Source organism: Shewanella aestuarii (genome assembly GCF_011765625.1).
Classification (GTDB): Bacteria; Pseudomonadota; Gammaproteobacteria; order Enterobacterales; family Shewanellaceae; genus Shewanella; species Shewanella aestuarii_A.
The window spans coordinates 115,343-173,013 of the sequence record NZ_CP050315.1; the positions used below are offsets into that span (position 1 = coordinate 115,343).

Genomic DNA, 57,671 nt, shown 5'->3' on the forward strand with positions numbered 1-57,671 from the left:
ATTTTGCTCGTCAAGGTATCGATGAACGACATAATGGCGCGAGTATTAGCAGCAAGCTTTTGCTCCAAGTTCAATTTTAACTGAGTGAGCGAATTAACATCATGCATGGACTAACCTCACTTGCGAAAAATATTTTTAATAATGCTAGAAAAATCATAATGTCAGACTATAATTTATAAAAAATACCCTTAGCTCAGGTACTTTTTAATGACTCCCTCGTGGGGTCATTTTTTATTCCGTCAGTCCTAAATTAATAAAAACCAGGTGACGGGTTAAAGTCTGCTTCTGTCTCATCCTCGATATCTGGTGTCGGCTGCTTATCGACATGTCTCTGCTTGAATTTATCGCCAATACGCTGCATTTCCTTTGCAATCCCTTCGTTAGTGGGCGTCGGGTCTACTTGAAACTCATCTTCAAATCGTGCGTCCGGTCCATTCAATATGCTCAATGTGTTTTCTGAGATGTTTAATTTGTCGAGCAAGGGGTAAAGTAACTTTAAGAGAGAGCGATTTGTGAAGTTCCCGTTCACTACCCGTGTTTCTGATGCTGAGATATGGAGTGTCTTTTCAGCTCGCGTCAGTGCGACGAAAAAATTTCTACCCTCTTCTTCTATGTCTTCCACATCTGATTCAAGTGAGTTATACGACTCTTCTTCAGTCCCAATGAGAAAAACATGCTGAAACTCAAGACCTTTGGAAGCATGATTTGTGAGCAATTGAATGGAGTCGAGCTGTTCATCACCGTCTTGATCGATACGCTGAACTAAATCGTCCACCAGCTCCGACAGCACTGCATCAGGTTTAAGCAGGTCAGCACTGATCCGTTCCAAAATAACGTTAAAGTTAGTCGCTCTTTTTTCAACGAGCTCATTGGCAATATCATCAACTGAACCGTCGGTATTAGCGGATTTCTTTTCTGCCACCTTTTTACTGTCTTTGACGAAGGAAGGCAGTAGATACGACTCCCAGAACTGCTTAAATTCGGTCACCAGTTTGTTAACTGAATGGGCATTGTACTCTTGATAATGCACTGAAGCCTTTTCGCGAATGGCTGGGTTTGTATCATAATGAAGCTTCAGTTCTGGCGTATTGAGTACCATCGATAAGAATTTATCCTTACTAATGATCTGACTGGATGTTTTGATGAGATTTTGAAGATCAGTAACAAAGCCTTCAGCCTTGTTTTTGGCTCTTTTGTCTTTTTCCATGATCATGGCAATCGCAGCAAGCGGTGTGCAGCCGTTTTCATGTGTTGTGGTTTTCAGCCGAACCGGTGAAATCCCAACGGTTGCGTAATCCAATACCTTGGCGTAGGCAAACACATCGTTGTTACGAGTCAAGATCCGCAATGTTGCAACAGCGGATTTAATCTCAGCAGTTTGATAGAAACCAACATCACCGATTATCTCATAATCCATACGAGCTTTATTCAACGCTTCGATAATTTCTTTGTTAACAGAACGATTACGATAAAGCACTGCAATATCAGATGGATTCTCCCCTTTTGCAATGAGCGCTTGAATATCTGCAACGACACCGTTGGCCTCATCTAATGCGGTTTTATAAATTTCTAATGATGGCTTTTCACCTTGAACTTTCGATGCGGCAATAAGCTGACCGTCACCAATTTGGTTGGGCATATCACGACTTAATGCATTTGACAGATCAATAATAGCGCCGGTAGAGCGGTAGTTGTAAATCAATGAGTTTGTTATACAACCGGGAAATTCATGCTCAAGGTTTTTCATGATATCAACATCGGCGTGACGAAAACGATAAATAGATTGGCGATCATCACCCACAATAAATACGGCTGGGTTAGCTTGCTGCTCAATGATGCTTTTCACTAACTCCCATTGGCAAAGGTTCGCATCCTGAAACTCGTCCAAAAAAATATATTGAAAGCGTTTAGCTAATCGAGCTGCAACATTGGGGTCTTCTTTGAGCAACTTCATCGTAAACAGCAATTGATCATCAAAATCCAAGCCATCTGCCTCTGCACAGGCCTTAGCATACTGTTTCCATGCGATTGCCACTACGCAATCGGTGAAATCGCCTTTAATCGACTGAAGTTTCAGGCCGACTTCTTTCACCATTTGCTCACGGTTATCTTTTGAGACATCCTTGAGGGACTTGGGGTAAGCGTCGATGATTGATTTAACCTCTTTAGCCGCTGCCATTTTTATCACATCATGTTTAATCGACTGTGAAAACTCGTTGTAATCGATGCCATTAGCTCTGTAATTAGAAATATGTTGCAGCATTTGTTTTTCATTAATGGCCAATGCATCTAACACAAGGCTAAAACCGCCCACACTGTTGGCATACACATCCTTCATTACAGACTCGCTATCCGTATCATCGAGAATGATAAACCCGTTTAGGTAGCCCATTTCATAAAATATTTCATGATTTTGGAAAGGTTTTAATACGAATTTACGGCAAAACGAATGGTACGTTGATGCCGCAACTTGCCAGCCAACGTTGCCCAAGTCCTGTGTGTTTTTTACAATACGATGTCTTGTTTCACTCGCTGCTTTGTTAGTAAAGGTAATAGCAAGGATAGCTTCGGGAGGAACACCTTGATTAATGAGATTGGCTATGTGAGCTGTCTGGGTACCAGTTTTTCCAGTACCAGGACCAGCAATAGTGCGAATAATACCGCTAGTGGTGGTAGCAACTTCGAGTTGCTGCTTATTCAAACGACCAAGAACCTCGTTAATCATAATTAATCAACCTTTCATATACACATTAAGTATATTATACTACAGAAACTAAAGACTACACAGTCTAAATAGTATAAACAAACTACCTGCGCAGGAGGGATTTGCAAATGGTTAATTCAGCAGAGTATTTTAGAACGTTATTCGATAAGGCAATCTATGCTGGTGGCCGTGATCTCATGTTTAACATCAGACTCGACCGACCCGAATTCGGGTTGCATGTTAAGAATGCCCGAAATCAAGTTAACTTTTTAGACATGGAAAACCCATTTGAATTTAAAAAGCACCTCAAAAAGATCATTGAAACGCATAGTCGTCCGAATGAACGAGCCTTGTATGTAAATGAAAAAGGTGAATATCATTTTGAAAAGCTGATTTTCAACATGCGCTTTTCCACACCAGAAGTGGTGAAACTGTTTGGGCATGGATTTAATTTAACGTTAACCATAAATGACCGAGGCCGTGTGTTGACAGGGGCAATGACCATCAAGCATACCGATGCAGAATGGGCCTACTACGAGAAACAATGCCAAACGCATTTGGCCAACATGCGAGAAAAGTTTAACAAAGAGGGGTTAGACGCGGCGAGCTAAATCACAAGCTGTTATCGAAATGACTCTCCAACGTATTATCGTCCAATACCGCATCACCAACGCTACCTATGTTCTGAATCGCTTCTTCGAGTGATTCAGACAATTTCAGGCAATCTTTATAATCTTTCACTTTCTCATAATTCTCTACCATCAACGGTATACGATCTTCTGTAAAATAACCCCGATCAGGAAACGAATCGAGTGTGACTAGATGTTTTAGTAAGACCTGCTCGTTATCAAATATGCCAGATCTATCCAGCCAATGTTGGATCATGTCTGCCTCAAAAAAATCGAGAATTGGCATAAACGTGTTACGTGTTGATAGAGAATAAAGCGCTGACAAAAAGGCTTCAAAATCATCTGGATGTGTCCAGCCGATAATATTATATTTGGCTTGTTTAACGGTGTCTCTTCTAAACTCAGCAAAGCGCTCTGATTGAAATAACGCAGATAGATGACTGAAATCGAAATCGGGATTCATCATCGCTATCGCAATGCCATTAACCAGTAAATCACAATAATCATCAAATGAACCCAATTGAGCAACAACAAAACTTGGATCTGCCGAATCTTTATGTGCCATAAGCTCATCAAATCTTACGATATTTTCAAACAAATAGTCACCATGAGATAAAGAATCAATAAGTTTTTTATCTAAGCATCCATCAGCAATAGGCAAATAGAGGTTCTTAGAATCCCTTTCATTATGGAACTTGAGGGCTCGGTCAGTTACATTGTAATCAATGCCACCAATGCGCCCATCACCCTCTCCAATTTCCACATTAAATATAAGTTTGTTTCGGTAATTGCTGAAGATACTTACACTGTGAATTTGGTTTAGTTCAGTGCGATTTGAACAAAGAACGTCATACAGAATAAATGCTGACCTAAAATCAAACTCGCTTACATCTATACTAAAATCGCTGTCATTAATCCCAAGCCACATCTCTTCAAAAAATAATGGGTCTTTAGCTAAGTTAGTTGAGCGTAAAGATGAAAATTCCTCTGCTAAACCGATATATTCTGCAAACAAGCCATCTAAATACTCACTGACAGCCTTGTTGAACAAACTTGTTAAATCATGGGTGAATGACTTAAGTGGTGCAACTTGAGCCTGACATGCTAAAGAGAAGTCATTGGCCAGTGCTAAATACGATTGATTAGGATCATGCTGCATGGTCGTGACCTCGTTTTTCATCATGAAATAGCAAAGATAATGATTCTGGGCCTTTGTAGTAGCAAACTCTAATGAGTTGCTTGTATTGACCAGACGAAAGGGTTGCCAGTTTATCTTTGAGTGCCGTAAGTTGCTGCAAATGCGAATCAGGATAAACTGCACTGCAATAACAAAGAATTTCAAATAAGAACTGTTTTGCTTTTACCTCAGACAATTGAGAGAAGAGTTCATCAACAAGGTAGATCAAAAAACTGTGGAGGTGAAGATGATGCTGAAAGATGTCGCTATGGAGCATCAAGATAACATCCTGTGGTTCGGCAGATGCTAAGTTACACCACTCAACAGTAAATTTCGCGGTAACGTGCATATCCGAAGACGAGCGAATGAGCTTTGGAAATAGGTTATGCTGCAATAAAAACGGAAGTAAGGTTTCTTTTAGGTTGTTCACGCAAAGCGTGTAGAGAAATAGTGTCTCGCAGTTGATATCAACCACTTCATCTGGGGTAAGTCGATACAGTATGCTTGAAATACATTTTGAAAGATCTGGTGCTGCAATAAGTTGCGGTGCAGACAGAATCAATTTAGCAAGATATGGTTGGGAAACAAGAGAAAGGCTTAAAAGTGAGTTGGCACAACGATCATCTAATTGATGGTCGATGGTCGAATAAAACAACAGGGTATTGGATAGCGTATCTTCATATCCCTCATGATGCAGATGATATAGCAGCCGTCCGAACATACCAAATTCACTGTTAAAGAACAGTTTTACAAAACCCGCATGAGCAATAAACTGATTGAATTCATTTGAAAAGCGCTTTAATAGCAATGATCTTTCCCGCGTTGAAAGCAGGTCCAAGCAACAATTGAATGTAAAATGCTCGGTGTTATTTGCGTAATTAAAAAGGCTTTTATTGGTTCCGACGAAATTCAATTGAATAGCCGCAAGCGATTCAAACAAACTGTCCAAATCAGATGAAGCTAAATCGAAATCTAATTTTAATTTCTCCATCACTGCCGCCTATACTTTTCGTGTGCATGAAAAGTATTATAGCAGGCGAGGAAAAATTAAACAATTATGCCCTCCAAAGACGCTCGTTCTTGCACCAAGTCATCACCTGCGCATCCTGTAATGCCAAATACTCATCGACGACTTCTCTGGCCTCATCAAACGAGTAACACAACGCACAAAAGTAACCACGAGAACGTTTACGCTTTAATTGAGCGATTTGATCTGGTGAGGGTTTATTGTTGCCATGTTTTAACTCAATGCGAAGGCCTATATAAACAGACTTAGGCAAATCACCGACAATATCTGGAAAGCCATTTCTCACACCCTCATCAAGCAGCTCTTTAGCGCCAGTAAGGGTTCGCAAGCCGCCATTAGGTACCGCTGCGAAGTCGAGATAATATTCATGATGATTTTCATAAAGGTAATCAAACAAACGCACCTGCGCCCAATGCTCATAGTTAGCCCGAGAGACTTTGTTACCATTGATATCGGTACCCGTTTCGAGCTCTGGATTGAGTTTGAGTTTTGAAAGTGCCATGGCATGACGATTCAGGTCCGGTGCTATCGTGACTACCGCATTTTTTTTCTTGCGCGATATCCTTTTACCCTGACTAGCAGATTTTTTGGAGGAATTTTTGCAAGACTTGGCAAGGCTTATGGATGAATGCACAGCATAGCCAGATTTATTTAAAATCTGTTTTAGCTGACTCTCATTAAGCTGCAACATGTCAACGACCTAAGAAAGAAGGACTGCAATCAACAACATGAGCATTCTGCTCAATGTCGATAATCGCATGCAATACAGAGCTAGAATGCGCTTCACTATTTAGACCTTTAGCTTCCATCAGACGGCTCTCAGCCCTTTCCCAAGCTTTTACAAACGATTCACCAGGTTCAAGAGCTGTTCTGTCAAAGGCTTCACGATAAAGCACAATCGCTTCGGCAACATCCTTAATATTATTAGCTTTGAATCTATCAGAAAGAAAATTGCCAACGCGATTAAAACTCGCTGTGAGGGGGTCGGTTACTTGATTATGCAGGTAATCTTTGATGTGATTGATGCAACCAGCAATCAATGGGCTGTTCAATGAAATACAAGCCCCTGCTGCAGTGACATATTCACCGACGAATTGCCTTTCATTCGACAAAACCTGATGAATATAATCATGAGTCAAAATATCACTAAACGGATTTGCCGCCACGACATCTTTTGACCATTCCAAATAAGTAGCTGCCACACCAGCCTCCATACAGACAACTCCCGCAGCAAATACGACCCAAGGGGAAACTTTACTCCCAAGCTTTGAGATCTCGAAGGAAGTTTGGTAGAAGAGATTACTCGCCTGCCCATAAATAGCATCCAACTCATCAATGGATCTATTTTCATCTCGATATGACATACTTACCTCTAGCAATTGCAAGATTTACATATCTAGACGCTTCACCAATGCTGACCATTTTTCAGCATTACCAACGATCTTAATAACAGCATTTTTCTGTTCGCTATTAAACTCTTTCAGAATACTGTTGTTAAGTTCTAGCAACGTCATTGACAGTGCAGTTCCCTGCTCTGCTAAAGATTGTAATTTTAACTTACGATCCGGTTGTGTTTCGTTATCGATTAACCCGCTCAATAAGTTAATACACGTAGTCATTTCATTAATGACAAACTCCATTCTAGATATGGATTCATTTCGTTGAACAGTCATGTTGTCTTCCTTCAATATAATAGAAAAAATAAGGTTACTAAAATACTCTAAGAACTTGAATATGTGTAACATTAGCTGAACTCATCCGCGTCAACGGTATAGTTGATAATATTGTCCTCAATAAAGTGATAAACAGTAGATAAATGTTGAAGAAATAGAAAAATGTTCGCATCGGCATTGTCTGATTCATCTTTAGAATCTTTGTCTTTCTTTAACGCTTTAAACTTAAACCCACTGACTTTTAACGTGTCTGCAATGTTGAAGCTGACTACACCAAACTCATTCGACTCATCGCCAACTGATAAAGATAGCGACACCACTTCTTTATTTTTTTCTATATTTTTCAGGATCTCTTCATCAGTGGCCACAGATTGATGCTTGTATGTCGCAGAGCTGCCTAAAGTGTTGCTCATCAGTGTGCAACTGTCATTTAAACGAGAATCATCTGGCGTAACGCCTGATTTCACCCAATCAGTAAATATGGTCGAGGCCGCAGACGATTTCGCTAAAGTAACAGGAAACGAGTCTATCAATGTACGTATAGTGGACATTATCTCGTCGCACTTTTTGTCTGATCCAGCACCCACAACAAGCCAATTTTCACTGCGGTTCAATACAATCAGGGTTTCAGATCGGTCTTCAACAGCACGCTTTAACTCCATAATTCTCGCAAGCGCTTTGATTTCTTTCTTTTGTTCCTTTGATACGAATGGCTGACCAGACTCGGCAAGCGCTTTTTTCTCAAGTTTTGCAATGGTACGCTTTAGAATGGCAGGTTTAACCTTTTTAGTTTCAATACAGTAATTCAAAATTGTAAAATCACTCGAATGAAAGTTAATTGATTTATCACCCAATTGAGGTGTTGCTGTACAAAAACCATGAACTCTATCAACCCCTTTGGCAACACTTTCTGGTAAATCAGAAAATGGCACGATAGTATGTTTCGTTGCTACACCATCCCAAAATGCTTCTTCTAGCAATTTTCCATCGCAGTCAGGGTCGAGCTTATATATACAAAATGAACTAAACATAATCAGTACCTTAAAAGTTTATCCACAGAATTATTGAACAACCTGTGTGTAAGACTAAATTTTATACAACGGGCTCGTAGCTAAATTGGCCTTGCCAAGAAATGAAAATACAAATTCATCGCAGTTCAAGATAAAATTCATATGTAAATGAAACAGCATATCGAATTGATAACCAAAAACCTGTTGATGAAGTAGATCTATAAACTGATTAAAGCTGGCTATTGATTTAGGCATTGGGACCGAATGGGAAAGAGCCATTTCGCCTAATGAAGCATAACTAGAAAAATCCACCCGTTCTGTAAATTCCGCTAATGCGCTGATGAATGCCGCTAAAGAAGATGCTGTGATCATACCGCTATTAATCAAGCTGTTGATTAAGGCATTCATAGAGGGATAAATCTTTCGGTGGAAATAAACAGGCTTAAAGGTTGAAAGCAGTAAAGGGCTGGCATAAAGGTCAAAGATAGGGCTGACCGCAGCTTGAATAGAGCCATACTGAACAAATCGATTTTTAACGACATCAGGGTCAAGCCCAAACGATTTGCTCACCTCTTTTATTGAACGGTATTTTTTATTATTAACAATGAGAGAACGAGAATCTAATTTTGGCTTACGAGGTATCAACTCCAACGCCTCTTCGAGTGGCCAGTTATTCTTAATACGAGATCTTAAAGCATCTGGTGTCACACCGTATTCATGAGCTAGTTCAGCGATATTGTTGAATACTTTCCCGTTAAAAAAGCAACCTAAACCCTTTTGCGGTGGTCGATTTGATTTTAAAGACTCTACAATAGGTACCCCATGACGCAAACGCTGCAAGAAAGTGCGGGGGTTGACACCATACGAGCGAGCCAATAGGCTTTTATTGGCAAAATAACTGCCATTAAAGCGAATTGGCTGGATATGATTGTGAACACTCGTCTGCTTCATAATTAACCTAATTGGTACATCATAAGTATATTCATTTTTACATTGATTGTAAGAAATTGCAAGTTAATATGAAAGACACATCGCCGCTTTATCAGGATCAAACGAATATTCGGTATAGGTGCCATCAGCATTAGTTTGGTAGCACATGCGACTATTACATTCGACCTTACAAAGTTGATAATTATTCTTCAATGCCCATGAACGTGGCTTTTGCTGCACACTGACATCATTAACATGCATCACGCCCAACAAATTTTGGCGCGGAGAAAAGACTTCAACCCAATCCCCTTCAAAATAAAGTGCGTAGAGATCAGAACCAGCCTTTAACTGACCTATGACGGTATCTGAGTCGAATGAGCTATAAACGGCAGGCATGCTTTTGACCGTTTTAAGTTTCGATAGGTATGGCAAAATTGGGGCTATTCTTTGCTTATCGCCTTGCACTGCAAGCCAATGAGTTGCATGAGCAAGGTTTTGATTGGCGCTACCTAAGTAATAGTGATCAATCAGGGCAACACTGGCGTCTGCTTGGCCATCTATAACAGCCGATTTTAACCAAAATTCCGCTGATTCGGCGTCTTTGTTCACACCATTGCCAACCAAATAACGCCGATAAAGTTCAAACTTGCCATCAGGACTGCCTTGTCTTGCTGCTTTATAAAACCAATCAAATGCCGTTTTTTCATCCTGATTAAATACACGCCCCTCACTATAAAGCTGACCCAGCAAGAAGGAAGAATGATGATCACCCTGCTCCGATGCGTTGGATAGCCATTTCAGTGTTAGTTCGGGATCATGAACCGTCGATACGGGGGAGTTATCAAGTGAATAGTTGTAGCCTACTTCACGTTGCGAAGCTATATCGCCTTGTTTGGCTTTAATAAGGGTGTTTACCCATTGCTCATAAGTATCCCAAAACTGAATCGCTTCCTGATCACCTGCCTGCATGGACTTTAAAATATATGCTTTGCCTTGTGCAAAATTCTCTGCTGCGATTAATTGAAGGCCATATTTATATTGTGCATTGGGAATATTTGCTTCTGCCTCTGCTTGTAATGGACTTGCAGCACAACCCGCACCCAAGAGTAAAATTGCACATACAGTAGCTAAAGTTGTTTTTTTCATTTCTGGGACTCCGATTTAGATGAAACAAATGCTGACATTTGATCACCGAACTTAAACGCACTCAAAAACGTGTCAGTTGGATGATTAGCAATGATCGTGATGCCATTATTAGTAAAGGAAACGGGTGTTGTTTTATTTAAATGTCGAATGCCGAAATCAACAAAGAGATTAAACTTCTGCTGATAGAGCTCGTCATCACAAGAATGAGCAGGTAATGATGCACCTTTAAATGATTTAATGATGAGCTCTGTATTTGATTGGTTATTGATGTAATTAGCACACCAATACGACAGCATTTTTCTACCCACAGAGGAATCACTACCCGAGCGAGGGAATGGTGCTAGATAAACATCAATGCCGTTAGCGTTTAAGTCTGCAATATTGTCTGTATAGCGACGACAGGCAGGACACGATGTATCAACGAAAGTAAGTAATGCACCTCGGCTGTTTTGGGCTTTATAAACTGGCAATATAGAAAAATCTAAATTTTTGAGGTCAGCGTTCACCGCTTTATTTGTTATACCGACATGAGAGCTAGGGGATTTGGGTAAACCAGGTACCTGCTCAGTAACATCTTTAGATGAAGGCGTTGAAGGGGTCTTAACTGATGTTGGATTGCTCGCTATAACACTATCATCATAACCAATTTCATATTTGCCATGATTAGCATCCAATCGGTAAGTCGATTCACTATACGACGTAAGCACATCGCTTGCTGGCGAGTTTTTAGAAGCGCCGAATATTGTCACTGGCTTTTTACCCGATTCTTGCAAGACGGCCATATCACCTTGGATGCTGACTTTAAGGTCGTTATCAAAAAATGCGTATGAATCACCATGCTTTACCGCAAATACATTGCAGACCGGAGTTTCAAATGCGTATGCCTCACCAATCAGCGAGGGAAACCTTTCAAATAACTTCTTTGAAAATGTTTCTTGCGAGTCGCACGAGACAACAGTGCCAGAGCCTACCAACAAATATGACAGAGCAAGACCGCCCATAAGCCCAATGAATGCAGAGTTTTTTGAGAATGTCTTGGGTAATACGGTTGTTTCCTTCCACATTACAATACACCTTTCAGATACATGATAAATAAATCAAGGTTAGCACTTATAAAGCAAACATCCAAGTATTAATAGACAGTGTGAGCTGACTTTTTTAAGGCTGAAAGCCTTTAAAGTTACTTTAAAATCAGGTTGGCCGAGCCACAATAATTCGTGTGACACTCAGTTGCATTAAAAACGCAATCTAGTTGATACCGCCCATTGGGAGAAAGGACACTTTTTGTTAAAAAACGCTACTGACTGTCACACCGAGCGAGAAATTTGTGACACTCAGTTGCAAAAATATCGAAAAATAAGCCAAAAATGCCAAAATCGGCCAATTTTTATGTGACCTTCAGTAGCACAGCCGTTTTGTGTATTTGGCATATCACGCCCATAAGAAAGCCCCAAAAAGATAACCTCGAAAAGATGACAATGACATAAAATGATGTAAAATGTACTTATCATGTATATATTGGGTTGATTATGATTTCAAAGTCATTCATAGAATCATTAAAGCATTCGGTATCCATTGTTGACCTTATCGATTCCTATGTCCCACTGAAGAAGCAAGGCAAAGAATATGTTGCTTGCTGTCCATTCCATACAGAAAGTAGTCCTTCGTTCAAAGTGAATGAGAATAAAGACCTCTATCATTGTTTTGGTTGCGGTGAACATGGCGGGATCATTGATTTTGTCATGACGTTTGAATCAATTGGTTTTGCAGATGCAGTTGAAACTATTGCTGGCAAATTTGGCCTTACCGTGGAGTACGAAAAGAAGAGTGCGCCTAAAAACACGACAAACGATGCCGAAATATCATTAGTCAGATTCATACAGAAAGTGTTCAATAAGAATCAATCTCCACTTAACGAAACCCTTGGCATTTCACAAAAGACAATAGAACAACTCGAACTGGGGGGCGCGACGAATAGTTTGGCCGTCCAGAATAGTATTCGAAATGATGATGCGCTGAAAAAGTTGGCTGGCAAAATAAACTTTCATTCGGGGTATCTAAAAGTCCCTTCCGATACAAACGCATTAGTTGTACCTCTTTACAGGGCAAACAAAAAATTTGCAGGATTGTATGTTAACTCAAAAAACGAGCCTTACTTAATCGGACCTAAAGGTGCGGATAGAGGCTTACTATATAACCCAAGCAAGACGTTTGTTAAAAATAAACCCCTCATCATCAGTACGGATATGCTAGATGCTATTAAGTGTTACGATCTCGGCATACCAAATTATATGTGCGCTGCAGATACGAAAGCAAAAAGTCTAACGACTGAAATGCTACGTGCTTATAGAGCTGATACTACCTATTTTATAGTGAAGAACGATCCTGAACGCACTAAAGCGCTTGCGATGGATCTGCTATCTGCCATCAAAACATCAAACAACCTATATGGTTTAAATATCCTTGTCATAAGCGAAAAAATATCGCTGAACGCAATGGTGGCGGCTAATGGTAATGATGTACTGCCAACAATACTATCGAAAGCGAACAGCTGGCATGACTATATAGCAAGAGAGCTGATCCGAGATAAAGATACTTTCGCGCCTTCTTTCAAAGATGAAATGGCACAATTGCTACTTGAAACTTATGAGCAAAGTACAAAACATAACGGGATGCCGTTAATGCTCTATTTAATCGCTGATTCAATCGGCAAATGTACAAGATTAAACCCTCAACAAATTTTACATTTAGCTTCTGAAAATATAGATGAACATATCGCAAGGAAAATAAAGCAATCCGAGCATGAACTAATGGATAAACATCTAGCCTATGCAAAACAAGTGCTAGGTGGTGTATCAGTCAAAGATATCGACACACTAACGGCGTTACTAATACTTGAATCAAAAGGTGTTGCGGAGCCATCAATCACAAATGAGATCAGTGAAAGTCTGATTAAAATCTTAGGCGAAGATAACTCATTCGCTAAGGTCCATAAAATCTTGAATGATCATGGATATATCAGTCAGCAGGATTTAAATGAAGCGCTCGACGAAATTGAAAAGTTTCAGGTGAATAGTAATTTAAGTGACTTCATGCTGGATGACGGTTTTTTAATTGATGCCAAAATGCTGGTGGATTACATTTGCACAAGTCATAACCTACTAACAGCCCTGCCCCAAAAACCGAATCACACACAACCAATATCAAGTCCCAGTATGTGAAAAAAAAGCCAAAAAAAACTCCATAATCGATTATGGAGTTTTTTAATGACTTATTGCCACTAGAAGAATCTGTCTTGGGATGAGGTCAAAGGTAGTGGTTCTAACTCTTTGCCGCCAGTAGAGGCTTCACTGTTAGTGTCTTCCGATGGTTGTTCATTAGCATCACCAGACTTGACCTCGGCCTTAACATCACTCTCTGAATCATTATCTTCATTTGAAGGCTCTGCTTTTTCGCTCGCAGACTTAGCCTCATCAGTTTTAGGCTTCGATGGCTCTGGTGATGGTTTGGCATCTTTAACTACTTGCTCATCCTTTGCAGCGGCCTCGCTCTTGTCAGCTTTTGGGCTTGGTTGATCGGCATTATTTTCGCTTTGAGCTTTACTAGCTTCATTCGTATTCGCATTTTCATCGGCAGAAGATTGTTTATTAAACATACCAGGCATTTTTTCAGCAGCCGCTTCTTTAGCGGCTTGTCTAAGCGCAGCGATATTGCTGTAATTCCGGTCAAATTTAACCCCGATACCTGCACTCTTACAGGCATTAACCATGGCTTCAACATAGTCAGCATCGCCATGTACCTTGATACTTTTCCATCCTTTCATCTTAGCAGCGCTTACAGCTGCAGCAGCGGTAGCTTCAGGTGAGTCAGAATCAACAGAAAATTTTCCATAGTAATCTTTAATCGTCACATTATTACGCAAGTTGATTTCTAAGCAGCCTAAATCAGCATTCACTTCACATAAGTTAGAACCCAATTTCTTATGCAAGAAAAAATTATTCACAATGCTTCTCATGTAACTGTTAGAAAGTAACCGGCGGTCAATCGTAGGGTTATCATCCTTTTCGACATTCAAAGGTTCAGTTGGCTTATTCTCAGATCTGCCAGTCGCTGTATTATCAGCAGGTGAATTCTGGCCGTTGTTATTAGGTTCAACATGCAATGTTTTGGATGAATCAGTTGGAGTCTGTTGGGAGTTAGATTTCGTCTTTTTAGTATCCGAACTTTCAACGTTTTCATTTTCATCCACTTTAGATTCAGAAGCAGTTGATTCAGGCGCATCCTCAGCATTATTAGGGTTTTTAAAAGGGATAACATTGTAAGCTGACTGAACATTACCGACAAAAGTGCTCTTACTATCATCCTCATCTTTATCAGCCTGATTCTTGTCGTCAGTATCCTCAGTAGTTTTTTCATTCGATGAAGCTACAGTTTCATCTAGTGGCTCATCATCATGAATAATGCTTTCTACCGCATTGATAAAATCTATGTCATCTGAATTGTCATCACAAAGAGGTGACTCATTTTGAGCCGCATAAACTGAAGCGTAATCGGAAGCGTAATCCGTTTCAGGATCTGGTTCTGACTCAAGATCTGGCTCAACAAAAGAACCATTTTCATCATCAATTATATCCTCGTTTTTTTCTTCATAATAATGATCTTCTTCGTCACAATCCTTTATAAATTGTTCCGTTAATTTAGCAAATGCTGATAATTTGCTTTCAACGCTCTCAGGCAGATCATCTAACTTAGCCTTTGAGTCATCGCCCATGTTATTTGCATGACCATCCTCTAGAATTGCCTCATCCAAAACCATGTTTGAAACTGAGGTTTCATCAGATGAAGCATGTTCAGAATGCTCCGCTATATCCGCGACATCTTCTTCTGGTGTTATCTCATCTAAAGCAACACACACATCAGTAACGTCATCAGATGAAACAGGGTCAGAATGCTCCGCTATATCCGCGACATCTTCTTCTGGTGTTATCTCATCTAAAGCAACACGCACATCAGTAACGTCATCAGATGAAACAGGGTCAGAATGCACCGCTATATCCGCGTCATCTTCCGCTAATGCAACAAGCTCATCCAAGTCACCCCAATCAGCATTGTTGTCATCAAGTTCCGGTGCATCTAGCTTGTCATAATCCGGCTCGAAGTTATCCTCCACACTCGGAAATTTGTTTAATGAATCCAATTCGTCTTCAAAACTTTTCAATGCCGACATAACACACCCCATATACTTATAAGTTACATGATTAGTATATCACGCAACAGGGCTATGTAAAACGTGGTTAGCAGGATAATGCCCCTGAATATGAGGTTGGCATTATAATATTTAGCTGTGCCAAACCAGTCGAGTCTATATCTCTGTTAAATATAAAGAAAACCACCTTAGCTATATGTATGTGCCAAACCTAACTTAAAACGCGATGAGTCAATAATTTTTCGGGGGCTAATATTCAAAATTGAGAGAGGTTAAATTGCGCTGTGCCAAACTGTAGTCGCGCAACCCTCTGACTTAGTTGCAAAAATTAACAAGCCTGATTTCTTGTGCCAAACCAGCCCTGTAAGTAAGCTAAATACATCCAAATGAATGGCAATTTCGCCACAAAATTGAGTCGATTTTAGGTGTGTGCCAAACCAAGTGCCTTCTAGATGTTGATTTATAATAAAAAGCTCACTAAGCACACAAGACTGTGCCAAACCAGTAGTGGTTTAAAGGGCATAAATATCAGTTATAAGCGAAAATATTATCGATTTATACCTATATGCCAAACTCAGGATTGTATAAAGCACTGAAATCACAAGTAAATCCGCATCCAGATTTTTCCTTTCTGCCACGCAGGGGGTGCAAAACTATCTAATTTACTGGTTTTAAACGGCACGATTAAGGCTATAAATCCACATAATCGCAAAAGTTTCTTTGATAACAGACACTTGCGTCATCTTTATTTTAAAAATTAATGTAACTGTTTCAACAGTTATGAATACCAGTCGGTGTTTTTCAGTCAACAGTTACCCTTTTAACCCTGTAAATATCCATTTCAAGCCTGCTGTAAAACCCAATCAGATTTTTGGATCGAAAAATGATCGGTAAATCACAGTGATTTCTGGTGTCCAATTGGCGGGAGATTTCTGACTGGGAGGTTAAATTCACCGGGCAAGTTGCAGTGATTTTTGGTGTTCAATTGGCGGGTGATTTCTGACTGGGAGGTTAAATTAACACGGCAAAACACAGTGATTTCTGGTGTTCAAATGGCGGGTGATTTCTATCTGAGAAGTTAAATTGATCGGGCAAGTTACAGTGATTTCTGGTGTTCAAATGGCGGGTGATTTCTGGCTGGGAGGTTAAATTCACCGGGCAAGTTACAGTGATTTTCGGTGTCCAAATGGCGGGTGATTTCTGGCTGGGAGATTAAATTCACCGGGCAAGTTACAGTGATTTTCGGTGTCCAAATGGCGGGTGATTTCTATCTGAGAAGTTAAATTGATCGGGCAAGTTACAGTGATTTCTGGTGTTCAAATGGCGGGTGATTTCTGGCTGGGAGGTTAAATTCACCGGGCAAGTTACAGTGATTTCTGGTGTTCAATTGGCGGGTGATTTCTGAGTGGGAGGTTAAATCCACCGGGCAAGCTACAGTGATTTTTGGTGTTCAATTGGCTGGTGATTTCTGGGTAGACGGTTTTGGATAATCGGGTAAGTACGTTGATTGCAATATTCTCACAATGTTGACTAGCCCAATGAAGCTATATAGAAATGCCACCAACTAAAATTTATTTATTGGCATTAATAAAATAAAATAAAATAAAATATATCAACTGAGAGTTGCGTTTTATTTTATATAGACTAAACTAAAACAGTCAATTCAATTAGCGATTGCGACCCGCTAATCAACCACGAGGCAATGTCATGAATTTAATACTTGATGTGTATACCAACTCTAATCAGTTAGTGCCATCCCAAATCGCAATAGAAAGCGAAGATCTAGATGAACTATTCCAGCAGGCACGTTTGATGTTTGATGCTTTAAAAAGCGAAAGCAAACCAGTCAAGCATCTACCCGTAGGATTAATATTTAACTATGACATTCGATTCGATTTTGTGGACGAGAACGAACAGCCATTGGAAGATGAAGAATTAAATCACTGGGAGTATATGGATTGTAAGGTGTACCAGAATGTAATCGTGATCGAATTTGAACATCGCGACGATGGCACAACCATGTTTGCAGAATATTACCTCTCATCTGGTAAGGGAGAATAATCATGCGAAATGCAATTACACAGGACAACACCCTTAAAGTAACTTTAAATTTTCTTCGCACGTTAGATATAGAAGATCTAGATGATATGGTTGTTGATATGGCTTATAGAAAAGCTATGCCGTTGCTAAACGCAACTGAAGATTTAGATGAGCAAGAGCGCGTTATTTCCAATATAGAATATGATGCAAGTGAAATTAATAACAGCGGTAAGACAGCTCAGGTTGACTACTTGGTCAGCAATGGTTTCCGAGCTAAGTGTTATGCAAGCTGAATAAAGCTTATCAATCCGATACCGTATGATGCGAGCAATCTTTTAGGTTGCTCGTTTTTATTTGTTTTTTAAAATAAGCTGCGTTGCTATCGTTTTGTGGTGATATATGTATTTGTACGTATTGGAGTTGGAAAATCAAAAATATTATGTTGGCATCGCTGAAGATGTTGGCTTGAGGCTTTGGACACACTTCAAGATGAATAGCAAAACGGGATCGGCATGGACAAAGAAGTATAAGCCGTTGCGAGTTCTGCATATTAGTGAGATCAAACAATCAAAATGGAAATACAAAGCCGTAGAAAGAGAATGCGTGCTGCGTATTGCAAAAGCGGTTGGTTTTGCAAACGTGAGAGGGGCTGGATTTTCTTTATCTCAAGAGGCTTACCCAGCGAACTGGGATGATAAGTTAGTTGAAATACCTGCCGCAGATTTTAGCAAGATGACACCGCCGACAAAGGAAGAGTTGAAAAATTTGATGAAAGGCAAATATCAACTTTGGCTGGCTAGAAAGAAAAACATACAAGGAAGGCAAAAGGCGATGTCGTGATGAACTTGGATACAGTTTCAATTAAGGACTAGACGCCCAACAAATATACATGAAGTAGAATCAGACTTAACGCATTTAACATGGAAGGCGCCTCCCTGCAGATAACAGAGCAATCCTGCCAAAGAAAAATAGAAGAGCTTCTGTTGCCCGGTGTCCAAGAGTTACAGATTACTCACCCAGGCAAACTCGGTAAGCCCCTGTGCAGGTTAGATTGCAGATTTCTAGGATGATTTCTAAACAGTAATCGCTATTGAAATCAGATGCAGTTAATAAGCAGTGGTTATTTGAGTCCACCAGCACAAAAAAAATGATATGGTTGTATTGGTACTAAGATTTAAGATCTAGTTTAGTGACGACTAGATTGGGTCGCATAAAACTACAAAAAATAAGGAAATGATATGCAGGAAAATAAAATGGATGAAGAACAATTAAAGTATATGGTTGACGCTGTAAGCAATGCTCATCCTATCACCATACTGAGTAATTTCATATTCATCTGGTTCGTGATTTCGGGTCTGTACTTCCTGTTTGTCGATAACAAAGCGCTCTACGGTGTGGTAATTTACGTCGCGGTTGGTATTGTTGTTAAGTTAATAATGACAGGTCTGTTAAAAATGACATTGCGAGCAAAATTCAAAGCTCAGATACCAAACGATATTGATAAGCAGTAGCATTCTTTAATCTGTATATTTTCAAGCCCACGACAAGCTGGTGTTGAATAAGTCCACCAGCTGCGTTTGCTATTTGGAAATAATGCTGATGATTTCGATTAATCGCATCTATTTTTGTTTCATGTGTCTACAGCAATCACTAAGCCAATTCATTTTTCGTGCTCTGTTATGGATCTGAAAGCTGTTGTTTTGCCAATCAGTTCGAGTTTCATATTTTCGGGCATCTGCAATGCAATCTTCACGAGTGATGGAGTGCTTGATAAAACTAATAGGTAAGATTTGCACAGATTCGTCTTTAGGTTTTTTCTTATTTAAGATAACTTTGCATCGACTAATCCAGCTTTGTCTTACAGCCTTGTTATATTCTTTCGGGTATTTAAGGCGTAACTCATCAAGATCGCGACACTCTTCAAGCGCGAGAGTGACATCTTCACTCAGCGGCATTGTGAGTTCGTAATCATGATCTTCAAGAAACTTGTGAAAGCTTGCTCTTGGCTTATATCCAAGATCTTTTTGCTTACCCTTTTGAGCTAAACTACTTTCCATGATCCAAGTTAACTTATCAGCTTTCGCCTTTTCCTTTGATTTGACCAACGCAAAATGGCGCTTTAAATCCTTTTTGTTTAGCAAGCTAGTAAAATCGATTTCTTGCTTGCATGACTTTAACAAACCTTCATTAAGCGCGTATGTGTAGTGATGCGGAAAAAACTCTCTAAATATGAACATATGGCCACTTCTGGCTGCGGCATTTAAACATTCAATTTCTGTGATTTTGGTGACGTTAGATAAACTGAATTGTAATGAACAAAGTTCTAGCCAATCATTTTCAAAGGCACGATTGTAGTGAAAAGGGTATCGTTGAGTGAATTGATCAAAATCAAGACTCTTTTGGGCAAAATAAATACACTCATCAAAACTCAAGGTTAATTTTTTTTCCTTGAGTAAAAAATCAATTTCGGGATCTTGCACTTAAACGCCTTAGAAAGCAGGTAATTAAAAGATAATAAATAAGTATATTTGTATCATATCAACAAAAGACGCTATTGATAATGTTAATAGTCAAGATATGACAATTGCCCCAGGGCAACTTAACGGGGCAAATCCACCGATACCTTTCTACGCTGGATTAACAATGTAACCAAGTGAACAAAAAATCTCTTTAAGGTAATCACCATTGATATTGTTGATGATACGTTGAAGTGTTTTATCGTCAGAGTCAGTAATAATGCTGTAAGCATACGATGGATTGCTGTGCCTTCGTATTTTTGAACGATGAATAGCATCCACGCAAATTTCTTTCGATAACCACTGAGAAAGCATTGTAAGAGTGACGTCACACATTGCAGTCTCTTTGGGTAACTTGCATTCCACAGAATAAAGTTTGAGATGATGTTCTACAAGCGTTGTGTCACCAGTTTGATGACAAACTTCGCAGCGTTTCACATTAAATGCGATGGCCACCAGCGGCGAATTATTAGCACAAATGCCGACAACATAATCGGCTTTGAGAGCGTTGTTAGAGAGTAATCGCCTTTTCTCAATAAGAGTACGGTCTTGAGTCAGAGTAAACGTATTCATAAAAGCCTCATTAATATTGGTGGCAGACATAAAAATCTTAGCGGTTATTGCAGTGTTAACAAACAACAAAATAATGTGCTGAAAAGACATCGAACTCAGCGTTTTTCACCGAGCATCGCCAGCTACCGTTGTCATTAACTCGCACGAGTGTTGCTGTGTCACCCTGAGTCAGTAGTGGTCTGCTAATGCAGCAAGTGGCAACGATGGTTGCACCCACACGAGGTTTGATGCGCTTTGTAATAGAGGTCAAGGTGTAATCGTCGCAGCCGTGGTCATTTTCATCATCGATATTGAGATCAAAAGTAAACGCGGCGATGTTATTGCTTACCTTCAGTCTGCCCGGGCTGGGCATGGTAACTAGACTGCCCATTTCTAGCGCTAGATCTAAGATTTGAGATTCGTTATAAACCCCTGAACGACTGTATTGTGTTAAATGCATGTATTTGGGTTTTAGAGTTGTAGTCGTCATAGTAGCCTCGTGATTACATTGGTCGCAATAATGTATTTGATAGAGTAAGTATAGATTAAACGACAAGAAACGCAACCTTTAATTGATAGCCTTTGAAGGTGTATTATCTCTTGTTAAAACCTGCTAGTCTTTGTGATATGTGCAAGAAAATACGAACTTAAAAGTGAAAATCAACGAATGAACAAACTAGAATTTAATATGAATCTGAGATCATGTGGACTGTCTAATAGTGAGTTTGCCGAGGTGATAGGCGTAGAATCAGAACAGGTCGAAGCGTGGTCGATGGGAGTGCCTATACCTGATTATGTTGAAGGCGAACTAATAGAATTAAACGCGACGATAGACGAGGTAAAAGAAATTTGGTTTTACAGCATTATGTCAATCTGTGCGACGACGTTACTACAGAAAGAAGATATTGCTGCAATCCCCAGTATCATATTGACTGCTTATGATACCAATGATGACTATGAAGAGTTGACCGATGACAAGTTTCGAGAGGACATTCCCCATGTGCATATGCATACCGCTTGCCTTGCTCGGTTAAACTCAGAAATCATGTCTTTAAATGAGCCTGACTATACTGAAATGATTTTATCTGAACTGGAAACATACGCGCAAAGTGCTGATAAGCATGAGAGAAATAAATTAAAAATGTTACACAGCCAGATAAAGGAAGATTATGAAAATGAGCAATTTTTAACATTACCAATGATTAGCTTCGCTGCGGTCAATAAAGCTGCCTATTACAATTGGTTAAGCGACACTGGCAATCAAAATACAACGCAGAATCGTGCTAAATTTGCGATGCTTTGTGGAACGTTAATGACAGGCTCTGAAAGCTTAACCATAGTGCCAAATACCGAGGATGGTAAGCCATATATCAGCGTAGAGGTCTGTAGCGAAACGCAAGGAATGTTTACCATATTCTCTATTCCTGAAGAATATGTAATGCAAGATGCGTTAACGGCACTGAGGAAATATTTAAATATCACTATTCCTATCAAATCGACGATAGACGGATCAAGATCTTGGGGAATAGAAGATGATTTAAAAAATCACTTAGAAAACCGCCAGCTTGAGGATTATGCTGACATCCTATTGAAATTTATATATCTACACTCCCTCGATGGCCGCACAAATCTTTTTGGTGACGTTGCTGACGAGACAAGTAGCAATAAAGTGCATTAAGAACTGCACACCAGGTCAAAATGGGTGAAAAGTCGTTGGATTATTGGGAAATTGAACAATAAACACGACTTTTCATCAAAACTTATCGTTTTTCTGCATTTTTGATTAAATTTAGAAATTTTTTGTTATTTCTATCTGTTTTTGTTGAACGTGTTCAACACATACAGATATAGAGTTGAACGTGTTCAACACATACAGATATGTAGATTTAAAGCGGCTATTTCTAGTATCCACTTTATACAGTCACATCCACTAGCATCCACTAGCATTCACTAGCATTCACTAGCATTCACTAAAAAAGTTGAACGTGTTCAACTCAAATCTGCGATGGTATGTTGCGGGTATAAAATATGCTTTATGTTTTGTAATGCTTCTAGTGTCCTTTTCGCATTGTGGGCAAATCTTGAGCGCATTAACTTGTCATAATCATTAGTCGCATTTTTTTCATCTTCTAACTCTAGCTGCAAACAGTTTTCATGGAATGCTGTCAGTTGTATTAGTTTATTTAAGGTAGGTGTACATTGGCTAATTAAACGAAGCACTTCATTCTTGCTTACTTGATTATCTTCATGTTTTACGTGCGTAAAGTCGAAGCCAACCACATAATTAAAATCTTCAAATTTGATGCCAGCAAAGCCTATCCACCAGCTAATTTTCGATTGATTATGCTTACACTTTGTTTGCACTATTTGTAAGTGAGGTGATCTAGCCTTTAAGTAAGATTGGATCTCAGTAAAAGTCATGGAGCAGAGTTGATTTGAGTGTTTCATAGCTAACCTCCAAAGAATTGTGATGGTATAACTCTACCTTTTTAAGTTCACTAGCTCAACCCTTAATTGATATAAAAATAATAAGCACGTAGCTTATTAAAGTTACTTTAATCGTTTTTGAATGATGTTCCTCACCGTCCACCAGCTTATTAGATTGATTAGAATCATACATTTACATTTCACTTACTAATATACTGTTTTTGAATTATTTTGAAAAAATATAGCAACCTTTAATTGATATATTTTAAATAACAAGCTATACTGATTATAAGTTAAGTTAAACAACAATCGGTGGCAAAGATGAAAGCAGCATTTAATTTTGAGTGGTTCATTAGTGAAGAAATTGCAAACGTCGTTGGTGAAGAAAACCTTGCTCGCATTGCGCTCTCACAAATCACGGAAGCCCGTGAGACTGGTGATACTCAAGGCGAACTATGGATAGCGATTAATGGTAGCGAACACAAAGGCTACTGGTCATTGAATATTGATGAGCAAGAGATTGATGAAGATGAAGATGCGTGCTCTCATGAAAGTGTAGCCTCGATTGAAGTCAATGAGCCAAGTCCATTCATGGCGTTAAGTCAGCGTCAAATCCATTTAAAAAGATGGCCATTAATGCGCGGTGTGACGGGCGAAGATAATGTGTTAGGCCACTCGGCCAGTGTTGCTCATATTGGCTTAATGATGGCGTTAATTGCCAATAAAAATGGTGCTGATTTTGATTTAACTGAAGTGCTTGTCTATGGATTGCTACATGATTTACAAGAGGTGGTTTGCCAAGATGTTGCGCAGCCATCTAAAAACTCATCACCAGAGCTAGCGGCAGCATTTGATGCGTTTGAGAAAAAGGCATTAAAGGCAATGATAGGTACCTTACCGACTGCCCTACAGGATTTTTATACCACTCACCTTTCACCAAGCCCAGAAGTGAAAACGCTTATTAAGAATGCGGATATCTATGATGCACTGCGTAAATCACAAGATGAATGTGAAGCGGGAAATCATAAAGAATTTGGTTTGGCTTATAGCCGTTTGCAGCAAGAAGTGAAAACTCGATCAGAAACCAATACGTATTTAAAAGAGTTTCACCAAACGTTTGGCCAAGCGTATTCATGGTCATTCGATAAATTGGTTGCTCATTCACACATATAAGCGCCACCAGCCACTTAGCAATCATCGCTGAGTGGCAAAACACCCAGCACATCGCAGAAAATTTGATAGGAGTAACATCATGCCTTATCACTTAGCCGAAACCAATGACGCTTATAACGAATTAAAGTTTGGTGACATTGGCAGACCTTATCAAATTAATGGCCTTGCGATGAATGATTTAAGAGCGTTATGTCAGCAAGCGTATAGCTTTGATGAGCTTAAATCCTTTTTTGAAGAATACGTTCCGTTTTTATTGTGCGAAGAATACTGGAACAGAAGTGAATTACGTGGTGTCACGGTAAGGTGGAATATCGCCATGAGCAGATATTTACCTGCGCCGATTGGATTTAAGATTGCGACTATCGATGTGGATCGTTTTGCGGGTGGAGAAGATTATATCGCGCAGATCATAAGTGACGTCACTCCGACACTCAAAGAACTCAAACATCTTGAGCGATATTGGAATGCGCTCGCAACTGAAGTGAAACGATTCCCCAACCCTGAACGAAACGAGATCCGCAGCATAGTGTACTACCTGCGCCAAATACATCGTATCCGCTGTCAAATTTTAGGGATTTAAACACCCAGAATTTCAACCTAAATCAACCCGATGTTAATTGCGACCTAACATCAAAAAACCATCAAAAAACACGAGGCTTAATAATGAGCATATATTCTACGACACAAATTCACTTAAATGATCTTTTATCATTACCTGCGGAATTGCAGCGTAAGTTGCAAGAGTTTGCGACAAGCGAACAATCAACAGATGACGCCCTTAACTTGCTGAAAGAAGCGGTTGCTGTGGCTGTTGGCGCTATGACGGAATCGCAAATAGACGAGATTATTGCGGATGTTGAGGATTATGGGCTAATTGATGCGACAACCATTGATGATCAAGTCAATTACTATGCCAACAAGGATATGACATTTGAAGAGCGAGACTTTGACGAAAATGATGATGAATTTTCGTACCTTGGCATGACTATCTTGTTAGCCTTGGGCGTTCAAAACGGCTTTGTAGAAAAGCTCACTGATTTATTTGAACACAATTTCTTACTGCATGAAAATATTGATTATCACACGATTGAGGATGTCTGCACCCATTGCTATGCCAGCGTAATGAGCACTATGCAAGACCCCGCCCTTGCAGCTAAATATTATGTGTTTGTGAGCACATGGCGAATTGGTGATGTTACGGGTGAAGATCGCCAGCTTTATAAAGCCACCAGCACTGATAGAAATGCGGCGTTAACGCATCAAGAAGAACTTGAGCAAGCATCGTGGGCAGTGGCCAGAGATCTCAACAACGGTAAATTTGATGAGCATTGCTATGGACAGCCTTGCTTTGATGTGGATGGATTTATTGTGTATCCGTCAGACATCATCGAAGTGACCGCCAAGAAATTCGAGGTACTGGCAAGTGTGGGGATGTCAGTAAACCATTCAGGTAATATTGATTTATTCGACATTAATGCCGCTATGGTTGATGAGAACGATGATGTCTCAAGTCATGACGCTCAAATAGAAACCTTTTCTGTGTTAGTAGATAACATTGTGTACGACGAAGGCCACGATTTACTGCCGACAGAAATGGAGCTGACTTTTGAATGTCGTCGGGAAGATTTAGAAATGCAGCTGGTGGACGGAATTAGTGACAAAATCAGTGAAATCACCGGATTCTGTGTCAAATCCTACACCTCATTAGTGAAATAATCCCACGCCTACCCCGGCAACGCCGTTTCAGTCAAATGAAGCGGCTTTTTCTATCTGTATAGCTGGTATCCATACTGATTTTATTTTCTTTTTTGTTTGTATTGACAAATCAAAACGAGGCAGGTATGATTTTAGTTATGGGAGACACCCATAGCCGAACTCAGCGGTGACTACTGAGATAACATAGGTTGATATTATGAACGTATTAGCTATTTCTGAAGATGAATTTAACGATTTAACTTTTACCTATTCAGTTGAAACAATTAATGAAGAATTTCAAGAGCATGAAAGGCAAACCGGCTACAATCAAGATGGTGATGATGAGTTTGAAACGTGCTTTGAATCATGGGTAGGCGGATCTTGTACCGCTAAATCCGGCGAACTAACAGTTGAGTTCGGATGGATGGCGAATGGGGGCGATGAAACCTATCAAGCAGCACATGATTTTGAAATTACGATTGAACGTGATGATTGCTCTAGCTGTGACTTTACGTTAATTGGCTTTAAGTTAGTTGATGAAGACGGTGATGAGTTGGCCGATTGGGTAATCAATGAATTACTTCGAGAGAAATTCAATGGTTGCGAATGGGAATGTTTGGTAGAAGCTGAATTGCCAAAAGCTGAAATTACGTGCATTGACATAGACGAGGACAGTGATATGAAAACATATGAAATTCACATCGACGACGAGCCTAATATCCGTTTTACAGGCGAGCATATAGCGAGTGCATCAAGTTCAGATAATCAAGCGGTAAGCGGCAGTTATAGCGGTGATGTTGGTCGATGGACAGAACTCAAGCTCTATAAAACAAAAGGCGGTAAATATATTTGTCAGCAAATTGGCCGCACAAGATGGCAAGGTGAACATGATCGCTTTTCTGGAAAAGTCTGTGAAACTGTAGATGAAGTGATTAAGTTCTTTGGTCATCGCTGGTTGGCTAAAGAGTTGTACGAATATGCAGGTATTAGCGATGCGGTTGAAGTTGATTAACGCATTAAGATAGTCATAAAGGGGCTTGATAGTCCCTTTTTTACTTCTGTTTAATGACTGATGAGAGGTATAGCAATGGAATTTAAGAAATTTAAGGCCTATATGCTGACTGCAGAAAAAATGTCATGCGATTATAGTCGTGGCTATAAGCATGGTTTAAGACGCTGTTATCATGGCGAAAGCTTTGGTACAGAGCAAGAGCATGATCAATATATGCAAATGGGGATCACTGATGAGTATCGCAAAGAAATTGGTGATGGTTATCGCGATGGATTTGCAGGAAAAGCACCTAAAAACCGACACGGCAATATTGGCAACACGAATGCTCAAAAAGAGTTGCCTGCAGATACACAATTGCAGTGCAGAATAAACAGCCAGTTTAAAGCGCAAATCATTAGACAGGCGAATAAAGATGGTATGAAATTAACGCCGTGGATATTGCAGACGCTTGCAAAAGCGTGCGATGAAGACACAAAATAGCATTAAGATAGGTACCCAGGCGAAGTTAAATCGTATTTCTCTGGAATAATTACCTACATTTCTGGTGAGCAAGCAAAAATTCATTATGCGCAAGCAAAGTGGCTATATGATTGGCCACTGGTCGCATGACTTCGCTCCGACCAGAGCTATACGACTTGTGTGTGTCGTAGCTTATACCAAGCGTGTCGAGCCATTGCCCCTCACCCGTGACCTTAAGCCCTAATTTAACCCTAGCTTGCTGGTATTCTTCTCTTTTCATACGCAACCCCTGAATCTGGATTTAAATTGGGGCAAAGCCCCAATCATTTAATTAACTCTCTGCACCAAATACGGTTTGCAACTGCTTTAGATTTTTGTTCACTTTCGCGCTTAATGCGCTATAAGCTTTCACCTGCTCTTGCCATATTTTGTATAAATCGATGTAAGCTTTGGCTGACTGCGGATCGGCCTTTTGACGCTTGCCGTGATCATAATATTTCGTCTCAAAGAAAAATTGCTCGCTTTCATCTTGATATAGCGTTAATTCTTTATGTTTGAGTACAACTGATAGTTCACCAGTTGGTGCGTTTAATTGCTCTCTGTGCGCATTGTATTTTTGAATCCATTCCAGTGGCCACGAGTGATAGCTATTAAGCTCGCTGGCAATCCATTCTTCTTTAGTTTCACCATCATCAATTAAGCCTTCTTTAAGCCATTGTTGATATCTCGATTCAGCCCAGTCAGTGCTCAGTCCCACTTTCCAAGAATTAGCTACATCAGCGCTATGCTCGAATGTATCAATAGCACCAATGCCGACACTTGGAGAACGAGGTTTGTTTTTTAGCAGTCTAATCAACGCAACGGTATCATCAGCCAATGCACCAATAGCCTTTTCATATTCAACGACGGTGCAGTGTCCATCATCAAAGTGATAACCAAAGCTTCTTGCATCACCGGTAAACTTATTAAGGTTCACATATTCTACTGAAACAGGGAAGAAAATTGCGTTACCTTCAACCACAGCCTTTATTTCCGCTTTGTTTAAATAACCTTCAAATTGCTTTTCCATAAAATGTCCTTAGTTTGATGTAGTAAGAAGCTACCTGCGTGGTAGTGGACATTGAGTAATTTTAAACTCTTAAATCAATTATAGTGTATATGGTACACCATTGCAAGCAAATTAAATAAGCACCTAGAACTAGGCCGTTTTTCGTCAATGATGTTGCATTTTTGCAACATTAAAAATCAGAAAATTATTTTTACCTCAATAAAAATAACCAGTTAAATCGTTTTTCAAGGCATTTTTACCGTAAATTTCCTCACCCTTCGCTTATGCTCGTAAGACGACAAAAGTCACCCCGGCATGCCTGAAAGCACTCACGGTATATCTAAAAGTAACCCCGGAGTCACTACAGCGTTTGGTTTGCAATAATCACCTACATTTCTAGCGAGCAGTAAAGCAAACCGGTTTGGGTTTGACTGCTTCTTTGATGAAAATGATCTATTTATCTGGTATATTAAAAGTGTATTAACAGGTTATAGACTTAAAGTAACTTTAAAGATGGCTTGCGAAGTGAGTGAGGGAAGCAGAAATGTCACTATTAACCGCCAAAGAATTGATAGCCCGCACCAATTTAAAAGCCGCCCAGGTACTCAGTGAGTTTGATGCTGCCAATAAAACCATAAGTAACGCGCTAAATTTGGCCTCCCAGACCTACATCGCACAAATTCCCGCGTCAGAACATGCCTATTTTACAGGGATATCTGAAAAATATTTAGGGACGGACTATGTTTACAAATTATTTAATCAAAAAACTTCGGATTTCTGTGACATCCCTGAAGGCATTCCCTGTGAAGGCATTACTGAACGCTTTAACGCATGGGTTAAATATGCTGTGCTGCTCAATAATGTTGATGTCAGTATTTTTGTTGATGTCATTGACGCTCTTGATAGAAAGGCGTTGATTTGCAAGATACAAAATGATGGGTTAAAGGGTACGGAAGCCGCGCTGTTTTACAACGAGAATGATGAAGATGGCACCTTACATATTGATATTAATAAGTGTTATGTAAGCAATCACAACCAAGCGGATTTTTTTAAAGGATGTTCGAGGCCGTGTAATAAAATCAACCTGCCTGCATTTAATGTGCGACTTAATTCTGAAACCGACCTAAGCATAGGATTGATACAAAAATCGCATAAAGCTTGGGTCAGAGGGAAAAATCGCCCTTTTTGCTTAGATACTGCGCTTGATCCATTCACCTATAAACACGATGATTTTAGGTTCAAATTGTTGCTATTGACGCCGACATTATTTGAGCATTGTGCAACTGGTGGTCGTATCGCGAAAAATCAAACAGGCACAATAACGGCTTTACTAGAAAACGCCTACAAAATAGATGACTGCACAATGACACCTGGGAACGCAAATCACAGATTGCGTGATACAAAGTACATCTCAAACTTACAGCCGGGGTACCACCAGCAGTTTCTAGAAGGCCTATTTGCCTTGAATAGCCAGATAACATCTAAAGTTCTATCGTTTACGAACAAAATAGCCGTAATTTGCATGGATCGTTTCAGAAAAATTGACTACGAATCCAATCCAATGGAAGCCATGATGTTTTTAAATGCCGCAGAAGATGTATTTTTAGACAAGTTTGACGGCACGTTATTTGGTCTACAGCTTAAAAAGTATAAAAATGAGCGTACAGAATTAAGGGAAAGCCAGAAGTTAGCGGAAACGTTGGATGAGTGTGTCAGACAATTAAATGTGACACCGATGAATGACAATGTTAATAATGATGATCGGGCGCTCTTACAGGATAATTCCCTCTGAAAAAATTATTGTATTAAATAATAGAGATTTCTGGATTGATGCACAGAAAATAATCAAAGAGAATAATATGCAAAACCCATTTACGAAATTATTTAAACAAAGGGATTTAGACCGGATAAATGCATGCTGGTGTAAAGCAGAGTATTTAGCAAAACAAAGTGTCGGTTTAGAAGCCTTTTATCAAGCCTTTGAAAAATCTATACCCGATGTTGTAGATAAACATACCGGTCAACCTAATATTGAAAAATATTACGCCGAATTTACTACGTTGAATGACGATCCATTTTTGTGTCCATTAACCGGCACTCTCAATTTAATAACCAATACAATTGCTACCTGCATAATATCCACTACCGTAATTGAACCAATTATCGAGAATTATTTAGACAAACTCATAGAACTCGAAGCAGAAAGCCTATCCTTAGACAAATTTGGTGACGTCGTTCACGACAACTGGTTAGCTGAACTTCGGGAATTTACTGAGTCTAAAGTGGGTGATGAGATATTTTCGGATTGGCTTGCTAATCAAGGTAAATTTGCTGGTTGGTATAGACAAAACAATACATATCCATTGGAAAAACTACTTTTAAACAAAAAAATGATTTTTAGAGAAGTAGTGAACATTTACAACAAGCTAAAGACTAAAAAAGGCTTAAAGGCTTGTTTGGATGAGCCAGATTCGGAAGTTGTTGCCTCAAAATCTTTTGAAACACATCCCCCGCAACAATCCCTTAAGGGAAAAGCTGTCAATAAAGAGAGCAAAAAGCATACTCACAAGACAGAGGTAAGCAAAGTGGATAATGTGCATTTTGTTATTGTGTCAGTGATCATCGTAGGGCTGTTATTTTTGTTTGCTAAAAATAATGATGATAATAAAAAATGGTCGAGTATAGAAAGAGCTGATATTTGTAGGAGTTATATTGGAAGTATCTTTGGTAGATCGGTCAATATCATCAAAGTAGAGAGAGTTGAAGGCAGTATGGTTTACGTATCGTACAAAAGACCTGATGATAACTCGACTTGGCAATATGTCTGTGAGGTTGATAGTAAAATTAAATGGGCTGGTTGGATGGATACAGATTGGGGGCGATGGCGATATGAAGATGAAGTATCGGTAAAATACGATGAAAATACAAATTCCGCAGTATTTGTATCACCTTCAACATCAAATAAAATTGTAGTTAAATTGTGATTTAAAGCTGGTGGCATATTCACAACGGAAAGAACCGGCTATAGCATACGCTCAAGGCCGGTTCTCTAATCAGTTGTTGAAAATATTGTTATTCGATGTTGTTGATGTAGGTGCCATCAGGAAGGTCAAGGACGTCCAATTTAAACATTGGTGTGCGAACCTCAAATGCCTCTTCTGAGTATTTTTCTATGCAGGTAAAACGGAACTTATCTTTATATACATGAAGACGATCATAAGTGGTGGGCTGTTCGTTTTCACTAACAAATTCCTTCGCAACACTTAAATCGTGCAATATCGAATCGGTTTCGTCAGGGTGATCACTCATTAAATCGTATGACCAAGAATAATCCCCAGACAACGCTAAAACGATGCGTTCTGCGTCGGTTTCTATCAGTAACTGACTTAACGCCTTAATTTTATCAATGGTTGCGTTGCTTAATGAGACAAATAAGCTATCAGGTGAATCACAAACACTGTCGTTGATGTTGGTAGCAGTTGAAAGGATCGTAAGCATGTTAGTACCTCGTGGTTGGTTAGCGGGTCGCAATCGCTAATAAATAAGTCACAGTCATTATAGCGCCAACGCGCAACCATGCAACTCTTATTTGATATAAATCTATACTAATATACAGCTAGATGCTGGCACTTCAATTGCGATATCTTATTAAAAAGACGGTGAAATTAGGAAACTGAAAATTATTACCGCTTATTTATTGATTTTGTATGAAAAGCATATATATTTAAATTTAACAAATTGATAGCGTTGTCAATGGTCAATTTGATTTATTGAAAATTACACAAATAACTAAGGAATGGTTATATGCAAATAATATGGGACTTTTTGGCAACGATTGGCGGCGATCTTATAGTGGTTGTGGCGATATTTGTTGCTTGCTCTATATTCTGTCTTTGTGACGCTTTCTTTAAGCACCTCTATCTTGAACACCCGTTAACATACTCCACTGATAACCCTGAATCACTCCAACATATCCGAAATACCAACGATGAAACGAACCGACAAGTTCTCGTCGGAAACATCGTGTCTGCATCATTGGCGATAGCGGGTGGGATACTGTTCTACATTGCTAATTAAGCGGATTAATTGGTTGGTGGTTTTCAAAGCTACCTCGATAAAAAAAAGCCGCAAACAATAGATTTGCGGCAAAGGGAGAGAGATTGTTAAAGCAGTTGGACGGATATGTGAGCTTTAGATACTGGCTTTACGTGACTGCATTGGCCAAAATAGCAGCCCAAAAACAGGAATAGCCCAATAACGCAGCCAATGGCCAATACATTAAGTATCGGAACAATGATGAATGGATTAATAATCAGTACCACTACTGCCATGAGCACCAGCACTTTACGCATCCAAATTGTAGAACGCAGATTTAATCGGCTGACAGTGAGCAGTGAGTAGTAAATTGGAACGAGGTAGAGTAGATGCAGAGCAAAATCTGCTGACGGGTTATCATAAAAACTGATGATATCGTTAAAACCAAATGCAGAGATTGAAACGACAATAACGGTATTAAACAATTGAGTGAATGACATAATGTGTAGCCTCGTGATTGATTAGCGGGTCGCAATCGCTAATTGATTAAGTAAGTTAATAATAGGATAAATTACGAACAAACGCAACCCTTAATTGATATATTTTAAATTATTTTATCAGTGCTGCTAGAAATGCTGCTAGAAATGAATGTCAAATTTGTTGGGCAGAAAACACGCCTGGTAGCATGCATGCCCTGGTGCAAGAAACTCACGCAGAAAACCACCAGCAGATCACCTTTCAAATACTTCTTAAGTACATTTCTATCAACATGTGTTAAAGTAACTTTAAAAGACTTTGGCAGTGTTATTTGATAGCACTCTTGATCTTCGGGCCAATACCCAGAGGTGACAACATGATTGATAACGCGATACTTGAAAAAAGCCCTATCGAGATAGACGAATTAGATTCATTAACAAAGTACGGTCAACGCAACATATTGCCTGCTTATAACAGTGTTGAAGTATTGGGCAAAACCGTTATTGAATTTTTAGACGCTTTTGCCATGAAATCGCTTTATCTGAGAAAGTTACTCGTGAAGGAACCGCTAGTGAAAGAACTTGAGCAGCGTATTGGTGCCATACAAGCTGCATCTGACGCAGCCACATTAACTTTTAGGGATATTGCGAAACCACTACTGACGTTTTTGAACCCAAATCATCCCAGCGCGAAACCGCATGAAATAACGCAAATCATGAATGCGGTCGGGATAGCGCTGACAGGCAATTATGAAAAGATTTCGTCGTTAGTATGTAACGCAAATAGCAAGCTCAGAAAGGTTTCTGATGCTCATGCAAGGATTCCGATCCTCTTAATGTTTCTGACTGACATAAAATATTCAACCATCATGACTGATTATTCGAGTATATATGAATTCATTGGTAGGGAATTAAACTACGCCATACCAGGGAAGCGAAAAGTTTATCCGGTAATATCGCTTTTTGAAGAATTTTACGATGCAAGAAATGCCCGAATTTTATACAACAGGAAGTACACGCCCGAAAGATTTGACATTGTTGCATCCAATATTGCCATGTTTGATGATTATAATTTGTTAAATACGCTTGTGCATAAAAGTTATGAGATGCGATTGATTTATTCAATGGAGAGCAGTTTTTACCACCACCAAAACACCACTCGTGAAAGCCAATATAAAAGTGATTTCAGAAAATATGTTATTAACGAAATAAAAGGTGAATACAGTCTGTTCCATGGCCGATTTCATGTGTTTGATGACATCTGGGGTGAGTCAGAAAAAGCTGTTGTTAATACTTTTCTTGATGATAAAGCGGCAATTGACATTGAACTTGCCGGAGGCGGTTGCTTTAAGCTTGTGTTCACGCAATTAGGTGAGATATATGCTACCGCAGAAACAACTACGCAATGCTATAAAGTTATTTTACGCCCCGCGAACAGGAAAAAATGTCGAGAGCTTTTCGCTTCTAGTCAAAGAAAATCGGTATTGCAAGAAGACCCTATTCACTACTCACCTATTTTTGATGATGACATTTTTATGGTTATAGCAAAAAGCGGTACGGATATCTGTGTAGACTTGATAACCCCTGAATATATTGAACTTTATGATGAAACCCGTTTTACCTATAAGCAGATAGAAACAAAATTGAAAGAGTATGACTGACTTCCTGAAAGAAAAACTTCGCGGTATCGTTTGTATCTCGGAGTTAAGATGAGGCTTTACGCGCTATTAGGTAAATAGTGTTAATTACATAATTTGTAGTTTAATATCGGATCTCGTTAATCAATAAATAATAAAGGGACTTCTGATGAAAAAGGTATTTGTTTTGAGCTTATTATTAATAGGCGGCTGCTCGTCTATGATCGGTTATAATTTCACAGCAGGAAGCAAAGAGAGTGTCGCAAAAAAGATTGTCTATAATTATGATGAATTTGAGCGTGAAGGTTGGCTAGAAACAGAAATGTACAGAGGCAGTAGCGCCCAGCCGGGTACTAATTACAAATACAGGGCATACTACACAAAAAATTCAGAACTCTCGTTTATACAAATTTACGCCAAAACTTTTAATTCTGACTGGTGCTTCATAAACAGAATAAGTGAGTTCAATGGTAATGTGTATAATTTCCATGAAATTTCAAGGGATGTTTCATCAAGTGGCTCTGTATCCGTTGTCGAGTCTTTTGCCTTAGATGTTACCAAATCCCAACTTGAACAACTTGCCCAAAATAACACCAAATTTAAAGCAATAGGTCAAAAATGCGATTCTACATTTGAAATTGATAAAAACGTTTCCAGCGCCTTTTTAGACGCTGTAAATGCAGACAACAAAAATCGTAGATAAATATTGCGTCAATAAAAAGCAATCCAAAACGTTGGCATAAACTCACAATTCGGGTTGTGTTTCTTATGCCAGTGACATCCAAAATGCCGGTTGCATCCCGTCACACTCCGCAGAGTTAAGGCCAATTACCCCGCACGACAAAATAACGCCATTTCTAGGTTTGAGGGAGCACTTTGAAACAATGCGCAACTTTTAATTGATATATTATTTTTATTGTACTATAGTGAAAACGTCCAATAAATAAACAGCTAATTGCGACCTAGCTGAAACCACGAGGTATCTAAGATGAATTTAATCACTCAAGCCGAAGCGAAATTAATCAGAAAAGAATTAACGGCACTTTTAGAGCAATATAACCAGACGAATGCACATGGGCTGACTGTTGCGCTGGGCAATGCTAGCTTCAGTGACCATCAAATCACATTCTCAACGACTGCAATCACGAAAATCGAAGGGACAGGAGATATCAAGCCATCGAAAGAAGCAGGTGATTTTCTAACCTATGCAGAATATTTGGGTTTATCTAAAGATGATTTGGGGAAACCGTTCAGCGCAAGCGGAAGAGAATTTAAACTTTGCGGTTATAAGCCTCGATCTACTAAGTACCCATTTTTGGGTCAAGATGATGAGGGTAACGTATACAAATTCACAAGCAAGGTTGTACTCAGCGCGTTTAATGCCGTTTAACAAGCTAGTTATCAACAAAGAGCGGTCTTTTGGGCTGCTCTTTTTTATTTTTGCTTTTGATTTACTTATTATGTAGTTGTTAGGTAGAAATTTATTAGTTTTTGAACTACACTTGATGAACTATTATTGTCTTTTAACAGCCAGCTTTTGTGAGTTATTATGCTGAATCGCCTACTTTTTTTAGTGATATGTGCTTTACTCCATTCTGATGCTTTTGGATTGACAAAGGCAAATGAGCCTTTTGATGTCAATTCACTGGCTGTTTTGTTAAAGCATGACAAATTCACAGTATCAAATGGATTAACTCAAAATACCGTCACCAGTGTTGTGAAAGATAAAGAGGGCTTTATTTGGATCGGTACCGCAAATGGGTTAAATCGCTATGACGGAACTGAGTTCACCCATTATTTTTCGAATACCTACAGCGGTTTGCCAAGTTCGCTTATTCGAAATTTGCTGGTGGACAGCGAAGGTCAATTGCTCATCGGCACTGATAGCGGTGTAGTCCAGTACGATGCCATAAAAGATCGTTTTCAGCCTTATCTCCCGAATTTACCCCTCTCTCAAGAGCCAACATGGTCAATGCACAGTGAGAACGGGCTAACCTATGTTGCAACTGCAGGTCAGATCTACATCATCAACGCCAAAGATAAGCAGGTTGTAGAATCCGTCAAGGATGATCGTCTAGCTGAAATTAAAAAAATACAGGTTAAAGCAAGTACCCTCTATTTTAAAAGTTATGATGGCCATTTATATCAATATCAAGACAAAGCACTGACGTTACTAGACAAAGATATTACTGACTTTGCAGTCCTAGAAAAAGGGATGCTGACGTTAAAAGCGGGTAAACTGCAATTGAATGGCAGCGTAGTGACCGATAGATATGTATCGAATATCAGTCATCTCGGTAAGGATAGACTCTTAGCGGGGAGTGTAAATTCACTTTATTTAGTCACATTAACAGATAAGGTGACATTTACGCTCATCGGGGATACACGTTTTAAGATGAATGAGATGGCCACCAGCTTTTTCTACTACAAAGATTATGAATTGTTTTTCTCCGACTATGCAGGTGGCGTTGAATACATCAACAACACAGCCAATCTTATTCAAACGCTGAATCTTGATCTAAAAGTTTGGTCCATTGCGCAAAATAATGACTCGGTATTTGTTGCAACGCATACGGGAACCACCAGCTATACAACCGACTTTACGCATCCTGTTGAACTCACATCAACTATTGGTTTTAAAACGCTAGCGGCAACGAATGACAGCCTATTTATTGGTAATAATAGCGGTTTGGTTCAATTAATACTGGATACAGGCGAGCAAAGAAGGCTATCGCAACAGGGTATTATCAGTCTAACCATAGGTGAGAATGATGAATTAATCGCTGGCACAGTCAAAGGTCAGGTACTGCGCTTTGATCATGACGGGGTGCTAACGGATACGATAGATACACAAATGGACTATCCCATCTTCAGTATAAAATCCATGGGTAACAAGGTGTTTATTGGATCGCAAAAAGGGCTGTTTGTGTATGAAAATGACCGTAAAGCATTAACTGAATTATTTAGCAGTGAATTTGTAACGGCGGTGAACAACGATGATAAGTACGTGTATTTTGGTACGCAGTCTACGTTGTATCGCATCGAACCTGAAACCATGCAAATTAAAAATATGCTGAGTGTTGGCAAAATTATTAATGCGATTGAGGTAATAGACAATGAATTAGTGATTGCATCGAGCAACGAAATCAATGTTATCGATAAAACGACAAACAAACGCACGAAATACACAAAACAAAATGGGGCGTTAGAAGATTATAGTCCGTCTGCGACAGCGCAAGTGGATGGTGATCGCATCATTTTTGGTGGTGAATATGGTCTATCCGTCTACAAGACTGCCAATAAGTTGAATGCGAGAGATTCTTCGGACGAGCTCTCAGTTAGCATTAAAAACCTATATGTGTTCAATGAAAAAATCTCCCTGCCCTCACCCATTTTGACCAAGCCAATTCGATTCGAAAAGCTAATAACACTCAATCATTCTGATTACCCATTCACTTTTGAATATGGGATTATCGGTAAGCAGTCGCAGTGGTTTGATTATTTCTACCGTCTAGAGGGCATCGATAATGGATATTTAACCAACAAAAACAGCTATAGTGCGACATATACAAGCGTGCCGCATGGTGATTACCATTTTCATGTTTACGCTGTGAATAAGAAAACGGGGGTAAAAACCAAAGATACCCTTATCACTGTACGCATACTTCCTCCCTGGTGGCTATCGGATAAGGCTAAATTCATTTACGCAATTGTGCTGTTGATTGTCAGCTTATTGATATCAAAAGCGCTGCAAAAGCGCAGGCAAATACAATTGCAAATCAAACAAAGTGAAGAAAGATTGAAGCTTGCCCTTTGGGGGAGTGGAGATGAACTGTGGGATTGGGATATAGAAAGCGGTGAAATATATCGCTCAAACGTTTGGAAAAACCTCGAATTTCCGCAGGATGGAAACCGCGCAGGCCAATCCTGCGAAGAAAGTAATATTCACCCACATGATGTTAAGCGTGTAAAAAAAGCGCTTGAGAGATGCTTAAACGGTACAACTGAGCATTTCGAGTCGGCCTATCGAGTCAAAACTAAAGATGGTCAATGGTTATGGATACATGATCGCGCCAAGGTGGTTGAGCGAAGCAGCTTGAATGCGCCATTGCGTATGACAGGTACAATCAAAAATATCAGTCGATTTAAGACCAATGAAGAGCGGTTAAAGTTAATTGCGCGTGCGCTTGCGAACATTTCTGAAGGGGTATTTATTCTTTCGCAAGATTTTCGTTTTGTTGAAGTGAATGAAGCTTGCTGCAAAATATCACAGACACATAAAAACCAGTTCATCGGAGAACCCTTCATTTTGACGCGCTATCCTGCATCGTATTCCGAGCAACTTAAGCAGGCGCTCAATTCACAGGGACAGTGGATAGGAGAAGTGGAAGCGGTGAAAGGTGACGGCTCCCTATTTCAAATGGAGCTCACCATCGATGCTATCCATAGCGATCAAGGCGAAATTAGTCATTTTGTCGGGGTTTTCTCAGATATTACACTCAGAAAGCAACAAGAAGATGAGCTACGTAAATTAACAAATAACGACATATTAACCGGTTTGCCGAACCGCTCTAGCTTGCAGGTGACAATTAACCATATTGTCAAAAATCAGATTAATCATACCTTGATGATCCTCGATATCGACAAATTCAAGCGGATCAATGACTCTCTTGGCCACAAAGTTGGCGATTTACTGCTGGTGGATGTAGCCCAGCGATTCCAGACCGTATTACCCAAAAATGCCGTGTTGTATCGTTTAGGGGGTGATGAATTTGCTGTCTTGGTGGATAACCATCAGGATGTGAGCAAAAGTGCCGTAATTGCATCAGCATTGATTAATTCACTCGATACGGCCTTTGCAGTCAATGGCGAATCCATGGTGTTAACCGTGAGTATTGGCATAGTGCTATTCCCTGATGACGAACAATCAGAACAAGGCCTAATGAAAAAGGCCGATATCGCCATGTACCATGCTAAAACGGCGGGAGGTGGCAGGTACCAGTTTTATTCGGAGTCGATCAATCAAAACGCCATAATCCAATTAGATATCGAAAACATGATCCGTGATGCCATCAAGAATGATTATTTTGAAGTGTATTACCAACCTAAAATTGATATCCGCAAGGAACGGATTGTCGGCATGGAAGCGTTAGTTCGACTCAATCATCCAGAAAAAGGGTTAATCCCGCCCGATCAATTCATCCCGATGGCTGAAGACACAGGTTTAATACTCGAAATTGGCGAAACGGTGCTCAAAAAAGCCTGCTTTGCTGCTCAACATTGGATTAAGGAAGGGTTATTTGAAGGCCGAGTGGCAGTGAATATTTCATCACGCCAGTTCAGCCAGCCAGATTTAATAGAGCGGATAAACGCAATATTACGTTTAACGCAGCTTTCTGTAGATAATCTAGAGCTAGAAATCACCGAAAGCACTGTCATTAAAAACCCAGAATACGCCATTAAAATCATGAAAAAACTGGCAAGAAGCGGTATACATCTCGCCCTTGATGATTTCGGTACGGGATACTCATCTCTGGCGTATTTAAAGTTATTTCCAATCAATACGCTCAAAATTGATAAATCCTTCGTTCAAGATATCGATTTGGCTGAACGAGATTTACAAATGGTCAATTCCATTGTCACCATTGCACATAATCTTGGCCTTTCTGTGGTCGCGGAAGGAGTTGAGACATACACGCAACACAATATGCTTAAAGCGATTGGCTGTGAGCAGGTACAAGGCTATTTCTTTAGTAAACCCGTGACACAATCTGAATTCACAGACATTCTTAAATCAGAATTAAGCAAAGGAAAAATAAACGAAAAATCTGTGGCGGTGTAGTGTGAGATAACGAAGATCCAGATTAATTCATATTTAATCGCAACTCTTAATTGATATATTTATAATGCTCAGTTATACTCAATATGTTCATTAAGACAATCAAGCTGAATGCGACCCAGCTTAGCGAGGCATCTATGAATCAACAACAAATAAAAGAATTAACCCGAAACCCTAATGCACTACTCAGATTTCATATGTACGGGGAATTGCCCCGTTGCACCAATACGCCAGCCACCCCACTTCGCGACTTAATAGAAATTATCCCCAAAAGACTGTGGCGTGAATTTGCGGGTATCACACTGAGCCCAGAATTAGGATTTAAATCGAAAGCAACGTTTCACAGCCTAACCCAGTTGTACCAGTGGTTAGGCGGCAATAAGACCCTCATTGGTAATCAAACGCTTCCCTACATGACTTGGCGTGCTACTCAATTTAGACGCCAATTAACACTTGAAGATTTGTTGGCACATTGCACTAAATCGCCTTCTCAACAGGTGTTATCACTTTATAACTTAAACAAAGGAGCACGCCACAATGAGCACAATTAATCTCGACATTGACCAAGCGCAAACGCTTAATGCCTATTGTGAAAACGTCCAAGCGTTAATTAATCTTATGTATGCCAATGCTGAAATTAATGATGGCTTTTGCAAACAAGCTTTTATTGATGATCGGACACCCTACCAAGCAGCAACTGACTGGTTCACTGACGAACCTATTTCATTCGCAATTGAAGAGCATTTTTCGAAGATGTTTAATTTGCTCGATATCGATATCGAAGGTTATCAAGATATCCGAAGAGCCGTATTTAGCCGCAACATTAAAGATGGCCAAATGTTCAACGTTTATCATGGCCAATCAAGCAAAAGCGGTGCGATTTGGAAAACAGACTTGATAACATCACTGAAAATCTTTACAGAAGAAGAGTGAACGCGATTATTAAGCTCAATTAAGACCTTTTACGATATTGATTGTAAAGGTTTTTATTTGACGAAAAGCAATAAATGAGATTCGCCATGAAATTAAGCCATAAAGAAATTAAAACCCACCTAGCGCTAGTAGACAACAGCGGCACAGACAACACAGTGCTAGCACTAGCACTAGAGCTTGCCCGAAACATCGACCCCGACTACGAGTGGGGTGAGGTGCATATCGACCATAAAGAAAAGGCGGCGATAGTAGAAGCTATAGAGGTGGCTCAAGGATACCCAACAGTTGAACGGCTGTTGTGGTTGGTCGAGTCGGCCAACTTGCTGGCGAAAATCGAGTCGCCTGCGTGGTATGGGGTCAAGCGTGGCCTCGTGGAAATGGTCTACGATCTGGACCCTGCCGCTATCACCAAAGATAAGCAGTCGTGGGGCTACGATTGCTATTCGTTGTACCACAAAGCTGTGGGGGTCATTTCAATCCATGACCCACACGGCGAGTTGTCCCACTTGGATGTGGGCGCATCGGCGTTCACATGGTCAGGCGTAAGACGCCAATCTTGGGCATTACAATCCCTAATGTGTGACCGCACCAAAAAAGCAGTCGCGTACCTCAGTGCGCCGCATAAACAATGCACTCGCGCTGACGAAATCATAGCGCGATTCGCCTAGCAATAGCCCCGCAAGGGGCTGTTTCATTAAGTACATTCTAACCAGTGTACTTAATGAAGCATGTGCTTCAAAGCCCGCTCAACAAAGAGCAATAAAGCTGAACCCACAGTGTTACAGCACTGTGGGTTCGGTAGTCATAATTCTTAAAAGGAGAATCCAAATGACTAATTCATCGTATCAGCTTCAGAGCTAAACGCAAGTGATCTCAAGAGAGTTGAGTTAATATCGCTGCTATGCGGCAGTGATCGAGTCCAGACAACTCACAAATGGTGTTCACATGTTGGCAAATCCACGCTTTATTAAGCGAGGCCCAGTCAGTGACTTGGTATTGACCATTTTTCTTAGCGCCAACAAACGAAATTTGTACGTTCATGTCTGCTAAAGATAAGATCAGTTTTTGGATGCTACGATTTGGCCACCCCGTCATTTGCATTAACTTAGGCACTGTATTAACGCCATGTTCGATAAGGTAGGCCACCAGCAATCGCCTGTTAAACCGCATGCTTGCATTATTAATGGGATATCTTACTTGCACTCAATTATCCTTTTTGATTATCAGAGGGCTATCTATTAAAAAGGCACCACTATAGGGTTAACCCTAACAACAGATTTGAAGTATATCCCAATTTATTTAACTGTACTGGCATTCTCATTTACTGCATTTTTTCTCTTTTTCAAGGCTGAAAAATACAGAAGAACGATGCCGAACTGATTGCATTAATGACCTGAATGTTGCCCAGTGCGGATGTTGGTCCTATTGGGCATTAACAATTAAAGAGATCAAAAAGTCAGACTTAAAGTAACTTTAAATCTGTTACCGGATGTGAAATTGTTGATGTGTCTTAAAATAGTTACTTTGGAATTGGTGTTCTGCGTTAACCAGTGCTGTTTCGAGTTCTAGCAATAGCGCTTCATCGACCAAAGGGATTTCACACAGAATGCCTTCCTCTTTTATCGCAGATCCCAAGCTTTGATAGTTAGCATCGCCTAGCACGCCACGCTCGACAGACCAAATGCTGCATTGATATGGGTACATTTCTCTATTGGTTTTTTGATTTGGCGTGATCGCTTTATACAAATCACCGCATAATACGACCAAAAAACCATTTTCAGCGTAAATATCAGTAAAACGCTTCAGGGTGGCGCCATTATTAACCGCCTCAAATTTGTTAAGCAAATAGGCACGCAATTGCGAGTTTGGATCATGCTCAAAAAAGGGATAATAGCTGGCTAGTTCACGATTGACGGCATCCTCGCCGTATTCCTTTGCGATGGTGCGCACATTGCGAATTAAAGCTTTGACGAGCATTCTGCTATTGTTTTGATGCGTTTTAAAGATGCTGGCGATTTGATTGTGAACTGACATGATAGTGACTCCGAAGCGTTATTCTTACGCTGGTAGCCAATCCACCAGCGATTAAGCAAGACAATTAGCAATGGGTAAATTTCACGCCTTGGTGGTCGTTTAATACCGTATCGGATTGCAAACAGTCATACACAAAGAGATTCGTCACAGTGCAGTTAATCCAACTGTTGTGTAGTCTTTGCCAAGCACCAATGTATTGACCGGCGCACTTTTTCTTTTGTGCGGTTGATTTTGCTTTATGCACATTCGCAATATAGGCCTGCTCATGCTCAACAGACGCTTTATCAAGAATTAATTGTGATAATTTGGATTGGTGTTCTGCATCAAGATGGGTAAAGTATGCCATATTAACCTCGTGCATTATCTGGGTCGCAATCAGATAGTTATTTTGAAACTGGGTTTATTATAGTATCAATTAAGAGTTGTGGCAAGCCGTTTTTTGACGATAAAATCATCGATTTTAAGCGTGCAAATGAAGGGAAAATAGGCGCAACTGGGCAGGCTTTACGCGCTATTAGGTAACGTTAATCCATATTATACGTTTTCAGCATCAGTCAAATGTTGTTGTTTGAGTCGCGCTGATTCTTTCTTATGAAATAAGGCACGCAATTGCGGAAGCTTGCCATTTTTGATGATGGCTTTATAAAGTTTTGGCTTGTTAAACCGAAAGTCATCTATGTCCTCTGATCCAATAAAAGCAAAGCTAATTTCTGTCAGTTGAGCGGCAGAAAAAGATTCTTTCCAAAAACCGTCGCTAAAAACAGAATCAATTAATTTTTGCTCATGCAACGTGAAGGGTTTCTCATCATTGTTTATACACTTCAAGCCAGCTTCTGCATAACACTCATCAAGCCTGTTGTGCTCTTTTAAATACCGTAATGCATTGGGAAATCTTTGCGAAAACTCGTCGCGAGTTAGGCACTGTTTTGCTAAATAGACACATTCATCATACGTAACAATAACTGCATCAGCAGGTAAGTTTGCTTCATCCATGCATTCATCAAGTCGATCTTTTAACATCAGAAATTCGACTTCATTTGGGTATTGGGTTACAAATTCGCTGCGTGAATCGCATTCCTTTGCCAATTGGAGACACTTTTTATAGGAGTACACGACACGTTTGAGCCCGGCTTCAATAAAACATTTAACCCGCAGTTCGTGTTCGTTTAAAAATTTTAAATGACTTGAATGTTTTCGAGAAAACTCAGTGCAAGAATTGCATTGCTTTGCTAACTCGACGCAGTATTCAAAGGTTAATGATGCTGGTGGGACTGAGTTATAAGTCTTCTGTAATCCTGCTTCTGCATAACATTGTTCCAATTTGTTATGTCTATATAAGTATGAAATCGCGCCGGTGTATTTCTTTCGAAACTCAGAACGAGTTTGACACTGCTTTGCTAACTCGACACAGGATTTAAAGGTGTATAATGCGAGTTTTCCGTTAAGCTTACCATGGACTAAACCAGCCTCGGCAAAGCACTCATCACGGCGATTGATCCTGCGTAAAAATAATGATGCGCCATAATGTTTTCTTGCGAACTCACCACGGGACTTGCACTGTTTGGCCAATCCGACGCAAACTTCATAGCTAAATTTTGACTCGCTTTGTTTTAAACCAGCCTCGTTAAAGCAATCTTCAAGCCTGTTCTGTCTTCTCAACTCTTTTGATGCGTAAGCGTGTTTCTTGTAAAACTCACCACGAGACTTGCACTGTTTGGCCAATCCGACGCAAACTTCATAGCTTAATTTAGACTTGTATTTACTCAGGCCTGCTTCATTAAAAAATTCTTCTAATCTGTTGTTTTTAATTAAAAATCTAGATGCACCACAATGTTTTTTGTTAAACTCAGCACGAGTAGCGCATTGCTTTGCTAACTCAAGGCAAACTTCATAGCTGTATTTAGATTTGTATTTACTCAGGCCTGCTTCATTAAAACATTCTTCTAATCTATTGTTTTTAGTTAAAAATCCAGATGCACCACAATGTTTTTTGTTAAACTCAGCACGAGACTCGCACTGTTTGGCCAATCCGACGCAAACTTCATAGCTAAATTTTGACTCGCTTTGTTTTAAACCAGCCTCGTTAAAGCAATCTTCAAGCCTGTTCTGTCTTCTCAACTCTTTTGATGCGTAAGCGTGTTTTTTGTTAAACTCAGCGCGAGTAGCGCATTGCTTTGCTAACTCAAGGCAAACGTCATAGCTGTATTTAGAAGTGTATTTACGCAGGCCTGCTTCATTAAAACATTCATCTAATCTATTGTTTTTAATCAAAAATATATATGCACCACAATGTTTTTTGTAAAACTCAGTACGAGTTGCACAGTGCTTTGCTAGCTCAACGCATTTCTCGTAACTGAATTTAGACTGGTATTTACCTAGACCAGCCTCAACAAAACAATCTTCAAGTCTTTTTTGCCTCATTAAAAATACTGCTGCGCTGCCATATTTCTTGTGAAACTCACTACGAGATTGACACTGTTTGGCCAATCCGACGCAACCTTCATAGCTGTATTTAGACTTGTTTATACTTAGACCAGCTTGAATAAAACACTCTTCAAGTCGATTCTCTCTACTTAAAAATTCTGCTGCGCCGCCATATTTCTTAATAAACGCAGTGCGATTCGCGCATTGCTTTGCTAACTTGACGCAAATCTCATAGGTGTATTTTGAGGTCTTTTTTTGCTTGTTATCACCTAAACCCGCCTCATTAAAGCAATCTTCAGCTCTTTTTTCTTGATACAAGAATGCTGCTGCGCTGCCATATTTCTTGTTAAACTCAGAACGAGTCGCGCATTGCTTTGCTAACTCGACGCAAATCTCAAAGGTGTATATGGTGGGGTCTTTTCTACGAATACCAGGCACTAAACCAGCTTCGTTAAAGCATTTTTCAATCAGATTGTTATTGCGTAAGTATGTTAATGCACCACCATTCTTTTTCGAAAACTCTGCGCGAGTTGCGCAGTGCTTTGCTAGCTCAACGCATTTCTCGTAACTGTATTTAGACTTGTATCTACCTAGACCAGCCTCGTCAAAGCAATCGTCAAGCCTTTTCTCTCTGTTCAAAAATGATGATGCGATGGGATATTTCTTGTGAAACTCAGTACGAGATTGGCACTGTTTGGCTAACTCGACACAAGATGCAAAGGTGTATGATGAGGGATCAGCTTTACGAACACGACGCGCTAACCCAGCCTCTTTGTAGCACTCTTGAAGTCTGTTGATTTTACGTAAAAATCCAAATGCGCCGCCATGTTTTCTACTAAACTCAACACGAGTTGTGCATTGTTTCGCTAACGCGACACAAGACTCATAGGTGTGTTTTGACTTGTATACCGGTAAACAAGCCGCATTAAAACACTCTTCAAGTCTTTTTTTCTTGTTTAAAAATGCTGATGCGCTGGGATATTTCTTGTGAAACTCAGTACGAGATTGGCACTGTTTCGCTAACTCGACACAAGATGCAAAAGTGTATGTGATGTTACCATACTGGCTTTTTAGGCCTGCTTCGTTAAAGCAATCTTGGTGTCTGTTAATTTTGCGTAAGAATGCCAATGCGCCACGATGTTTTTTGTTAAACTCATCACGAGTAGCGCATTGCTTTGCTAGCTCAACGCAAGTTTCGTAACTGTATTTAGAATTGAATTTACTTAGACCAGCCTCATCAAAGCAATCGTCAAGCCTTTTCTCTCTAATCAAAAATGCTGATGCGTTGTGATATTTCTTGTGAAACTCAGTACGAGATTGGCACTGTTTAGCTAACTCGACACAATCCTCAAAAGTATACGTGGTGTTATCGTATTTATGTTCTAGACCTGCTTGTTTATAGCACTCTTGGAGTCTTTTATTTTTGCGTAAGTATACCAATGCGCCATGATGTTTTTTATGAAACTCAGAACGTGATTGGCACTGTTTGGCTAGTTCGACGCAACGCTCAAAAGAAAGCGGTATACGCTCTCTTTTCTTCCCTTTTATCTCTCTGCTTTTACTGGGTCCAATATCGGGCGTTTCAATAGCGGGTGTTTCAATAGCGGGTGTTTCAATAGCGGGTGTTTCAATAGCAGGTGTTTCAATAGCGGGTGCTTCTTTGCGGTAGGGTACTTTATTATCGATGACGGCATAACACTGTTGAAGCCAGTAGTTTTCCTTAGCTGCATCATAGTAAATTTTGTATTTGTTAAACTCAATTCTATCACTGCAAAACTCAGCAAATAACAAACAGTCAGAGAGTGTAATTTGTTGCATAAGGCAGTCCACCAGCAAAATAAATAGAAATTAGCCATAAATAATATTCATATAGTATCAATTAATTGTCGGAATATCTTGCAAAAATTTATCTTTTCTATTGGCTTAAACATATCAATTAAGAGTTGCATTGTAATAAATTCACCCTTATACTGTTTATATCAATTAAATGTTGGGGCTGAAAATGTTAAACGCGATGTCGATGAATGAAAGTGAGCTGTCGATGCACCAGCATCATGAACATGCTTTAGCTTGTGTTCCGCAGCAGATTGCTGGATTGAGTGTGTTTAAAAATCCCGATGCCCAATCTATTTCAAATCTCATCACATCCTATCAAACAGATGTAAAGCGTATCGAAACGATGTTAGCAGTGCTCAAGTCATCGGATGCCGTATTTGCGCTTAATTATCTTCAGTCAGGTCCACGAAATTGGGTAAGAACGTCCCTATCGAGTATTGATGAAGCCTTGAAAGGGTTAAGTGCCGATTATTGGAAAAAGGCGCTGGATTTGACAGATGTATTAGATCATATGACCGCAGAATCCCGCATTCAATGGCAGGAAAATATTGCTGGATGGGAAGTCCCATTATTTGAGCAAGAAACGGTCATTACAACTATTTTAGATTTGCTCACCAACCGCGATAAATTCCTTGCGCAAAAAGTCGAGGGCATATTTAAATCATTATCAAAGGTCCATGTCACTAACTCACCATCGGGCTTTACCCAGCGATTTATTATTGAAAACATTTTAAGCTCAACATACCGCAAAGAAGCGATTGACGATTTAAGGCAGCTTATCGCTAAATTTATGGGTCGTGAAATTTCAAGAATGCGAGACATGAACACTGGTTCAATCATAGAAAACGCTTGGAAAAATGACACGGGTAAATGGCTTGAGATGGATGGTGGCGCCCTAAAGTTTAAAGTGTTTAAAAAGCAAACCATTCACATTGAGATCCATCCAGATATCGCATGGCGATTAAATGAAATTCTCGCAGTGTTACACCCACACGCCATTCCTCAAGAGTTCAAAACGCGCAAAGCTGGCAAGAAAATTAAGGATTTTCAATTGACACAGCACTTGCTGAGCAATGACTTGCTGAACATGGTAGCCAGCCTTGTTCCAACAAGGATTTGGGATAAAACAGGGTATGAGCCGCGTGTCACTGGCTGCAAAGAAAACAGTGTGTCTACACGTTACTACAATGACAACAACGCGCAGGTAAAGGAATTAGATAGTTTTTTAGCGAGCTGCGGTGCAGTACGTATTAACAAGTTTTCACAAGAATGGCAGTTTGAGTACGATTTTCTGTCAATTCGTGACGAAATTGTGCGAGTGGGTAAAGCGCCAGAACACATCTCACATCAGTATTTTCCAACGCCGACTGACTTAGCGCTTGAGGTATTAGAGCGATTGGAGATTGTAAGCACAGATACCATCTTGGAGCCGTCAGCAGGCCAAGCCGGTCTTGCTAAGCATCTTAAGGGCTGTGGTAAGTCTGTTACCTGTGTAGAAGTATCAAAGCTTAATTCGTTAGTGCTTGAAGCCATCGGCTTTGATGCGGTTGTTAATCAAGACTTCATTCAATATGCCAACAACGCACCCAAATTCGACAAGATAGCCATGAACCCGCCATTTAGTGCTGGGCGAGCAAAATTACACGTTGAAACGGCGATGGAATTGCTCAGTAAAACGGGCGCTAAGCTGGTGGCCATCGTCCCGCCAACACTGAAAAACAAACTGAATGCTGATGGTTACGATATTTCGTGGTCTGCAACACTGCATAATCGATTCGAAAATACCGGTGTGACTGTTTGCATCGTTGAAATTACCAAGTTATAGGGGATTATCATGAGTCAATCAAAGCAACGTTGGGCAAAGGAATTATTCACCCAATCAGAATTCCATCTCGATATGCTAAAGAAGATCCAAGATAAAGGTTTTGTCACGATAGGTATTCAACCTGAAGAAGATAACTTTCCCTTTGTTTATACCGTTGGATTAGCTGATAAAGGAATGCCAGATTTAATCGTAGTTGGGAATATGTCACAATCACTGATGAGCACCATTATCATAAAAGTGGCAAAATTATTCGAAGAAAATGGCCCAACTGTCGGCATAATTGAAGGTTTGATAAAAGTGCCTTTAAAGATAGTCAGTGTCGATCCAGAAATTGTGGCAGACAAGATGCTCGTTACAGACGCATACAATGCGTACAAAGCACATGATAATTATTTTGTGCAAATTCTTTGGCCTGACGAAGAAGGTCGTTTTCCAGATAATGTGAACTTTTCCAAAAAATTTGCTGATGCAACAGAGATATTGCCTTTAAGAAAAGCGCATTGATACGGTTAACCTAGTTGCCTGACAAGATGTAGGCAACTTGGTTTGCATTATATTTGCATTACAAATCAGGTGTTATATCGCTTTTTTGTACTTACTGTACGAACTCATGCCTACAGTAGCGACATATTTTGGCAGCTTCTTTCACCACTTCAGCACAATCTGGACAGACTTTCCCTGTTTCGACAGGATCATCAGGCGCTTGAATACTTTTCTCGCTTTGTTTTTCATATGTCACCGTCAGCGTACCATCCGGCTTGACTATGAGCATGTAGATGAAAACCAAGATCCCGACGAAAATAAAACACAGTAGCAATGCTATTAAGAAGCCGCCGCAACCATATGAACCCTCAGCCCAAGTTTGGTTCGTTGGTACATAGCCATCTGATGCCATCCTTTCAGCATCATCTTTAAACGCATTTATTGCTACTTCTTGTTTTCCTACATAACGCTTAACCACAATCCGCTCTTGACTGATATTTGCCAGTGTCACACCCAAAGATTGTGTTTTAGCTACAATAGTTAATTTTTCTGAACCTCTTAAAACAAGGTACTTGCTTTCGTTTTCTACCGTGTACGCAACCAACGTTCTTAACTGACTGGCATCTGTTAATACTTCATCATTGAACTTAAGAATAACATCACCTTTTTTAAACCCTACGGATTCGCCATAAGAGTGAGGATCTATTTCAATTATTTTGACTCTTGCGACCTCTGACATACTCGCTTCCCTATTAAATTTGTTTCAAAACATAGAAATCAAACCTTCACGTAAAATCACATTCGGTTCAATCGTACTTGGCTTGGCGGTGTTGCAATCGTTATCCCTGGTATGCAAAAGTCACCAAACATAACAAATTTGTGTACATCGTTTTTGATCGGAAATCCTGTCCTGCTTGGATAGACGCTCAATGATGCGTCTTGTCAGATAGGTCAATCACCAGCAAATCTTCCGCAAGGACTTTAAGCATGTATTGCTCAGCAGTCATATTCATTAAGCGTGACTTGCAAAGTATTTGTTGAATTATGTCGTTTTGAAAAAGTCGCATCTGAGACTCAACAACCTCTTTGAGCATGCTGTGAGCCTCTTCGTCATCTTCAATGTCGTCATCATCGTCGTCATCGTCATCGTCGTCGTCATCGTCATCGTCAATCTCATCGTCATCTTCAATCTCATCGTCATCGTCATCGACTATACCGTCCATTGCTTGAAAATAATCCAACATAGAATTCGTGCAGAAATAGCACACATCCTCAGTACCATTTTCTCTCGCAACAGCGACAAATCTTGCAAATACATTGAGCAAAGAAAAAGGAGGAATATCTGCTTTTGAAAAAGGAATACCCAGCTTTTCTTCAATGATTAATTGCAAATCATAATCTGCATAAAACATGATCAAGGTTTTAAAACGAATGTTTGGCAATAGATCAAGCAAAAATGGGTTTTTTATATGACTTGCAGCAGGATTAAAGGTGAGTTCTTTGTGGCTATCAACGTTGTAAACGATTTCATCATCAAGAGAGGTATTTAAAATAACAGACTCTACATTCGAACCATCCATGTCAAACGAAACATATGCCACTTCGAATAAGATGATATTTGAATTTTCAACGTAATCCTTTGTCGCGGCGATGCTCACAAACTGCTTTAACTGCGCATAATATTCGCTATATGGACTTGATTCAGTTTCACCTGCGGCAATAACACGAGCGATAAAAGAACTATCGTCGATATGTCCATGGGAATAGCCGATGATATCTTCCAATTTAAAAGCGTTGAAAGTGAACGGATCTTTAGCCGGTTGATAGTGAAGGTAGATATAATCACCCTCAAACGCCAAACATAACACCAACAAAGGACCGGTATTAAAAAAGCTCACTAACTCAATTTGATTCATGCTACATCCCTGCTATTTACCGCTTCACTGGTGTTCTATTGTTGTATTGTCGCTCATGCTGTCATGGCCACCAGCATTATTATTGGCCAAAGCTTCTGTCATCGCCTTGGTGAAATTCGACATAAAGGCCGCATCCAGTTGATAGCCATTTTCTGCTAGTTTCGGTGACATGCTCATCATGTTATTAAGCTCTTGAAGAGTTGGATTGCCACCTTGACCCGACACAAATTCAGACACTAACGTATACGTAAGTTCAGCTTGCAAGTATGGCGATGGCGTGTTGGCTAGCTCATTTCTTTCATCCGATTCATCTTTTGCAATTTGTTTAGATTGGTTCCAGCGAAACAAAAACTTGATTGCAACAACTTTCCTGCCTTTTTTGATGAACTCGAAGCCGTAATGCTTTTTTGATTCATCAGCATAAAAAAATTCGATGTTGGGTTCATGGTCATCAATCAATTCAATTGAAGGCTTCAGAATAAATTGTACGAACTTAGCTGTTTTTTCATACGTTTTTTTCAGTAAATTCCCTTGTTCATCTAAAAGGCCGAAATAAGCGTGTAAGTCATCGATTGTGAGGGGGTGAAAGACTGAGAACTTATTATTACGAAACCGGCAAAGCATCGTATACAGTCGTTTAGCATGGTCTTGTTTAATATTTCGAAACGTGCGATGAGGAACTTGACTGTGACCGCCAGATAGCGATAGATATTCTTCGATTAACAAGTCATTGGGAATAACGATGAGGTGACCATTTTCATATGCGATTCGTTTAAATAGCGTGGTGAATTCAAACTTTTCGGTTTCGTCATTTTTTAACCCTATGGCTTTTTTACTCAGTCTATTGGCCGGTAGCATTAACGTTGGATATAAAGCGGTTTTTTCTAAATCAAACCAATCCATCAAAACTTCGCTTGAAAAGATGTAAGTAGGACTGTGAATTTCATGGTGATTTAAAAATGGTTCCCAATGATCGGCATGTAATCTGGATAAGAAAAGCGCCAAAATATCATGTTCCACTGGTGATAAAGATAATTGACTAAAAACGAGGCGATGACTTTTTTTAAAGAAGCTGCTTTGTAATTCTTTAATACGCTTTGTTGAAATTATTGTTGTATTTTTATTCACTGGGTAATCAGATATTACAAATTAATGAACGTTAATAGAAACCTACCAGAATAATGAACCATAGTTAAGATAAAAAAATGGTTTTCAATAAGAACGTATCACTTTTAACGGTTTTTGGCTAACAAGGTGTCATTTTAATTGGTTTTTTACTAAGAATATGTCACTTTAATTGTTTTTATGACTAAGAACATGTCACTTTTATTGTTTTTATGACTAAGGACATGTCTCTTTAAGTTGGTGTTGACTAAGAATATGTCACTTTAAGTTGTGTTAACTAAGAATATGTCACTTTTAATGTGAAATTAGCCCAGGAGTATGCAGGGATCGGCTTGTTTTCTACGACTAAACTACACCTTGGCAGGTTTTAACTAATAAAATGTCACTTTTGAGCTAACCGCAGACCCAAATTGGCAAATCCTGACTAATAAGATATCACTTTTGAGCTAACCGCAGACCCAAATTGGCAAATCTTGACTAATAAAATGTCACTTTTCTTGTAACCACAGGCAAAATTTGCCTATTTAAAGTAACTTTAAGTGCAAACGAGCCTACAAACCGAATCTGTTGTTAAGGGATTAAAATAACTCACAATTTCAAAGCGTTTTACTAAGAAGATGTCACAGTTAGCTAATAAAATGTCACTTTATAACTAAGAAGATGTCACTTTTTAACTAAGAAGATAGCACAGTTGGCTAATAAGATATCATTTTTGACTAAGATTTTATCACTCTTCGGTCTGTAAGTTTATGATACTGCTTAATTAATTCGATCCTATAGATCTTTATAGATCTTTTATAGATCTTTATAGATCATATATACTTATTATAGAGGCTGTGGATTGTGGATAACTGTTATCAAACAATGCACTAGCTACTCATCAAATACGTTGATTGATTAATTATTTTATCGCCTTGATAGTATGTGACCTATTACTCACTATGGACCAATTAAAAGAACGAAAGATCTGGTCAAAAAGGCCAAGCGTGATTAATAATGAAACAGCCCAGCAAACGAAAAGGAATAGAGGTATGCAACTTTCCCTCACACCCACTGCGAATGGTGGCGGTGTTACGATCAAATCTGATGCTCAGACGGCCAGAAAAATTGAAAGACTTCTGGTGAATACGGCGTTAAATTCGCACAACTGTCATGACGACGGTTTGTGTATGAAATTATCGAATGCCTTCGAACAAAGTAACAAATCCAAAACGGTTGACTGGATTATTCTTATCGCCGGAGTTAGCGCACTAAGATCAAGTTTAGGCTACTGTTTGTCCAGAGAAAACCATGCTCTTTTGTGCCTGCTCGAACATGAAGTATTTGAGGCTGCTTGCGCATTTGTTGAAGACAGAGAGGCCGTTGAGGAAGTATTTAGTCATTTAAAAATAAGCGATTATATTGGCGGCTCTAAAGTCGAGAGCCGAGCTGTCTATCTCTATTCACTGAAAACAAAAGAGGCACGAAAGGCAGAACTGCTCGATATCATAAAGTCGTTGAACGTCATGCAAGAAGTATTTATGAAGGATTACAACAAACGATTTGAAGGGCTGAATTTCAGTATTTTTTATACGAAAAAGCCTGAACCCTTCGCATTCCCTTTATAATTTAAAGAAGAATACTTCATAGTTAAGTGGATTGTGGATAACGGTTATCAAACAATCCACTAGCTACTCATCAAATAGGTTGATTAATTATTTTATCGCCTTGATAGTATCTAACGTATTACTCACTTTGGACCAATTATCTGCATCAATTTCAGTAAACCCCGCCTGTGAGTCCATCTTTTGTTTGATAGCATCATAATTTTTGTCGTACTCAGCCAGAAACGAAACGCAATTTTTGTCGGATAATGCGCTTGCCCTATCCTTGTTGATCGCGCTATCGCAGAAACGACTGTATATTGCTACAAGGCCCAATTCCTTCATATCGCTGCTTGAAGGTTGAGGTTTGTAAGTGCCTAGAGTCAGTCTGATCTGCTTATGACGAACCGAAAGCTTCTCCAAATCTCGATCATCACTTTTTGTCCAGTTGGCCCCATTCATGTCACGCTTGATGTTCGGTAAGTTGCTTTCCAGAAAACGTTCAGCCTCTTTGCAAAGCTTAATCGTATCAGGTGCCTTGCTATCGACTTTGACCCTGTAATAACAATCATTGATTTTTGTTAACGCTGAGCCTAAATAAGCAGATTCTGCACTAACTTGAGATGACATCACGGTGAGCAGTGAAAGGGCTAATAGTTTTAATTTCATAAGTATCCTGTATATAGGTCAAATTACACGAGCAATAGTATCAATATTTGATTTTAAACGATGGATCAAGCTCTTAAAAATACATATAATTTTGTTACAAGGAAGAAAAATAATGAGAAAGTTGCAGCATGCAAGACAAGTACAAGTCAGTTATCTCCGGTTTTTGTAGGCACAATCTTATCAGCCTTTATCTCCATGTCGCTGAATGTGGTCGTCACGTACCGACGAAAAACCGAAATGCCTTTTTGTTAAAGCGCTTTAAAGATCAGTACAAACTCCCGATAAATAAACCTATCAAAAAAGAAATCAAAGCTCTCATCGTCAAGTCGAGTGCAATAGACCTGGAAAAGCAGTTAATTGCGTTAAACTCTCTGGTCGAAGACAATGAAATGTTAATTAACGCCGAAGAAAAATGGTACGAATATTTATATCAATTACAAGAAGATACTGGTTTTAAAGTAGAGTCGTACAACAATCAATTAATGAATGAGCACGAAGATGCTGTGTTCGTCATAAAAGATGAAATCTTCGAGAATTTCCAACGCAACAAGACGCCTGGGCCAATGACATTGTTTATTAAAACCCAAACTCGGGACGCTGAGATAAACGAGTGGCTTGAGAAGAATTGCACTGCGCTCTCCATTAAATCAAAAGAGCGCAATGCCAATCAAACGGTGGTTAAATTAGACTTTTCTGACGACAAGCCGACATCGTTGCAATAATTGAACTGAGATCAGTTCACTTTCAGGTACTCATATCCACCAGCTTCAGCACGCTTCCTTTTAAAGCTCGCGCTATTCCCAAGAATGCGATCAAAAGCAAAGCGTAGCTTTTTGCTGGCAACGTCAACAGGATCTGAGTTGCCTAGCTCGAAAGTTTCTCTTGTGCATCGCGGTGATATGCTTTCACCTATTTCGCAGTTAATCGAAATTGATTTAACAAAACCTGAGTAATCAAACTTTCCGCTTCTTGTGGTAAATGACATAGGTGCCTCCCAAGCCGTTAAATATCAATTTTAACAACAACGTGAACTGACGGCTTGGCACAAGATTTAACCTTGACCGCTTCACCTGAAGCGATTAGTTCACCAATAGCCACTTCTGCATCCGAATAATCAAGCATCAGCTCATCCCAGCGGGATTTTTTCACTTGAAAGTCAAGAAAATCATGATCATCTATATAGTGCTTGCGCACAATGATATCGGGTGTTGGCAGCACAAAATGTTCGTTAATGCGTTCACAAATATATTGGCAAACATTTTGATAGCTTTGCGAGTTAACTGCCCCAAAATAGCCGCAGCAATCGTCAATGATCCCGATTAATTCACCGGTAGAGATGTCATGCCAATCGCAATAACATTCGTCAATCTCAAAACCGTATGGCTTATCCTGATAACCAGCTTCTTTAGCCAGTTCTTCAACTTTAGTGATACTATTTCTAATGCAATCGCTAATAGCAGTAATTTCTTTTAAATTGAAAACTACGTTCATTATTAAGCCTCGTGATTTTATGGCGGGTCGCAATCGCCAAGTTGATAAGTTTTGGTTGTTTACAAGGCCAGTGAATCACCGGCCTTAGCTGGATTTAGATGGATTTAGCAGCCTTGGTGAAACAAGATGTACGCGATATCGTTAGCGTGTGCTTCTTTTATTAACTCAGACAAAAAACCTTCAGGTATATGCTCATACTCAAGGTTGGTATTCAAAATAAAGTCATGCACACCAGACTCTCCATTGTCTTTGCAGAGATAAGAGGCATTCTTTTCAATCCAATGCCACTCGGGTATTTCGTCTGGGCAGTCATAATCGAAAAAGTCTGTCATATCCAAATCTAGGATGCCTAGAATGCGCTGTTTGGCATGATTTAAATATTGTTGGATAGAAGATGGCTCACCTATATCACCTCCCTCTTCCTCGACAGGCTCATCGCGATTGGAAATTCTCGCGCCTTCCAGAGATATGATATGAGTTGGATCTTCCTGATTGATATCACCGTAGAGGATCACACGGAGTTGATTATCGAAATGTTCAATATAGATAGGAGTGCCATTGGCATCGTTACTGCAAAAATCTGAATAACCATCAAAATGAAGTGCAAGGCCAAGCGCTGATTTGTTGTCAATATAACCAGTTATAGTGGCCGTTGGTGAATCTGATGAGTGAAGCAAAAAGGATGTATTCATATGATAAACCTCGTGATTTTATGGCGGGTCGCAATCGCCTTTTAATTTCAATTAATTATAGCTATTCAAACAAATAACTCAACCTTTAATTGATATAAAATCTATTTTTTTTGCATTCCACGTAGCGCATACCAAACCCATTTAGGTATTTGAGTTCGCTTCCATTTACTGACCGCCTGTTCAGTAATACCGACTCGCTGACAGAACGTTTTTTGAGTGATACCTAATTCACGCAATTTGCTATTAAAT

57 protein-coding genes (2 of these 57 running past the window's edge) are annotated in these 57,671 nt (G+C 39.6%); 26 read left to right on the plus strand and 31 right to left on the minus strand.

All coding sequences use genetic code 11. The features are described 5' to 3' along the window. Positions 1–107, minus strand: partial view of a hypothetical protein gene (locus HBH39_RS19165; protein ID WP_167680425.1) — the start only. It extends 979 nt beyond the left edge of the window; only the first 107 of its 1,086 coding nucleotides appear in the window; it begins with the start codon at positions 105–107; the stop codon falls past the left edge of the window. A gap of 143 nt (positions 108–250) precedes the next feature. Beyond that, the gene (locus HBH39_RS19170) at positions 251–2,725 is read right to left on the minus strand and encodes an ATP-dependent helicase (protein ID WP_167680426.1); all 2,475 of its coding nucleotides are present in this window, start codon (positions 2,723–2,725) and stop codon (positions 251–253) included. Positions 2,726–2,832: 107 nt separating this feature from the next. Here HBH39_RS19170 and HBH39_RS19175 point away from each other — a divergent pair, with 107 nt between their 5' ends. Then, entirely contained in the window at positions 2,833–3,315 is a 483-nt protein-coding gene (locus HBH39_RS19175) for a hypothetical protein (RefSeq protein WP_167680427.1), read from the plus strand. Position 3,316: 1 nt separating this feature from the next. Here HBH39_RS19175 and HBH39_RS19180 read toward each other — a convergent pair whose 3' ends face one another. From HBH39_RS19180 to HBH39_RS19220, 9 genes are all read right to left on the minus strand, one after another. Further along, positions 3,317–4,492 carry a hypothetical protein gene (locus HBH39_RS19180; protein WP_167680428.1) on the minus strand — a complete coding sequence of 392 codons (1,176 nt, stop codon included), beginning with the start codon at positions 4,490–4,492 and terminating at the stop codon, positions 3,317–3,319. Then, complete coding sequence (locus tag HBH39_RS19185) at positions 4,482–5,501, minus strand: hypothetical protein (RefSeq protein ID WP_167680429.1); 1,020 nt, start codon at positions 5,499–5,501, stop codon at positions 4,482–4,484. Before HBH39_RS19185 ends, HBH39_RS19180 begins: the two co-directional genes overlap by 11 nt. Before the next feature lie 64 nt (positions 5,502–5,565). Then, positions 5,566–6,228 (minus strand): VRR-NUC domain-containing protein, encoded by a 663-nt coding sequence (locus HBH39_RS19190; protein ID WP_167680430.1) that lies wholly within the window; start codon positions 6,226–6,228, stop codon positions 5,566–5,568. A 1-nt stretch (position 6,229) separates the two neighbouring features. Beyond that, positions 6,230–6,901, minus strand: a complete 672-nt coding sequence (locus HBH39_RS19195) for a hypothetical protein (RefSeq protein ID WP_167680431.1) — start codon at positions 6,899–6,901, stop codon at positions 6,230–6,232. 24 nt (positions 6,902–6,925) lie between these two features. Further along, positions 6,926–7,210 (minus strand): hypothetical protein, encoded by a 285-nt coding sequence (locus HBH39_RS19200; protein ID WP_167680432.1) that lies wholly within the window; start codon positions 7,208–7,210, stop codon positions 6,926–6,928. A gap of 71 nt (positions 7,211–7,281) precedes the next feature. After that, positions 7,282–8,241, minus strand: coding sequence for a recombination-associated protein RdgC (gene rdgC / locus HBH39_RS19205; RefSeq protein ID WP_167680433.1), 960 nt, complete (start codon positions 8,239–8,241; stop codon positions 7,282–7,284). A gap of 54 nt (positions 8,242–8,295) precedes the next feature. Beyond that, entirely contained in the window at positions 8,296–9,171 is an 876-nt protein-coding gene (locus tag HBH39_RS19210; protein WP_167680434.1) for a hypothetical protein, read from the minus strand. Positions 9,172–9,234: 63 nt separating this feature from the next. Beyond that, positions 9,235–10,296: a tetratricopeptide repeat protein gene (locus tag HBH39_RS19215; protein WP_167680435.1), complete on the minus strand. Its 1,062-nt coding sequence runs from the start codon at positions 10,294–10,296 to the stop codon at positions 9,235–9,237. After that, entirely contained in the window at positions 10,293–11,360 is a 1,068-nt protein-coding gene (locus tag HBH39_RS19220; RefSeq protein ID WP_167680436.1) for a hypothetical protein, read from the minus strand. The genes HBH39_RS19215 and HBH39_RS19220 overlap by 4 nt, the downstream gene beginning before the upstream one ends. Before the next feature lie 465 nt (positions 11,361–11,825). On the opposite strand from HBH39_RS19220, the gene HBH39_RS19225 reads away from it, so the two are divergent. After that, positions 11,826–13,517, plus strand: coding sequence for a CHC2 zinc finger domain-containing protein (locus tag HBH39_RS19225; protein WP_167680437.1), 1,692 nt, complete (start codon positions 11,826–11,828; stop codon positions 13,515–13,517). A 59-nt stretch (positions 13,518–13,576) separates the two neighbouring features. Here HBH39_RS19225 and HBH39_RS19230 read toward each other — a convergent pair whose 3' ends face one another. Continuing rightward, positions 13,577–15,523 (minus strand): LPD7 domain-containing protein, encoded by a 1,947-nt coding sequence (locus HBH39_RS19230; RefSeq protein ID WP_167680438.1) that lies wholly within the window; start codon positions 15,521–15,523, stop codon positions 13,577–13,579. Between the two features lie 1,686 nt (positions 15,524–17,209). Between HBH39_RS19230 and HBH39_RS19235 the strand changes: the two genes are divergently transcribed. From HBH39_RS19235 to HBH39_RS19250, 4 genes are all read left to right on the plus strand, one after another. Beyond that, the gene (locus tag HBH39_RS19235; RefSeq protein ID WP_167680439.1) at positions 17,210–17,563 is read left to right on the plus strand and encodes a hypothetical protein; all 354 of its coding nucleotides are present in this window, start codon (positions 17,210–17,212) and stop codon (positions 17,561–17,563) included. A 2-nt stretch (positions 17,564–17,565) separates the two neighbouring features. Further along, positions 17,566–17,835 (plus strand): hypothetical protein, encoded by a 270-nt coding sequence (locus tag HBH39_RS19240; protein WP_167680440.1) that lies wholly within the window; start codon positions 17,566–17,568, stop codon positions 17,833–17,835. A 106-nt stretch (positions 17,836–17,941) separates the two neighbouring features. Then, entirely contained in the window at positions 17,942–18,382 is a 441-nt protein-coding gene (locus HBH39_RS19245; protein WP_280117350.1) for a GIY-YIG nuclease family protein, read from the plus strand. A 398-nt stretch (positions 18,383–18,780) separates the two neighbouring features. Next, the gene (locus HBH39_RS19250; RefSeq protein ID WP_167680442.1) at positions 18,781–19,053 is read left to right on the plus strand and encodes a hypothetical protein; all 273 of its coding nucleotides are present in this window, start codon (positions 18,781–18,783) and stop codon (positions 19,051–19,053) included. A 108-nt stretch (positions 19,054–19,161) separates the two neighbouring features. On the opposite strand, the gene HBH39_RS19255 is transcribed toward HBH39_RS19250, so the two are convergent. From HBH39_RS19255 to HBH39_RS19265, 3 genes are all read right to left on the minus strand, one after another. Then, on the minus strand, positions 19,162–20,022 hold the full coding sequence (locus HBH39_RS19255; protein WP_167680443.1) for a hypothetical protein: 861 nt from the start codon (positions 20,020–20,022) through the stop codon (positions 19,162–19,164). A gap of 147 nt (positions 20,023–20,169) precedes the next feature. Continuing rightward, a complete protein-coding gene (locus HBH39_RS19260) occupies positions 20,170–20,661 on the minus strand; it encodes a hypothetical protein (protein WP_167680444.1) in 492 nt (163 codons plus the stop codon). Between the two features lie 25 nt (positions 20,662–20,686). Then, a complete protein-coding gene (locus HBH39_RS19265) occupies positions 20,687–21,100 on the minus strand; it encodes a hypothetical protein (RefSeq protein WP_167680445.1) in 414 nt (137 codons plus the stop codon). 177 nt (positions 21,101–21,277) lie between these two features. Here HBH39_RS19265 and HBH39_RS19270 point away from each other — a divergent pair, with 177 nt between their 5' ends. Next, positions 21,278–22,288, plus strand: coding sequence for a hypothetical protein (locus HBH39_RS19270; protein WP_167680446.1), 1,011 nt, complete (start codon positions 21,278–21,280; stop codon positions 22,286–22,288). A gap of 311 nt (positions 22,289–22,599) precedes the next feature. Here HBH39_RS19270 and HBH39_RS19275 read toward each other — a convergent pair whose 3' ends face one another. Continuing rightward, positions 22,600–23,058 carry a hypothetical protein gene (locus HBH39_RS19275; protein WP_167680447.1) on the minus strand — a complete coding sequence of 153 codons (459 nt, stop codon included), beginning with the start codon at positions 23,056–23,058 and terminating at the stop codon, positions 22,600–22,602. A 300-nt stretch (positions 23,059–23,358) separates the two neighbouring features. Between HBH39_RS19275 and HBH39_RS19280 the strand changes: the two genes are divergently transcribed. The 5 genes from HBH39_RS19280 (at position 23,359) to HBH39_RS19300 (ending at position 27,397) form a co-directional block, all read left to right on the plus strand. Then, entirely contained in the window at positions 23,359–24,210 is an 852-nt protein-coding gene (locus HBH39_RS19280) for a YfbR-like 5'-deoxynucleotidase (protein WP_167680448.1), read from the plus strand. Positions 24,211–24,289: 79 nt separating this feature from the next. Beyond that, positions 24,290–24,790, plus strand: a complete 501-nt coding sequence (locus HBH39_RS19285) for a hypothetical protein (RefSeq protein WP_167680449.1) — start codon at positions 24,290–24,292, stop codon at positions 24,788–24,790. An 83-nt stretch (positions 24,791–24,873) separates the two neighbouring features. Beyond that, entirely contained in the window at positions 24,874–25,926 is a 1,053-nt protein-coding gene (locus HBH39_RS19290; RefSeq protein WP_167680450.1) for a hypothetical protein, read from the plus strand. A 196-nt stretch (positions 25,927–26,122) separates the two neighbouring features. After that, the gene (locus HBH39_RS19295) at positions 26,123–26,917 is read left to right on the plus strand and encodes a hypothetical protein (RefSeq protein WP_167680451.1); all 795 of its coding nucleotides are present in this window, start codon (positions 26,123–26,125) and stop codon (positions 26,915–26,917) included. Positions 26,918–26,992: 75 nt separating this feature from the next. Next, positions 26,993–27,397, plus strand: coding sequence for a hypothetical protein (locus HBH39_RS19300; RefSeq protein WP_167680452.1), 405 nt, complete (start codon positions 26,993–26,995; stop codon positions 27,395–27,397). 310 nt (positions 27,398–27,707) lie between these two features. Here the strand turns inward: HBH39_RS19300 and HBH39_RS19305 are convergent, their stop codons facing one another. Beyond that, positions 27,708–28,445 (minus strand): hypothetical protein, encoded by a 738-nt coding sequence (locus HBH39_RS19305; RefSeq protein WP_167680453.1) that lies wholly within the window; start codon positions 28,443–28,445, stop codon positions 27,708–27,710. Between the two features lie 523 nt (positions 28,446–28,968). On the opposite strand from HBH39_RS19305, the gene HBH39_RS19310 reads away from it, so the two are divergent. Both HBH39_RS19310 and HBH39_RS19315 read left to right on the plus strand, forming a co-directional pair. Continuing rightward, positions 28,969–30,216 (plus strand): hypothetical protein, encoded by a 1,248-nt coding sequence (locus tag HBH39_RS19310; RefSeq protein WP_167680454.1) that lies wholly within the window; start codon positions 28,969–28,971, stop codon positions 30,214–30,216. A gap of 67 nt (positions 30,217–30,283) precedes the next feature. After that, positions 30,284–31,408, plus strand: a complete 1,125-nt coding sequence (locus HBH39_RS19315) for a hypothetical protein (protein WP_167680455.1) — start codon at positions 30,284–30,286, stop codon at positions 31,406–31,408. Between the two features lie 88 nt (positions 31,409–31,496). Here the strand turns inward: HBH39_RS19315 and HBH39_RS19320 are convergent, their stop codons facing one another. Continuing rightward, positions 31,497–31,922 carry a hypothetical protein gene (locus HBH39_RS19320; RefSeq protein ID WP_167680456.1) on the minus strand — a complete coding sequence of 142 codons (426 nt, stop codon included), beginning with the start codon at positions 31,920–31,922 and terminating at the stop codon, positions 31,497–31,499. Between the two features lie 306 nt (positions 31,923–32,228). On the opposite strand from HBH39_RS19320, the gene HBH39_RS19325 reads away from it, so the two are divergent. After that, complete coding sequence (locus HBH39_RS19325; protein ID WP_167680457.1) at positions 32,229–32,501, plus strand: hypothetical protein; 273 nt, start codon at positions 32,229–32,231, stop codon at positions 32,499–32,501. A gap of 86 nt (positions 32,502–32,587) precedes the next feature. Here the strand turns inward: HBH39_RS19325 and HBH39_RS19330 are convergent, their stop codons facing one another. Beyond that, entirely contained in the window at positions 32,588–32,959 is a 372-nt protein-coding gene (locus tag HBH39_RS19330) for a hypothetical protein (protein ID WP_167680458.1), read from the minus strand. A gap of 353 nt (positions 32,960–33,312) precedes the next feature. Here HBH39_RS19330 and HBH39_RS19335 point away from each other — a divergent pair, with 353 nt between their 5' ends. The 7 genes from HBH39_RS19335 to HBH39_RS19365 all read left to right on the plus strand — a co-directional run bounded on the left by HBH39_RS19335 (position 33,313) and on the right by HBH39_RS19365 (position 42,012). Then, the gene (locus HBH39_RS19335) at positions 33,313–34,596 is read left to right on the plus strand and encodes a hypothetical protein (protein ID WP_167680459.1); all 1,284 of its coding nucleotides are present in this window, start codon (positions 33,313–33,315) and stop codon (positions 34,594–34,596) included. Positions 34,597–34,741: 145 nt separating this feature from the next. After that, positions 34,742–35,275 carry a hypothetical protein gene (locus HBH39_RS19340; RefSeq protein ID WP_167680460.1) on the plus strand — a complete coding sequence of 178 codons (534 nt, stop codon included), beginning with the start codon at positions 34,742–34,744 and terminating at the stop codon, positions 35,273–35,275. Positions 35,276–35,560: 285 nt separating this feature from the next. After that, positions 35,561–35,962: a hypothetical protein gene (locus HBH39_RS19345; protein WP_167680461.1), complete on the plus strand. Its 402-nt coding sequence runs from the start codon at positions 35,561–35,563 to the stop codon at positions 35,960–35,962. A gap of 159 nt (positions 35,963–36,121) precedes the next feature. Continuing rightward, the gene (locus HBH39_RS19350; RefSeq protein ID WP_167680462.1) at positions 36,122–40,414 is read left to right on the plus strand and encodes an EAL domain-containing protein; all 4,293 of its coding nucleotides are present in this window, start codon (positions 36,122–36,124) and stop codon (positions 40,412–40,414) included. A gap of 134 nt (positions 40,415–40,548) precedes the next feature. After that, a complete protein-coding gene (locus tag HBH39_RS19355) occupies positions 40,549–40,962 on the plus strand; it encodes a hypothetical protein (RefSeq protein ID WP_167680463.1) in 414 nt (137 codons plus the stop codon). Beyond that, positions 40,949–41,344, plus strand: a complete 396-nt coding sequence (locus HBH39_RS19360) for a hypothetical protein (RefSeq protein WP_167680464.1) — start codon at positions 40,949–40,951, stop codon at positions 41,342–41,344. Before HBH39_RS19355 ends, HBH39_RS19360 begins: the two co-directional genes overlap by 14 nt. A gap of 86 nt (positions 41,345–41,430) precedes the next feature. Further along, positions 41,431–42,012 (plus strand): hypothetical protein, encoded by a 582-nt coding sequence (locus tag HBH39_RS19365; RefSeq protein WP_167680465.1) that lies wholly within the window; start codon positions 41,431–41,433, stop codon positions 42,010–42,012. Positions 42,013–42,217: 205 nt separating this feature from the next. Here HBH39_RS19365 and HBH39_RS19370 read toward each other — a convergent pair whose 3' ends face one another. From HBH39_RS19370 to HBH39_RS19385, 4 genes are all read right to left on the minus strand, one after another. Next, entirely contained in the window at positions 42,218–42,547 is a 330-nt protein-coding gene (locus HBH39_RS19370) for a helix-turn-helix domain-containing protein (RefSeq protein WP_244325825.1), read from the minus strand. A gap of 279 nt (positions 42,548–42,826) precedes the next feature. After that, positions 42,827–43,378: a hypothetical protein gene (locus HBH39_RS19375; protein ID WP_167680466.1), complete on the minus strand. Its 552-nt coding sequence runs from the start codon at positions 43,376–43,378 to the stop codon at positions 42,827–42,829. A gap of 64 nt (positions 43,379–43,442) precedes the next feature. Then, positions 43,443–43,724, minus strand: a complete 282-nt coding sequence (locus HBH39_RS19380; RefSeq protein ID WP_167680467.1) for a hypothetical protein — start codon at positions 43,722–43,724, stop codon at positions 43,443–43,445. A gap of 188 nt (positions 43,725–43,912) precedes the next feature. Next, on the minus strand, positions 43,913–47,620 hold the full coding sequence (locus HBH39_RS19385; protein ID WP_167680314.1) for a hypothetical protein: 3,708 nt from the start codon (positions 47,618–47,620) through the stop codon (positions 43,913–43,915). 184 nt (positions 47,621–47,804) lie between these two features. On the opposite strand from HBH39_RS19385, the gene HBH39_RS19390 reads away from it, so the two are divergent. Together HBH39_RS19390 and HBH39_RS19395 are read left to right on the plus strand one after the other, a co-directional pair. Next, positions 47,805–49,463 (plus strand): DUF4942 domain-containing protein, encoded by a 1,659-nt coding sequence (locus tag HBH39_RS19390; protein ID WP_167680468.1) that lies wholly within the window; start codon positions 47,805–47,807, stop codon positions 49,461–49,463. Between the two features lie 9 nt (positions 49,464–49,472). Next, positions 49,473–49,967, plus strand: a complete 495-nt coding sequence (locus HBH39_RS19395) for a DUF4262 domain-containing protein (RefSeq protein ID WP_167680469.1) — start codon at positions 49,473–49,475, stop codon at positions 49,965–49,967. A gap of 91 nt (positions 49,968–50,058) precedes the next feature. Here the strand turns inward: HBH39_RS19395 and HBH39_RS19400 are convergent, their stop codons facing one another. The 3 genes from HBH39_RS19400 to HBH39_RS19410 all read right to left on the minus strand — a co-directional run bounded on the left by HBH39_RS19400 (position 50,059) and on the right by HBH39_RS19410 (position 52,990). Continuing rightward, entirely contained in the window at positions 50,059–50,685 is a 627-nt protein-coding gene (locus tag HBH39_RS19400) for a zinc ribbon domain-containing protein (RefSeq protein ID WP_167680470.1), read from the minus strand. 187 nt (positions 50,686–50,872) lie between these two features. After that, on the minus strand, positions 50,873–51,862 hold the full coding sequence (locus tag HBH39_RS19705) for a hypothetical protein (RefSeq protein ID WP_208764226.1): 990 nt from the start codon (positions 51,860–51,862) through the stop codon (positions 50,873–50,875). A 24-nt stretch (positions 51,863–51,886) separates the two neighbouring features. Next, positions 51,887–52,990, minus strand: coding sequence for a replication initiation protein (locus HBH39_RS19410; RefSeq protein ID WP_167680471.1), 1,104 nt, complete (start codon positions 52,988–52,990; stop codon positions 51,887–51,889). 1,028 nt (positions 52,991–54,018) lie between these two features. Here HBH39_RS19410 and HBH39_RS19415 point away from each other — a divergent pair. Continuing rightward, positions 54,019–54,594 (plus strand): hypothetical protein, encoded by a 576-nt coding sequence (locus HBH39_RS19415; protein ID WP_167680472.1) that lies wholly within the window; start codon positions 54,019–54,021, stop codon positions 54,592–54,594. Positions 54,595–54,681: 87 nt separating this feature from the next. Here the strand turns inward: HBH39_RS19415 and HBH39_RS19420 are convergent, their stop codons facing one another. Next, positions 54,682–55,239 (minus strand): hypothetical protein, encoded by a 558-nt coding sequence (locus tag HBH39_RS19420; protein ID WP_167680473.1) that lies wholly within the window; start codon positions 55,237–55,239, stop codon positions 54,682–54,684. 128 nt (positions 55,240–55,367) lie between these two features. On the opposite strand from HBH39_RS19420, the gene HBH39_RS19425 reads away from it, so the two are divergent. Next, positions 55,368–55,961, plus strand: a complete 594-nt coding sequence (locus HBH39_RS19425) for a hypothetical protein (protein ID WP_167680474.1) — start codon at positions 55,368–55,370, stop codon at positions 55,959–55,961. Between the two features lie 11 nt (positions 55,962–55,972). Here the strand turns inward: HBH39_RS19425 and HBH39_RS19430 are convergent, their stop codons facing one another. The 4 genes from HBH39_RS19430 to HBH39_RS19445 all read right to left on the minus strand — a co-directional run. Next, positions 55,973–56,224, minus strand: coding sequence for a hypothetical protein (locus HBH39_RS19430; RefSeq protein WP_167680475.1), 252 nt, complete (start codon positions 56,222–56,224; stop codon positions 55,973–55,975). A 17-nt stretch (positions 56,225–56,241) separates the two neighbouring features. Beyond that, a complete protein-coding gene (locus HBH39_RS19435) occupies positions 56,242–56,730 on the minus strand; it encodes a hypothetical protein (protein WP_167680476.1) in 489 nt (162 codons plus the stop codon). 104 nt (positions 56,731–56,834) lie between these two features. After that, positions 56,835–57,422: a hypothetical protein gene (locus HBH39_RS19440; protein ID WP_167680477.1), complete on the minus strand. Its 588-nt coding sequence runs from the start codon at positions 57,420–57,422 to the stop codon at positions 56,835–56,837. A 101-nt stretch (positions 57,423–57,523) separates the two neighbouring features. After that, a protein-coding gene (locus tag HBH39_RS19445; protein WP_167680478.1) for a helix-turn-helix transcriptional regulator crosses the window boundary here: on the minus strand, positions 57,524–57,671 show its 3' portion. It continues 143 nt past the right edge of the window; 148 of the gene's 291 nt are visible here — the last part of the coding sequence; the start codon falls outside the window, past its right edge; it ends in the stop codon at positions 57,524–57,526.

Excerpts from the sequence above, each read along its gene's own strand:
- HBH39_RS19415 (WP_167680472.1), top strand. The coding sequence starts at position 54,019 with ATGCAACTTTCCCTCACACCCACTGCGAATGGTGGCGGTGTTACGATC.
- HBH39_RS19230 (WP_167680438.1), bottom strand. The coding sequence starts at position 15,523 with ATGTCGGCATTGAAAAGTTTTGAAGACGAATTGGATTCATTAAACAAA.
- HBH39_RS19185 (WP_167680429.1), bottom strand. The coding sequence starts at position 5,501 with ATGGAGAAATTAAAATTAGATTTCGATTTAGCTTCATCTGATTTGGAC.
- HBH39_RS19320 (WP_167680456.1), bottom strand. The coding sequence starts at position 31,922 with ATGCTTACGATCCTTTCAACTGCTACCAACATCAACGACAGTGTTTGT.
- HBH39_RS19235 (WP_167680439.1), top strand. The coding sequence starts at position 17,210 with ATGAATTTAATACTTGATGTGTATACCAACTCTAATCAGTTAGTGCCA.
- HBH39_RS19340 (WP_167680460.1), top strand. The coding sequence starts at position 34,742 with ATGAAAAAGGTATTTGTTTTGAGCTTATTATTAATAGGCGGCTGCTCG.
- HBH39_RS19400 (WP_167680470.1), bottom strand. The coding sequence starts at position 50,685 with ATGTCAGAGGTCGCAAGAGTCAAAATAATTGAAATAGATCCTCACTCT.
- HBH39_RS19275 (WP_167680447.1), bottom strand. The coding sequence starts at position 23,058 with ATGAAACACTCAAATCAACTCTGCTCCATGACTTTTACTGAGATCCAA.
- rdgC (WP_167680433.1), bottom strand. The coding sequence starts at position 8,241 with ATGTTTAGTTCATTTTGTATATATAAGCTCGACCCTGACTGCGATGGA.
- HBH39_RS19195 (WP_167680431.1), bottom strand. The coding sequence starts at position 6,901 with ATGTCATATCGAGATGAAAATAGATCCATTGATGAGTTGGATGCTATT.
- HBH39_RS19420 (WP_167680473.1), bottom strand. The coding sequence starts at position 55,239 with ATGAAATTAAAACTATTAGCCCTTTCACTGCTCACCGTGATGTCATCT.
- HBH39_RS19430 (WP_167680475.1), bottom strand. The coding sequence starts at position 56,224 with ATGTCATTTACCACAAGAAGCGGAAAGTTTGATTACTCAGGTTTTGTT.
- HBH39_RS19305 (WP_167680453.1), bottom strand. The coding sequence starts at position 28,445 with ATGGAAAAGCAATTTGAAGGTTATTTAAACAAAGCGGAAATAAAGGCT.
- HBH39_RS19335 (WP_167680459.1), top strand. The coding sequence starts at position 33,313 with ATGATTGATAACGCGATACTTGAAAAAAGCCCTATCGAGATAGACGAA.
- HBH39_RS19210 (WP_167680434.1), bottom strand. The coding sequence starts at position 9,171 with ATGAAGCAGACGAGTGTTCACAATCATATCCAGCCAATTCGCTTTAAT.
- HBH39_RS19390 (WP_167680468.1), top strand. The coding sequence starts at position 47,805 with ATGTTAAACGCGATGTCGATGAATGAAAGTGAGCTGTCGATGCACCAG.
- HBH39_RS19180 (WP_167680428.1), bottom strand. The coding sequence starts at position 4,492 with ATGCAGCATGATCCTAATCAATCGTATTTAGCACTGGCCAATGACTTC.
- HBH39_RS19440 (WP_167680477.1), bottom strand. The coding sequence starts at position 57,422 with ATGAATACATCCTTTTTGCTTCACTCATCAGATTCACCAACGGCCACT.
- HBH39_RS19705 (WP_208764226.1), bottom strand. The coding sequence starts at position 51,862 with ATGAATCAAATTGAGTTAGTGAGCTTTTTTAATACCGGTCCTTTGTTG.
- HBH39_RS19300 (WP_167680452.1), top strand. The coding sequence starts at position 26,993 with ATGGAATTTAAGAAATTTAAGGCCTATATGCTGACTGCAGAAAAAATG.
- HBH39_RS19290 (WP_167680450.1), top strand. The coding sequence starts at position 24,874 with ATGAGCATATATTCTACGACACAAATTCACTTAAATGATCTTTTATCA.
- HBH39_RS19395 (WP_167680469.1), top strand. The coding sequence starts at position 49,473 with ATGAGTCAATCAAAGCAACGTTGGGCAAAGGAATTATTCACCCAATCA.
- HBH39_RS19245 (WP_280117350.1), top strand. The coding sequence starts at position 17,942 with ATGTATTTGTACGTATTGGAGTTGGAAAATCAAAAATATTATGTTGGC.
- HBH39_RS19190 (WP_167680430.1), bottom strand. The coding sequence starts at position 6,228 with ATGTTGCAGCTTAATGAGAGTCAGCTAAAACAGATTTTAAATAAATCT.
- HBH39_RS19225 (WP_167680437.1), top strand. The coding sequence starts at position 11,826 with ATGATTTCAAAGTCATTCATAGAATCATTAAAGCATTCGGTATCCATT.
- HBH39_RS19375 (WP_167680466.1), bottom strand. The coding sequence starts at position 43,378 with ATGTCAGTTCACAATCAAATCGCCAGCATCTTTAAAACGCATCAAAAC.
- HBH39_RS19220 (WP_167680436.1), bottom strand. The coding sequence starts at position 11,360 with ATGTGGAAGGAAACAACCGTATTACCCAAGACATTCTCAAAAAACTCT.
- HBH39_RS19240 (WP_167680440.1), top strand. The coding sequence starts at position 17,566 with ATGCGAAATGCAATTACACAGGACAACACCCTTAAAGTAACTTTAAAT.
- HBH39_RS19330 (WP_167680458.1), bottom strand. The coding sequence starts at position 32,959 with ATGTCATTCACTCAATTGTTTAATACCGTTATTGTCGTTTCAATCTCT.
- HBH39_RS19175 (WP_167680427.1), top strand. The coding sequence starts at position 2,833 with ATGGTTAATTCAGCAGAGTATTTTAGAACGTTATTCGATAAGGCAATC.
- HBH39_RS19350 (WP_167680462.1), top strand. The coding sequence starts at position 36,122 with ATGCTGAATCGCCTACTTTTTTTAGTGATATGTGCTTTACTCCATTCT.
- HBH39_RS19385 (WP_167680314.1), bottom strand. The coding sequence starts at position 47,620 with ATGCAACAAATTACACTCTCTGACTGTTTGTTATTTGCTGAGTTTTGC.
- HBH39_RS19285 (WP_167680449.1), top strand. The coding sequence starts at position 24,290 with ATGCCTTATCACTTAGCCGAAACCAATGACGCTTATAACGAATTAAAG.
- HBH39_RS19435 (WP_167680476.1), bottom strand. The coding sequence starts at position 56,730 with ATGAACGTAGTTTTCAATTTAAAAGAAATTACTGCTATTAGCGATTGC.
- HBH39_RS19355 (WP_167680463.1), top strand. The coding sequence starts at position 40,549 with ATGAATCAACAACAAATAAAAGAATTAACCCGAAACCCTAATGCACTA.
- HBH39_RS19360 (WP_167680464.1), top strand. The coding sequence starts at position 40,949 with ATGAGCACAATTAATCTCGACATTGACCAAGCGCAAACGCTTAATGCC.
- HBH39_RS19295 (WP_167680451.1), top strand. The coding sequence starts at position 26,123 with ATGAACGTATTAGCTATTTCTGAAGATGAATTTAACGATTTAACTTTT.
- HBH39_RS19215 (WP_167680435.1), bottom strand. The coding sequence starts at position 10,296 with ATGAAAAAAACAACTTTAGCTACTGTATGTGCAATTTTACTCTTGGGT.
- HBH39_RS19270 (WP_167680446.1), top strand. The coding sequence starts at position 21,278 with ATGAACAAACTAGAATTTAATATGAATCTGAGATCATGTGGACTGTCT.
- HBH39_RS19170 (WP_167680426.1), bottom strand. The coding sequence starts at position 2,725 with ATGATTAACGAGGTTCTTGGTCGTTTGAATAAGCAGCAACTCGAAGTT.
- HBH39_RS19380 (WP_167680467.1), bottom strand. The coding sequence starts at position 43,724 with ATGGCATACTTTACCCATCTTGATGCAGAACACCAATCCAAATTATCA.
- HBH39_RS19260 (WP_167680444.1), bottom strand. The coding sequence starts at position 20,661 with ATGTCTGCCACCAATATTAATGAGGCTTTTATGAATACGTTTACTCTG.
- HBH39_RS19250 (WP_167680442.1), top strand. The coding sequence starts at position 18,781 with ATGCAGGAAAATAAAATGGATGAAGAACAATTAAAGTATATGGTTGAC.
- HBH39_RS19280 (WP_167680448.1), top strand. The coding sequence starts at position 23,359 with ATGAAAGCAGCATTTAATTTTGAGTGGTTCATTAGTGAAGAAATTGCA.
- HBH39_RS19265 (WP_167680445.1), bottom strand. The coding sequence starts at position 21,100 with ATGACGACTACAACTCTAAAACCCAAATACATGCATTTAACACAATAC.
- HBH39_RS19200 (WP_167680432.1), bottom strand. The coding sequence starts at position 7,210 with ATGACTGTTCAACGAAATGAATCCATATCTAGAATGGAGTTTGTCATT.
- HBH39_RS19325 (WP_167680457.1), top strand. The coding sequence starts at position 32,229 with ATGCAAATAATATGGGACTTTTTGGCAACGATTGGCGGCGATCTTATA.
- HBH39_RS19425 (WP_167680474.1), top strand. The coding sequence starts at position 55,368 with ATGCAAGACAAGTACAAGTCAGTTATCTCCGGTTTTTGTAGGCACAAT.
- HBH39_RS19365 (WP_167680465.1), top strand. The coding sequence starts at position 41,431 with ATGAAATTAAGCCATAAAGAAATTAAAACCCACCTAGCGCTAGTAGAC.
- HBH39_RS19310 (WP_167680454.1), top strand. The coding sequence starts at position 28,969 with ATGTCACTATTAACCGCCAAAGAATTGATAGCCCGCACCAATTTAAAA.
- HBH39_RS19315 (WP_167680455.1), top strand. The coding sequence starts at position 30,284 with ATGCAAAACCCATTTACGAAATTATTTAAACAAAGGGATTTAGACCGG.
- HBH39_RS19345 (WP_167680461.1), top strand. The coding sequence starts at position 35,561 with ATGAATTTAATCACTCAAGCCGAAGCGAAATTAATCAGAAAAGAATTA.